This window comes from Halalkalirubrum salinum, from assembly GCF_005543295.1.
Classification (GTDB): domain Archaea; phylum Halobacteriota; class Halobacteria; order Halobacteriales; family Haloferacaceae; genus Halalkalirubrum; species Halalkalirubrum salinum.
Genome location: NZ_SRSG01000012.1, coordinates 1 through 42,716, shown reverse-complemented (window position 1 = coordinate 42,716; position 42,716 = coordinate 1). Strand labels below are relative to the sequence as shown.

Here is a 42,716-nt window from a genome sequence, read left to right as displayed (position 1 = left end):
GTCCCGCGAGAAGCACGAAAATAGATAGTAGCAACGTAGTGAGGCCCAGCCACTCACAGCAAAACACTGCTGATTGCTACCGAAAATAGGAACGGTGACACGTCAACCGTTTCTGAAGCGATGTGATCGCTGGCGTCCTGATAGTGCAAAAAGACATAGATTCCGTACGTGGCAAGCGGGATCAACGCCAGCGTGGGTGTCAAGATCGCAGCCTCATTCGTTCCGCCCGGAACGTATGTCGCGCCAAGTGCGAACATGATAAACAAGACGAGAACGCTGATCACGTAGAACTGTGCGTCTTTGTGAACGAGGTCACGGGTCGTTTCGAGTTTTTCACTGGCGAAGGCCGACAGTGCGGGTATCACGAGGAGATTAAAGATCGCACTCCCGACGATCGCCCCGACACCGAGCGAGAACTCGCCGTGAAAGACCGTACTGATAACGATCGAACTGATCTCTGGGAAACTTGAGCCGACCGCAACCACGATCGCCCCGTGGACGGCGACAGGGAGCCCATAGTGTTTACTGAGCCGCTCTGCGGCTTGGGCGAAGTATTCGCTGCCCTTCCAGATGACGATGACAGCGAGACCCACGAGCAGGAGGGAGGTAGCAAGGCCCAGCACTAGCTAGTCTCTCTGTACACGAGGTGAAAGGCGTGTCTTGTCATATTGTGTGATTGTCAGCCACAATACGGCTACATTCTCGGATTCCCCTGGTGGTTTATCATAGCGGTTGCAATTATTTTTCACTCAATTCAAAAACTGTTGATTCACGCATTCTCTCAGACACGATTTTGATGTGGCTGTTGCAAAGCGTTGCAACCGTTACCATCATATTGAGTATACGTGGGTAGCAATTTGATTTTGTATTAACAGGACACAAACTGTCGTTCAGCGTCCCAGCCCCCGGAAGTATATAACTGTGAATTATATTATTGGCCGCTGCTCACGTGATTCCGAAGCATCAGCCAAAGATTAATACTGTGACTGCGCAGACTACTCGCTATGAGCTATCGAAAGGTCAACTACGAGGATGTCGATCGCGTCTCCGGCGCCATGCATTTTCTGCGCGAACCGCTGGATTCCGAACAGGTTGGGGTAACGATCGCAAAGTGCGAGCCTGGTTGGATCGGCCAGCGACACGACCACACGGACAACGGCCACGAGGAAATCTACGTCCTCGTGGATGGACAAGCGACGGTTGTCGTAGACGAAGTTGACGTTGCAATGAACCAAGGTGATGCGCTATGGATTGATTCGACTGCTGACCGGCAGATCAGAAACGGTGATGCCGAAAGCACCTTCGTGTTAGTCAGTGCCCCCGAACTCGTCAACGAGTCTGATGCGGGCTCGGAAAAATGGTCACTGACTGGTTTCCAGGGATGAGTCCAACCGCCTCGAGGATGAGTCCAACCGCCTCGATCGAGACACAAAAAGCGTCACGGGAACTACCTTCGAGAGCCAATTTATTCTCACCACTGAAAAGGGAGGTATGAATCCGAACGATCCTACCCTCCTACAAATCGGCACCGCCGGTTTGGCAGGTGTCGTCGCCGCAACCGCACTTATCGTCGCTGTGTACGGGGTGTATTATCAACGGACGGTTATCGAACCACGATTTGGTCGGTTTGAACTCCTCGGAGAGGTATCTGGAACGTTCCACCCAGCAACAACTCGTTCACCCACAGATGGGCCAGCCACGAGTGAGCTGTGGAGCGCTCACCATGAACTGACGATCGATCTTCGAGGGTACAACTCGGGCACCGGCCCGCTTTTAATACACGCAATTACTTTCTCCACGTCCGCACTCGAACGGCCAAAAGAGCTGCTCTCGGAGCCGATACGTGTCGCACCCGGCGAATCAATTGCCACACAGTTCTCACAGGAGATCTCACGCGAACGATCGATCGAGGGGGCGATCAGCGGTGAGGTTGTGATTCGGACCTCGGGCGGAGACATACAGACGAGCGTTCGGATCACTCCGACAACGTGAGCCGACAGGGATCGGGGCTATCAACTGTGATAGGTCGACCAGCCACTTTATCATCGATGAAAGTGTCTGTAGCTGTATGGGCGATGTACGGCAGAGCAACCGGGCGTCCGAGCGTGCCCAGTCGAGCGTGCTCGGGTACGTATTGTTGGTCGGCCTCGTCATCGCCGTTATTGGAACCACTGTCGCAATTGGCTCGATCGCATACGCTGACTCGACCGCAGATGCAGAGTACGCAAACGTCGAGAACGCGATGTCACAGTTCAGTTCGAAAGCGAGCCTCGTCGCACTGGGCGAAAGCGATGGCAAACAATTCTCGCTTGGATCGATCGATAAAGGGTCCGTCTCAGTGAAAGAATCCGCGGGGACGATTCGGATCTACCAGGTGGAATCAGACAGCAATCTTTCAGATGAAGATCCCGTCGTTGAAGAGTCGCTGGGATCGATCGTTTACGACACCGGCACAAGAGAATTAGCGTATCAAAACGGCGGCGTGTGGAGTCACGACGGCACGAACAGTTCGATGGTTTCGCCGCCAGAGTACTACTATCGTGGATCGACACTCACGCTTCCGCTCGTCGCCGTTAACGGAAGCGATTCCACGAGCGGCTCGATAACGGGTGAATTTACCCGCATCGAATCCGGAACGGAACTCGACGGACTCCCCGCGAACCCACTTACGAATGGCAGCGTCTACATCGAAATCGAGAGCCGCTACTACGAGGGATGGTCTCAGTTTTTGAGCGAACGCACCGAAGGGACGACGACACGCTGTCAATCAGCCGACTCGGCGGATATCTGTCAACGATCGGAATCGGTAATTACAGAGTTGAGCGTTCCAACGACCCTGGAGATCGAATCTGGACTGACGATTTCGAGAAACAGCGAATACGACGGATCTAGTAGTAGTTCTTCTGATATTGAAATGCCGAGTAAATCGACCTTACCGGATTCGAGACCACTCATTCGCGAACAGATCCAAAGCGCCCAAGCGACGAACGACAATGGGGATGCCTGCAATATCGACACAAACCCCAACGAAATCGGAGATTGTACGCTCTCGAATGGCACCTACTATTTCGACACAGACGTTCGAATAGCCGATACGGTGTCGATGAACACTACTGACGGAAACATCTCGGTCGTGGTTAACGGAAGCGTAGTACTCGGGGGAGACCAGTCAGTGATCGACGACTCGAACAGCACCGTGACGTATTATGTCCGTGATGACTTGGTATTCGACACGAACAACATTGAGATCTCAACGACGAATGAGGCGACGGAGTCACACCGGCAGGTATTCATTATCGGTGATGACATCGATCTTCAAAATAATGGTCAATTCGGAACCGTCCATGCAGTTCTTTTTGCGCCAAACGCCGATGTGACGCTCTCCGGCGGGGGGAATTCTGCTCTCCGTGGATCGTTGATTGTAAACGATCTGAGCATCGACGGTGGTGGGAGTGTTACGATCAAACAAGACGAAACAACGTTCCGCGCGTCACCCATCGACGCGACTGCCTCCCCAAACAGGATCCGGTATCTCCACGTGACAAAAAACGTCGTTCGGGTAGAACTACAGTAGTATAGGCTCGGCTTCGATCGACCGCCCGATGGCACTCCTCAATCACGTATACCGAACGTTGACGCCCGTGATTGTGCTCGTAACCTGATCGTACGAATCAGCATCCGCATAGATCACAGCCCGCGACTCTCCGGTGACGACCGTGAGGCCATCGACGGTCTCGAAGTACGCCGCCCATAGTTCCGCTCGCTCACCGCTGAGTTCCATGGCAAACCGTCCGGAGCCAATATCGAACGTTTCGACTGTTGGGCGGGTTGCCCGCTCGGTTTCGATTCGGACCGTCGTGGGTGCACCGATCGACTCCCCGGATCCACGGATCACGGTCGACGGATACGAGAGCCGTATCGTACCACTTTCGGGATCTACTGAGAAATCCGGTTCGACGGCGACGGTCGATTGCTCCCCGCGCGTTCTGAGCACGCCCCCAAGTTCGACGATGACTTGTTGGGAATCTATTTCGTAGACGATCGGGTCGATCGTATCGCTCTCGTTTTGCGCCGTGAAGTTGACTGGTTCGGTATTATTCCGCACGCTATTGTTCAACTCGGTCGCGTTCTCCTCAGTAACACCGAATCGCACGGTAAGTGGCTCACCGGTGGTTAATTGTCCTTCTGCGAGCCGAACCTCCGTCGCTCGCTCCGTATCTTGATGCGTGGTTAGATCGTCAATATTGTCGGCGAGTACTGAGAAGGCCCGTTCGACGTTGTTCACCTGCTCTGCGGTCTGTCGATCCGACAGCGATCCGAATCCGGCGACTGACACGACTGCAACAGTGCTGATAATCAGCCCAAAAATCAATATGAAGCCGATCAGTTCGCTCACCGCTCTGTCATCGGAGACCCATCGAGCGCGATCGGTCATCGTCGAGTCACCTCCAGTCGAACGCCAGGATCGTCGTACACTGCGGTCACGGTCACTGGCCCTCCCTGGAAAGCCGTTGTACCAATCGAGTCCGAATACAACGGCTCATACGGCACCGAAACCGTCAGATCGTGTCGATCGACACTGAGGACGATCGCCGTCTCTGTCACCTCGATTCGGTAGGGTTCCCCAGCGATCGATCGGGGAAGATCGACATTAACGCGGACCGTTGTCGCTCCCGGATCGGTCACGGTTGCCGTCGTGTTCGTTCCGTACGCGACTGCGCCGAGCCGATCAGCAGCCATTAAGTCTCCGGCGAGGCGGTTGCCGTTAACCTCGAGTTCGGTCGTCGCAACGCCCGTTGTCTGTCGGTCGATGAGCGATCCTGCACCGATCAGTAATCCGGTCAAAAGCACCGTCGAGATGCCAATCTGGATGACATAGCTGACTGTGACAGAGACGGCTCGATCTTCACGCATGTGGCTCACCCGGGGCAACCCGCTCAGCCGTGTCGACGGTCACCGATTCACCTACGTATCGCATCGAGACGATCACACTATACACGCCCTCGCGCTGGGTCCCAGACTCAGTTGTCCCCCCTCGCGTCACGAGTGTGTAGCTTCCGTTTGAAAGATCACCACGCGTGATCGCCACGTCCTGGATCGAATCGCCCGCAGAAACGGTTTCGATCGAACACCGTGCGTTCGACGATCGGAGTTCCGCAGCGGTGATGTCGAAGGTGACTGTATTGTGATCGACGAGTTCGATCGAACACGTGTCCCCACCTTCCTCGGTTACCAAAACGGTGTCACCGCTCGTAAGATCTCTCACTGATCCACTAGTCCCCTCGACGGAAACGTACAGCGTTCGACCGTTGACTACGATCGCTGTTGCGTTCCCGACCGGGTCGGTCGTCTCGTTGAGACGGGTGAACGTGTGTGTGTACGCCCGTGTCTCGGACGCATTGTCGAGCACTGTCCAGTTCGCTGGCCCGCTGGGCGAGCCGTTTTGGGTATTCGCCGACGTGTTCGTCTTTTCGATGACCGTTCCTGCTGTCACCTCGTAGCTCACGTTGGCGATCGCGCCTTTCCGTGCATATCGGTCGTAGGTGCGGTTTGCGAGGGTGTCGAACGTCGCCATCGCCGTCGATTCGTTCGTTCCCGGTGGCTCGTTGACAGCACCGATTGTCCGCTCTGTCGCGGTAATTGTCCCGTCACGGAACTCGATCGGCGCAGCGGCATCTGCGGAGGGACGTTGTGTTGCGGTGTGCTCGACAAAGATTGCAGAATTCAACAGTAACACGAGTGTAAGAAGCACCACCGCCAGCGCGAAGCCGGTGATCAAGATGAGCTGGCCACGATCCTCATGCGTTACATCCGCCATACCGTCACCTCGACTTCGATAACTGCGTGAATCTGGCCGCGCTCTGTGGCCGATCTGTCCTGGTACAGGCCTGACTCAGCGACAGTCACGTTGTCGTCTGTGATAAGCGTGTCATTCTCGTATAAGACGACTGTTCGCCCGGCAGTGACTGCGTTGTCGGTTGGCGACCCCATGTCGACCATGTGATCGAGGCTCCCGTTTACATCGTCCATCCCACCGCTTTCGAGGTGTGTGTACACTCGAACGTTGTACGCGATTCCACGATCGTCGTACGTCTCGTTGAGGAGTGGACCGAATCCACCACACTCACTTGGCGGCCCGCCCTCCACGAAAGATGTCTGATTCTCGTCTGTGCCGACAAACTGTCGTGGCGTCTCGTTGTGTGACGCCGGGTATCGACACAGTGTTGCCTCCTTGAGTGACCCATCGCTGTCAGCGGCTGCGAGGATGTCCGCTGCGATCGCGCGTTGTTGATTCTCGATCTGTTGGTTCGACGTACTCGCCGATAACGGCGTCACCGCGGTCGCCTGCAACGCAAAAATAATCCCTGACACCAACAACAACACGGCAACGAACGCCTCCAGCGTGTGCGCCTGCCCCCGGTTCATGCCCACACCCTCACGACGATCCGATAGCGACCGCCGTCGATCGTCACAACCGTCGAATACGTATCAGCGTTGTATCCCCGTGAATCGGGCCCCCGCTCGAGTCGATCGGAGCCGTATCCCGGCCGTACGTCGTCCGCACGGACGGCACCCCCGTTGCGTTCCGCAAGCGCTTGGACGGACGCGTTCACGTGCCACCGCCTTGGAACCGATTCATCGGTCGCCGCTTCTTCGGAGATCGCACCGACGTCGCGTGCGAGAGAACCACTCGGGACAATTCGGCAGTCTTCACTGGCTGCGGCTGTCGTATTGGCGGTAAAAAACGCGATCGTACAGCCACCATCAAGCGTCCCGGGCGTTCCGGGATCGGCAACCAACAGCCCGTCGGCAAGGTAGGTTGCCGATCGCTCGGCCACGACAGGGCCGGCCCCATCACCGAACGAGAAGGGGTCAAACATCGTCGGAACAAAGAGCACGACGAACCCGACCGCGAGCAAAAAGACGCTCGCGCCGACCGCAAAATCGAGCGTGGTCTGACCGCGATCGTCCTGCCAGCCGGAGGCGACCGCCGATCGGGCCGTCATGCGACCACCACCCACGTTGCGAGAGCGACAGTTGCCAGGGCAACCACAAACTTCACCCCCGAGATGAGCGTTGCGTTGCGAATGTATCCACAGATGAGCCCAGACAGCACGGCTTGAATCGTCACCGCATGGAAAAAGAGCAACGACAACATCGCCGGATCGAACCCGCCCCCGAAGTTTGGTCCGCCGCTGACACCGCCCAACTCGGCGTTTTGTCCCTCCGAGGCGATGCCACCCATTACGTCAATAAATTGCGTCTGTAGGATTGCCATTACTGCCAACAGCGTAAAGTAGGTCATAATGATAATCGCGACCTGCATCCGGGTTCGAGAAATCCGCTCTCGCTCGATGTCGTCTTGATTTTCGCTGGCCTGTGCGGCGGTCGACAGGACGTCGGTGATCTGACTCGACGCCTCCTGGGCTTCGGTGATGAGTTTGACTGTTCGGGCCAGTCGGGGGATGTGATATTTGTTATTGAACTCGACGAGCGCGTCTCGGAGTCCAACTCCGTAGTTGACCTTCATATAAATGATATCGAACTCGTCGGCGAGCTTCCCAGAGGAGGTATCTGCAACCGTGTAGATCGATTCGAGGAGGGTCTGGCCGGTATCGTTCGCACTTGAGAGCTTCCGAAGCATTCCTGAAAGCTTGCCGGTGACCGCGTGTCGCGATCGGACGTTCCACTCATAAAAAATGCCAAGTGGCGTCAAGACGAGATATAAGGGTACATATACCCAGATAACGGTACTCCATATCGGCTGAGCAATCCAGTCTTCGTATGCCAGCGGCGCTCGTCCTGACGTGACTGCAATTATGAGGAGGACAAGCGTCGGCGGCACAGTGAATGCGAGCGTGAACCATGGATTATCACGGAAAAAGAGGTGGGGGCGTTTGAGTATCTGCATCGTCTTGTACGTCCCTTCACGGGATTTAATCCGGTTGAATACCCGTCTGCTCCCGACAAACCGCTCAACGAGTCCGAGATGGCGCAGTCCCTCTTTTGTGGTCTCCTGAAGCCGATCGCTCCCGCCCGTCGCGCCGAGATAGCCGTTTCCGGGCTCGTCTTGTTTGACCGTGGAAATGAGGACGAGAAATCCAGCACCGACAAGCGGCACAAGCGCATAGATCGTCCCATACAAAAGCGCCTCGTCTGCATCACCCATCATTCCCATAATAACAAGAATAATAACTAAAAGCAACGGGAACAGCGAAAGCGTCATATACATCTCTCCGAACAGCTCGAGGGTTTCGAGGGTGAGCTCCTGTTGTTGTTTCGCTGTCCGCATATGGGCGTCTTTTTTATCGTCGAGAAACGGCTCCATGTCTCCTCCCGAATTAATAATCGACAGCATATCGGTCAGAAACTGCGAGAGATCCGAACTCGGTGTCTCGATCGCCTGCTGTCTGATCGCGTTTCGGTAGTCTGTGCCGAAGTACTCCGTCTCGGCGACGATGCTTTGAAACTCCCGAGAGACCTCTCCGTAGGTGTCCTCCGCGACAGCCATCGACTCAATGATCTCTAGTTGATTTAGCCCGCCGACCGAGAGCGCGTACATAAACGCGACCGCGTCCGGCAACAACATGTTGATCTCCCGCTTGCGGCTGTCTGCCTTCGAGTACGGAACCGCAAGCATCGACCCGAATCCGGTCGCGAAACCAAGTGTTCCAAATACTAACCCACTCAGCCCGATCGCACTCGGGATGACAAGCGACCGGAGCAACTCAATCATGACTGGTGAACTGACCGGAATACCGAGGCTTAGTGACTCCGCAGAGAGGATTCCGAACCGAAACAGGCCATAGCCGACAAGTGTGCCGACGACCCACAAGAGCCCACCAAGAATAATACCGATCCCGAGCGATCGCGACACGTACAGCTCAACCGGAGCCGACATCCGTGCCTCGGTGAGCTTCCGATCGATATCGCCGAGGAAATCGCCGTCCTGATCGAAAATCAATTTGAAAACGGGATAGAACAAATCTGAGAGTGGATCGCTGTCTGGATTGCTGTCGCCGAACTCAGGGATGGTTCCCATACTTACTCCTCCGATCGATTGGGATCGCCATCTGTTGGCTCACTGCTATCGACATACGTATCGAACGCACCCGAGCCGTCCGCAGCGGTACCGTCTTCGCGTTCGCTTTCTTTTGATTGCCAATTGAATCCATCAGCACCCGCTGTGTCCGGATCCGACACTGCGGTATCTGATCCGGTGTCGATCACGTTCCTATCGGGACCGTCGTCGACGATAATGTCTCTCGCGCTACTGATACTGTCGAGTGCAGTGGCAACCGAGTCAGGGGCCCTCCCGCGATAGGTGTCAAAGAGCTCCTCTTCTGCCTGTTCGAGGACTCGTTCGGCTGTTTCGGCTTGGATCGGTCCCGGTTCTGGGCGCGGTACGAGTGCCTCAGTCTCTGGATCGACGTCGATAAGCACCGACTCCATCTGACGAAGATCCGCGAGACTCGCCTCAAGTTCGTCGTTGGCGATCAGTGCAAGGATCGTCTCCTGGTCGTTAATAAATGCCTGCAGGGTTGCAGCGACCTCAGAGTAGGTTCGTATGTCGCGATCGACCAGGTACGCGAGGACAGCCTCGCGTTTGAGCTGTTCGGTTTGGAGTTCTTCGTGGCTCCACCCGCGATCGAACCGGATACTGTCGAGGGTGTTCGACGTTCCCAGCCGGAGAAATTCGTCAGTCTCTGCTTGCCACTGAAAGACATCTTGGACATTGATTTCGTCGTTCTCGGTATCGTAGTGGTTGATTTCGGTAAGCGATTTGTTTCGTCTGACTTTCCGTCCTTGCACTCGTGTGGAGGTCTGGATAGACACCAAATCGAGCGCGGTGAACATTGTCTTCGAGACGTTGATGGGTTCGGTCGTAAACCGCTTGAGCACCTCGCCGACCGAATCAGCGTGAAACGTCGTGTACGTGGTGTGTCCGGTCGACATAACCTGAAACAGCGTCCGACCTTCCTGGCCCCGAATCTCGCCCATCACGATGTAATCCGGCCGTTGACGGAGGGCCGATTCGAGCAGGTCGAACTCGTCGATATCCCCTTTGTCGTCGTCGGAAAACGATGGTCGAGTAACTGAGGCAATCCAGTTTCGCTGTGGTAGTTCGACCTCTCGGGTATCTTCGATCGAGACGATCTTGCTGTTTGAGGGGATAAACAGCGACACCGCGTTGAGGCTCGTCGTCTTCCCTGAAGCGGTTCCGCCGGCAAAGATGAGGCTTTTGTTGTTTTCGATGCAGAGCCACAAATACGCCATCTGTTCTAACGAGAAGGTGTGCCAGTTTATCAGATCGACCGGCGTAAACGGGACTTCTTTGAATTGCCTGATGGTGTAGTTCGTCCCGTGATCAGATACCTCCCGACCGAGGGTGAGTTGTGCCCGTGACCCGTCCGGCAGCGTCGCATCGACCTGCGGGCGGCGTTTTGAGATGCCCTTGCCCGATCGCTGAGCGAGTTTAACGACGAAGTCGTCAAGTTCGTCGCTGCCGTGCAGAATGTTCGAAATGAGTTGTTCGTACTCCGAATGGTAGACGAATACAGGGGAGTTGTACCCGTCACACGAGATATCCTCAACATTAATGTCGTGTTTGATCGGGTCGATCCGTTCGTAGCCAATAAAATCGCGTTTGAGAACGTACAGGAGCTTTTCCACCTGATATGGGGTAAGCCGATCTGAGTCTTCCGCGAGCACGGCGGGTTCGGGCCGTGCAGCAATTCCCGGAAGGTTTGGGCCGGCCGTCGTCTCGGGTTCGTATCCAAGCTGATCGAGTACCCGTTTGAGATACGTCCCGGCTGCTGCGGGCAACCGATATCGATCTTTCGCTGTGGCGTCTTTGCCAATCCGTTCGAACAGTGGTCCAATGGCGTCGAGAATGTCATTCCACGTTTCGACAACCCGGTTGCCGACCGATGCTTTGGGCACATCGTAGAGATCGTAGCGTTCGAGCAGTCGGTGTGCCTCACTGTGGATCACCTCAAGGCGTCGATCATCGTCCACGACTGCCGTGCTATGGTCTCCGTACTTGATTGCGGTTCGGAGTTTTTGAGTAATGTACTCTGCGACCTCCGCCTCGATCTCGTTTTGATACGGCTGGATCGCGTAGTACTTTTTTTCGTTTTCTTTTTCCGAGTGGAAAATGACCACAAACGAGTAAGGCTTTTTTACCCAGTAGCGTTCGACCTCGACGTAGTGGCGCTTTTTTTCCATTGGGACTGCCTTTTCGAGATCATAGCGGTTTGCGATTGTCGTCGCGCCCACTTCGTCGGTGAAAAATTGATCCTCGTCGAAATCTGTCTGGACGTTTACTGTCCGTTCGTCGATCACCGGATCAAGTTCCTCGGCCCGTTTTGCGCCCGCTGCGAGAGCGTTCTCTAGTACGCTTGGATCGAATCCAAGCGCGTCCGTCTTGTCGAACGCAATAATCTCGTCATTGGTGTCGCGAGGCCGACTCCCGTCGGGCTCATAGTAGTACTCACGCTTGTAGTGTTCCCACAGGTATGTGTCCTTCACCACGGGCGTCGTTGCTGGGTCGCAAAATGCCTCGAAATGAAGATCCAACGTACGTGCGGCTTCTGTAGCTTGCTGCAGTCTCTGGACGGGTCCGGAATCGACTGACGACTCCGACACAAGTGTCTCCTCGGGAGTGTTGTCATCCGAGGTACCGTCCGGTTCCATGGCAGACAGTGATTCCTCATCCGTTAAAGTATTCCGGGGGCGGTATCACGAATGATATCCGCTTCGGCCACGCCCCGGTGAAAGATCCAGTAAATCCGGATGCGTCCATGGCCGACGCCTCACTTCTGCCACCGCCCGGCGGGTCGCCATCCAGTCCGCATGGCGGACCAACACACAGCACGGGACCGTGTCGAGCTTCAGTACTCGTGCGAGACAGAGACGATGTTTCCCACTCACGAGCAAGGGGGCTCCGTCTCGGCCGATATCGACGACGATCTCTTGTTCGCGAGCACCGACGTAGTCGAACGACCTTTCGATCGGCTCTGTCCGTTCGGTGTAGTGGAGACACCCGTTTTGAGCCATGTTTTCGTATACTGATTCGAGCGCCTCACACCGTCGATAAACGTCTGTTTCCGTCTCACAATCCTGCCAAACTGGATACTGACCTGCGTCGAGTAACTCGATCGCCCGGTTGATGAACCACGTGTCTGCCCATGGAACCCCCTCCCTGAATCGGTCGTATATCGCCTGAAAGAGCGGGGTATCGTCGATGTGATCTGCGTGAAACAGTTCTTCTGGAGGGCCTCCCTCGTGCGGCACATCCTCGTGTCGGCGACAGTCCCAGTCACCACTTCGCACTGCACCGAACAACTGGCGCCGGCCGTACCACGGTGGATACCGACGACCAGTGAAGCGTTCGATCCGAATAGGGTCGATCGGGATGATCTTGAATGGATCTGGGTCACTCGAATGGAAAAAATCAGTGGGATACTGGTGCCGATAGATATGTGGTGCGACTGTCCAATAGAGACGTGCTGTGATCTGGGGTGGGAGCGGAGACCGCTGAACTGCCTGCGAAACGGCGAGCGTATCGAGTATACGCCCGATACCACCGATGGCACGATTTCGCAACTCAGAAGCCCGCATACCCATGCTGTGGGACAACGTGTACCTGGTTATTTTATTCTTAATTGGGTTCGGTTCGCGGAGAATCTCCCAGTTTTGCTCAGGGCGCAGTTATGCCAAGCATACTTAATATTCGATCGGGGGTTTGCTCGTTCACGCAGCTCACGGTCTGAGAGATACCATGACATCCGTAGACCCGTGCAAGCGAATTCCGCGCTCTAACCCACTGTTCATAATGTATACGTTGTCTGACCTCGGTTCGACGATCGCAACCGCCCATTCACGGATCCGACAAGCCGTGTACCGGCTGACAGACGCGACGACCAATATTACCGACGAAGACTGGGACAACTTGATTCTCCTTGATGCGTGTCGGTACGATCAGTTCCAGCGCCTCGCAAGCATGGACTCGCCGGTCGAACCGCGGATTTCTGTTGGTTCCAGCACTGAGGAATTTCTCCGTCGAACGTTTGGGACGACCGAGCATCACGATATCGTGTACGTCACCGCAAACCCAATGCACAAAAACGTCGGCTTGGATGGAACATTTCACGCCACGATCGACGTGTGGAATACTGGGTGGGACGAAACACTCCGGACCGTCACCCCTGAGACGGTTCGCGAGGCAGCGGTTGCGGCCTCCGAGACCTTCCCACAAAAACGGCTTCTTGTTCACTTCATGCAACCACACTATCCGTTTATTGGCCCGACAGGCAGAGAGATTGAACACGCCGGATTTGAGTGGTCCTATCGGCTCGCGATGACTGGTGAAGGCTCACGCGACAGCCCCACCATCTGGGATCATGCCGAGGCTGGATCGGTTGATATCGATCGCGTCTGGACTGCGTACGACGAAAACCTGGCACTCGCGCTTGAACAGGTCGATCACCTTCTCGAAATCGTCCGTGGCCGGACTGTGGTTACCGCTGACCACGGCAACTTCGTCGGCGAACGGATTGCGCCATTCGATCGGCGTCGGTTTGGGCACCCTGACGGTGTCTGTGCGAAGACACTCCGGACGGTTCCGTGGGTCGTCGTCACTGACGAGACAAGAAAGCATATTCGAGCCGAGCCACCTACCGACTCTGTGGTCGGGGATATCTCAACTGCTCGATCTCGCCTTCGTGATCTTGGCTATGTCTGAATCCCCGACATCTGCGGTCGATCGTGACTTCCCCCTGATTTCCGTTATCATCCCGACATACTACCGGAATGAACTCCTCGAGGCGGCCATCGAGAGTGTGCTGAACCAAACGTACGACCGCACGGAAATAATCGTCGTTGACGACTCTGGAGAGGGGAACGCGATGCCTGTTTTGGACAAATATGCTGATGACATCCAGGGGATCGTTCACAACCAAAACGGCGGGGATGTCACAGCTCGCCAGACGGGATTTGAGGCATCGGGCGGAACGTACGTGAACTTCCTTGACGATGATGATGTGTTGTTGCCCGAAAAGCTCTCGAAGACTGCGTCGATTCTTGCGGAGAACGATGAGGTTGGCGTCGCGTTTTGTGGGGTTCGACAAGACGACGGGTGGGAATGTGAGCCAGGGCCGGAAATGAGCGGGCACGTCATCGAACAGACACTCAGGTTTGAGACGTTTCCCTGTTATACCGGGTCGATGCTCATCCGACGGCGCTTGCTCTCGGAGATCCTACCGCTCCAGCAGCTTACCGCCGGGAACGACAGCAATTTGATGATCGAACTCGCCCAACGGACGCAGTTCGACGCTGTCGAGGAACCGCTGGTGTACAACCGGCGCGAATCCAGTGGCATCTGGGTCGGACTCAATCGATTTGACGGCATGCGAGAGGTGCTCGAAGCCCAGCGTGAGATCTACGCGGCGTACCCACAGATACGGCGTGCTGTCAAGGCACGCATCGAATTTTTATCGGGTGCTCACCGTCTGAAGCGATCGATCTGGAGCGCCGCGGCCTTGGGTTGTTTCGCTCGTGCGGCGTACTACGGCGGCGACGATCGACGAAAACACACCCTGGCGTTTCTCTCCGCGATTTTCGGTCGGCCTGGGTTTACCGGGGCGATACGTGCCCAGCAGTTGCTCGATCGGGCGTGACGGGATTCGAACCGAACCGAGACTCACTTCGCTCGTCTCGTAAGGTTCGACTCCTTATGACGTTTTTACGGCTCGCTATCGCTCGCCGGAAAACGGGCGTGACGGGATTCGAACCCGCGATCGAGGGGTTAGGAACCCCTCGCCCTGATCCGCTAGGCCACACGCCCACAAAAATCAGCTAATTGAATATCCACTCAAAACCGGACCGCGTCGACGACCGATAGGACTCTTGCCAGGTTCGGTATGTTCGTTCGTTACGTGGATTTTTCCGCTGTGCCCGCGGCCTCGGTCTCTGTCTCTGTCTCTGTCTCTGTCTCTGTTTCAGCGTCTTCAACGAGGGGTTCCTCGTCGGGCTCTGGGGTGCCAGAGGCATCGTCATCGTCAGAGTCAGACATCTGTTTGAGCTCTTCTTCGACTTCTTCGCGACCTTTTTTGAACTCACCCATTGCCTGCCCCGTCGAGCGGGCAAGCTTTGGAATTTTGTTTGCGCCGAAGAGCAACACCAGTACGAGCAGGATGATGAGCAGCTCGGGACCTACCGGCAGGCCGCCGAACAGCGGGATCATGGATGCCATGTGTACCCGATGATACCCTGTTGGCGATTATAGGCTTTTTGCCTTCGACGGGTGAGACCAACACTACGAAGCGTTTTCACACTTGAGGACGAACTCATTCCGGATGACTGAGCCACCGAACGGCGACAGGGCGTACGATCCGACCGCCGATCACGCATATCCCGACGAGCGACTCAACGAGATTCTCCCCGTGTTGACGAGCGACCCTGAGGTCACGACGCTGCTGCGGGCCCAAAACGTCAACGCCGTCGATCGCAAGCAGTACAACGACCACGGCCCAAAACACATCGAGATCGTTCGCAACCACGCGTTGCAGCTGTACGATCTGCTCAAACAAGCTGGAATTGAATTTAATGGCGCAGCCGATCAGGGGCTTGCGGAGGCCGACGAGTCGGTCATCATCGCACTTGCGGCGACGCTGCACGACATCGGCCACATCGTCCACCGCGACGATCACTCATACTACTCAATCCCACTCGCCTCAGATATCCTCGATCGGCTTCTCCCGGAGTTTTATGACACACCCGAGGCTGTCCGGATCAAGGCAGAGGTCTTACACGCGATCCTCTGTCACCACACCTCAGAAGAGCCGTTGACTCGCGAGGCGGGCATCATCAGGGTCGCCGACGGCCTGGACATGGAGCGCGGCCGCTCGCGAGTGCCGTACGAACACGGCGGTCGTGGGATCAACACGATCTCGAGTCAGGCGATCGATCGGGTGACACTCAAAGCGGGCGATACCCACCCGGTGCTCGTCGAGATCCAGATGGTCAACGCCGCAGGCGTCTATCAAGTCGACAACCTCCTGAAGGCGAAGCTAGATCGCTCGATGCTCGAAGATCAGGTCCGGATCGTCGCTATCAACACCCGCGCGGAGGATCCGCTCGTCGAGCGGATCGAACTGTAGGACACCTCATTCCCGCTGTTAGGCCCGTCGTGGCGACCACGACTTACGATTTTCTATAGTGTATTCACTCTCATCGTGAATACGCAAAATCTACGGTCTTTGTGGCTCTGTTGAAATCCTCAGAGAGTTCCAGGTTCGCCCGGTAGTCTGACCGGATGGAAGCCCTCCCGAAGTCACGGTTACTCCGGTTCGTTGAGCACGCGATGCACTTGGCTTGACGAACTGTCGTTCGTTACTACATGAAGTGCTCGAAACAGTGGTACACACTTCATCAATATATCGTCCTCCGCGGTCTCAAGATTCGGAAGAATACGACGTACCGGGCGCTTCTTGACGAACTTATCGAGATGCCTCGGATTCGGAAAGCAATTGAACTTGAGGAACTCCCGTCTCCCTCAACGCTGTGTAAGGCGTTCAACTGGCTCGATATGGCTGTATGGCGTGTTCTGCTTAATCTCTCAGTCACGCTTCTCCCGACCAACGGTGTCGTCGGAATCGATGCCGCCGTACGACCGCAGTCACGCCTCAAAGCACTACACGAAGCGAACGATGTTGACGATTTAGCAATTGAAAGTCACGCTTCTGGTAGACACAAAGTCGAACGCGATTCTCGACTTACACGTGACGACGACACGAAAACACGACCCGAAAGTTGCACCGTCGCTCATCAAGCGGAATACCGATTACGTAGCGATTCTTCTCGGTGACAAGGGATACGACGACCACAAGATTCGCGCGTTAGCCGTGAAGATGGTGTTCGTCCGGTCATCAAGTATCGAGAGTTTCTGCGCTCCCCAAGGCGGGAAACTCACGGTTGGATTCGGACCGCTACGGGCAACGTAGTCAGAACGAGACGGTACACTCTCGGATTAAACAGGAAATATGGCGCATTCGTCCGCTCACGACGCTGGTGGAAGCAGTTTCGTGAACTCGTTGTCAGCTGTCTCACTCACAACATCGACAAGGAACTCTGAACGTTAGATGTAGAGGGTGTAGGTATCACTTGCGGTTTGTTTCGAACCATTCAACCCCAAAGTCTACCAGCGGCCGCTGAGCGAGGAGCTTCGCGTCACCAACCCCGACATTTCCCGCCTCGAACGCATCCGGGTGTTCACGCTCGAATGCCATGCCACAGTCAGAGAAGTCCTCGTCGTCGAAGTCAATGTCCTCCCACTGGATCCACTCGCGTTTTCCGTCTACGAGCACTGCACTGGCGTTTGTAACCGTATCGAGGTCAATGTCGGCCCGGTACTCGGCGAGGTGGAGAGACGTAGTAGTCGTGTGGGACGTTCCGAGGTACAGCACGTCGCCGCCAAGGTCGTAAACGCGGGCCAGCGGCGACTGCTCTCCTAGCGAGAAATCGTACGCGTGGTCATCGGTGACGAACGCGGCGTCTGCCCCCTACGCGGCAAACGAGTGTTGTGGATGATCGCTACGTCGCACCCCGAGGTACGAGCGGAAGCACTCGGCGATCGCACCCATCCCCTGCGTCGGTGTGACCGCGGGTCGATACGATGGCATCTGTTCGCGGACGAGATCATACCACGATTCGGGAATGGGAGGGGCGGACATCTTCGTGGGGTCCCTGTTCCCGGGAGAGTGGGTCGGCATCACAACTGTTCCACTCTCGCCGACAACACACTTAAGAGCGTCAACGACGGCGGGAGAATCGCCGCAGACCCAGCCGAGCGCAGAGAGCGAGCCGTGAACTAGCACCCTCTGCCCTGCCTCGACGCCGAGGTTGTGCAGGTCGCTCGTCATCGACTCGACTGTGACAGGTTCCGGCGACCAATCTTCGGGCAATGGCTCGCTCATACAGCAATGCGTTTGAGGCCAAGCATAAGTTTCGTGTACGAGTGCGAGAGACGCAGTCCTAATTAATGACTGTTTCAGCGGGAAGGTATCGAACAAATAAGCATTCAACAGAGCCGTCTTTATCGATCGGATCGGACTAAAAAGCGGTAACACGATCCACGAAGCCACAGCCGTTCGATGGAGCGAATGACGGATACCTCGTGAGCCGGAGCAATTCGATATTAGGGGTCAGTATTAGTGACGACAGCTGACCTCGACAGATCGCAATAACTCGACGTTGGATCCGGGGGCGGTGCCGGAGATGTCGATCGTGACCTCGGTGTTGTTGGCTGTGGTCCCCGCAGACGTGTCGTTGCAGTTGACAGTCGGCTCGATCTCACGAGTCTCTCCGGGTGCGAGTGTGAACTCGTCGGCTTCAATCTCTACATCGAACGACTCGTTCTCGGTTTGCTCGGTATCGATATTGACCGTCATCTCGACGGGGAACTGATTCCTCACGGTGAGCACTTCGACCGTTGCGTTGTCTACTTCGACGACATTGCGCTCGATCCCGAGGAATGCATTCTCATCGGAGACGACGTCTATGTCGACCGATCGATCGGCGGCCGCCGTTGAGTAGCCGCCAGTCCCGGAGACGACCAGCAGGATCGCGATCGTGCTGAGTGCGAACGCAGCGACCCGGAGCCGGGTGGTCACACTCTGCCCACCTCCGGCGGCTGTTCGTCAACCCCAAATCGAGTCTGGGTGCGGTTCCAGTAGGTGTGAAATATCGCGGAAATCCCATAGACGACGAGAAAAAACACGGCCCACAAAAGGAATGATACGTCGGAAATCAATGGAGCATCGATCAGAGAGCCAGTCAAAAGAAGTAAATTGAGTCCTGAGAGCCCGAGATAGTACTGTCCCCAGGGAATGTCTAGTCTGGGAACGATATCGAGATAGATCTCGACGTCGGAAACCTCCTCGGCGAGCCGAACAGCACCCCGATCGGAATCGTACTTGACAAACCGAAGATCGTCCATCTTCGGAAGATGGAACTGATGCAGCGCCGTCTTGACGCGTTTGCGCTCCGCTGCGGTGAGCTGTTCGGGCGGTTTAGCAAGTTCCCACGAGGCGATCTGTTCGGCGAGTTTTCCCACGTCGACCGTATCGCCCTCGTGTTGACGCAAGTAGTGAAAAGCGTACCGTCGACGCTGATTGCTCAGAACTTCAAAAATTTCGTCACGGGTGAGTCCGTTCGTATCGGTCGCGATAGTTGCGTGATCCGTACCAGGTGAATTGTCTATTTGATCTGTACCCCCACCTCTTGGCGTAGATGAGCTACTCATTTTCCCCCATCACACAATCATAATCAAGAGAATTTCCAATAGTTATAAGTTCACAAACATCATTCGCTGATATGTTTGCTTACCTTTCTCGCAGGTGTTTTCTCACACATCGGAAATTGGCAATCGAAGATTGTAGTGTTCATTTCATAGAAATTGCCTGTTGATTTTTTGTACGATATTGCTTGTCACTGTGACCCAGATGTGAGTAACTTCGGCTTATCGCAGGCGGCACGCTTGCGAGCAGTTGTGGTTCGACAAGGAAGAATTCAGGAAAACGACAGTTTGCAGGTCGTCTCCGCCTGAGTCCAAACGGTACACAGGAGTGAAAACACCCGATTTCGACGCATTGCTTTCTTGCAAACAGGGGTTTGTGATCTCGGGGGTGTCTCTATTCCAAAGTGGGTATAGGTGGGTATTGGTTCCTGTAGGTGCCCCGGCGAAGACGGGTGCACTGACAAGGTGAAACAGTATGCAACGACGCAAATTCCTAATCGGAACAGGATCGATCGCCGCTGGTGGAGCGGCTGTGGTAGGTAGTGGTGCGTTCACAAGTGCTGAGTCGGGAGAACGCGATGTCGAAGTCAGTACTACAGCTGACAGTTCTTCTTTCTTAGCGATCTACACGTCGGATTCCGATACGGCAGCGGACGACCCAGAGGGTACCAATCCCAACGGGCGGTACGCGAGCGAGACTGACGACCCGGGAACAATCGAACTGCACTTCAACGAGGATGCGCGAGGAACCTTCCCAACCGGAGACGGTGTCAATCCAGGCTCGGTGTACACGTTCGACGACGTGTTCAGAATCAGAAACGACGCCGCCGTCAACGGTGGGCCAACTGGGCCGACCGAGGTGGACGTCTGGTTGAACACGTCAGGACTTCCTGGCGTAGAATTCTACGCTGAGGGGGATACGGATGATCGACTTGAGGAGTCATTGTGGTCTCAAGGTGGAAAAAAGAGTAATTTTAATTCCGGACAATCAGGACTTCAAGTTGGTGTGAAAATTGTTGAAGAAGATTATGACGAAGACAGTGTTTCTGGCACGGTCGTCGTCAATGCCGAAAAATCACCAAGTAGTGTTCGAGATGATTAAATAAAACATATTTCTGGAGTCTTACAAAAAATTCTCACACCGCGATCGCGGCAATTTCCAGTGTGGTTGTTTTGTTCGCTCGGGAAAGGACCAATTAGAGATTTCTGAGTCGCAACGGACAGTGATGTCTATTCCGCTGTGAGAACGACCTACCCACGAGAACCGTTGAACCGATCAAAGGGGAATAAAAAATAAGATTCACGTGTATTAAATGATATTCCAGCGATAGCGAATTTTGCATGGGATCTAATAGTAAATTCAAATTGGTCATGTCGATCGCCAAGGCAATTGAGGAGAGCGGGTTGCTGGCCGGTTGAGCAAAAAAAGTCCATAGAAAATTTCAACTATATGATATTTTTGCATCCAATGACGTGTTCCCAGTTTGAGCCGTAGTCGACACCAGGTCTTTCGATGCCACTTCGAATTATATACAGTCGAACGCGATGAGTGGCTCAATGTTTAAGACATACCCAGTCAGTCGGTCACTATTTAGACTTTCAAAACAGGCTAATTGCGATACTTACGCGCACGTTCAATGGTGTTAACATATCTATCACGTCTAAAAATACCGTGCTATAGAGCATTTCATACGCAGACAACTGCGTCTCTTTCTGTTCCCGAAAATCCCTGGAAGAGCGTTTGATAATTTTAACGATAGTAGGGCCGTCAACGAGCAGGCGAATGGAGAAATAAAACGGCTATTTTTATCGATCTAACCCGAAATCAGCCGTTACCGCTGTATACATTCTACATAATAATATTCCATCCCACCGACACTCTGAGATATCTCATCTACTGCTAAATTATGAGTAAAGTATCCCTCACCTATGCCGTCGGCGTCCTTTTCATGCTGTTGCTCGGAGCCATGATCGTCGGCCAGTTCTACGGCATCCCAGTCGGCCCCTCATATGTCGTAACCGACAGCATGAAACCGACGCTCGAACCTGGCGATGGATTCATCGCGGTTCCCATAGCGATCGCTGGACCGGTCGAAGAGGGTAACGTCGTGACCTTCGACGCAGATCAGCTCCACGGCGGGGGGCTCACTACCCACCGTGTCGTCGTCGAAACCGACGAGGGGTATGTCACCAGAGGCGAGGTCAACCCGTTTACCGATCAGGAAGGGGACGAGCCACCGGTTGCTGAGGGCCAACTCAAAGCCAAAGCGCTGGGAGTAAAGATCCGGATATCTGGCTTTTCATCAAGATTCAAGGCGGATACCCCGAGGCTTGATCTCGGGGAGGAAGCCGACACTATCCTTTACAAACCACGTTCGATAGCAAACTTGACTCCCCACTCTCTATATGTAGTTTTAAATAGTCTCACCTTTGCTGATGAAGTATGGAGGTTGTTCGGAACATCCAAGTCAAACTCGATGTTTCCGACGAGGACGTAGAAGTCCTCGACGAGACGTTCGAGCAGTTCCGACACGCGGCGCAACACGTCGCTGACCACGGATGGGACGACAACCCCTACAACATCACGGACACCAAGAATACGCTCCACAAAGAGACGTATTCTGACGTTCGTGAGAAACTTTCCCTGCAATCCAGTCTCGTCCAATCCGCGAGAAACCTCGCGGCGACCGCACTCGGGAACTGCAAAGATCGCAAGTTCGACGGTGAACGAGCCAGCAAGCCCGAGTTTCGAGGGAGTGTTGTCGTGTACAACGGTCGAACTATCACGTACAACGACGACCACGTATCCCTCGCCACGACCGACAAGCGCGTGACCGCAGAATACGTCACGCCGGTCAACGAGGAAGGCACGCCTTTCGAGGATTACTGGACTGACGAATGGGAGAAAGCCGAAGCAACGCTTCACAAGCGTGACGGAACGTACTACCTCCACGTCGCTGTGAAGAAAGACGTTGACACTTCTTGCGATGAAGAATCCGAGAACGGAGTGGTTCTTGGTGTGGACTTGAACGTGGATGGATACGTCGCTGTCACTTCGACGGGAGCGTTCCTCGGTTAGAGCGGGAGTTCACTGACAAGCCTCGGGGCTTGACCCCGAGGCAGTTGACGAATGAGAATTCGTGACGACTCGTATATTCTCGTCACGCTGCAGAACACACCGTGCTGTCGAAAGGATCAACATACGATCGATGGACCCGAGGGATCAAACTGGCCTATTCGATTCCATCACAGCCGGTGTCGCGAATGCGTACGTAAGGCCTCAATCAGCCGCCGAAAGGAACGACGATAGCGCAGCGTTGAACGCCTGAGGCTGTTCAAGCATCGCAAGATGTGCGGCGTCTTCGACGATCGCGAGTCGACAGTCCGGAAGTTCGTCGGCCAGGTACTCGTGGTAGCGCCGCGGGGTGAGCTTGTCGTGCTCGCCGACGATCGCAAGCGTCGGCACGGTAATCTCGTCGATCGAGTCGCGAACATCGAAGCTATGACACGTCTGAAAATCCCGGGCAGTTACCGACTGTCCGACATCGTCAATCGCCGCGAGCGAGAGCTCAACGAGGCGCGGATCGGGGTCATGAAAGAGCCGATCGGGTTTATGCAGGAACTCGATCGCTCGATCGAAATCTGTCTCGAGCCAGGCCAAGAGGTCTTCTAGCACTGCGAGGCGTGCACCCGTTCCAACCAGTCCGAGCCGATCGGGGGTGAGATCACGATTAAGGACGGCCTGAAGCGCCACGGCACCACCCATCGAATGTCCGACGACCGTGTCGGTATCGGTTGCCTCTGCGACTGCGATCACGTCGTCGACATACGCGCTGAGTGTCTCATACCCCGGATCCGAATTGACATCGTCGCTTTTCGCGTGGCCACTCAGATCGAGTGTTACGATTCGGTGTTCGTCCGCAAGCCGGTGTTGAGACTTCCAGATGCCGCTTGTTCCCCCGCTGCCGTGAATGAAAAGCACCGTCGCACCATCGGCCCCGCGATCAAAGACACGGTAGGCTGTCTCGCGTCCGTGGTGTGTGACCCGTTTCATACTATACTCTCCTCACAGGAAGGTCATAAACCATCGGTCGTCGTGAGTGTCGATCGCGGATTGTTTGTCGTGTGGACCGCAATTCTATCGATTTGTTCGAGAATCACTCACGTATTGCGGTTTTGCACAAAAGGTTCAAATACTTAGAAGACTAACTGTGGGTTAGTAATGAACTCAATGCAGCGAACCGGTCGCGACGAGCAGTTCCTTCGTCAGTACGAGTACGGTGACGAATGGATCCTCGCGGCCGACATACCTGTCGAAGAATCGTCGATCGACGTTGACATCGTGGGCACGACTGCAATCGTCGTCATCGACAACGGCAATCAGGTTACTGAGACGGAGTTAGAGCTCCCCGGCCCTGACGCAACTGTTGATATCGCAAATGGGGTGCTCACCATCACGGTGGCAAAATGAAACTCACAATCAAACCGCTCAAACAAAAGGACGCGAACCGCCGTCTGGCCGCGGTTGATCGCCTCGCAGCCGATGAGCTCGGCCTCAGCGGTGGCGACTTCATCCGGATCGAGGGCGCCGAGGGTACGGCAATCGCGCGCGTGTGGCCCGGCTACCCCGAAGACGACGGCTCCGGCGTGATCAGAATCGACGGACGGCTCCGCCAGGAGGCGAACGTCGGAATTGACGACAAGGTAACCGTCGAGAAGGCCGAGGTCAAGCGAGCCGAGAGCGTGACGATCGCACTCCCACAGCGGCTCGGCATCCGCGGCAACATCGATTCGCTGATCCGGCGTGAGCTGGGCGGCCAGCCCGTCACGAAGGGCCAAAACGTGCAGCTTCCGCTCGGCTTCGGCTTCATGGGCGGACAGAGCCAGGCGGTCCCGCTGAAGATCGCCTCAACGAGTCCCAGCGGCACTGTTGTGGTGACCGACGAGACGGAGGTACGGATCTCTGAAAAGCCCGCCGAACAGATTCGATCGAGCGGGCCGGGATCAGAACGTGAACCGGGATCGCCTGACGTTGCCTACGAAGACATTGGCGGACTCGATGACGAGCTCGAACAGGTCCGTGAGATGATCGAACTACCCATGCGGCACCCTGAGCTGTTCAAGCGTCTCGGGATCGAGCCGCCGAAGGGCGTGTTGCTCCACGGGCCGCCCGGCACCGGCAAGACGCTGATCGCGAAAGCGGTCGCAAACGAGATCGACGCCTCTTTCCACACCGTGTCTGGCCCGGAGATCATGTCGAAGTACTACGGCGAGTCCGAAGAGCAGCTTCGGGATGTCTTCGAGGAAGCCTCAGAGGAGGCCCCGGCAATCATCTTCATGGACGAACTGGACTCGATCGCCGCCAAGCGTGAGGAGGCCGGCGGCGACGTCGAACGCCGGGTCGTCGCACAGCTGCTCAGTTTGATGGATGGGCTCGAAGAGCGTGGGCAGGTGGTCGTAATCGGCGCAACGAACCGCGTCGACGCGATCGACCCCGCGCTGCGCCGCGGCGGCCGCTTCGATCGTGAGATCGAAATCGGTGTGCCGGACCGCGATGGCCGAAAAGAGATTCTCCAGGTCCACACCCGAAATATGCCGCTCGCGGAGGGAATCGACCTCGACCTGTACGCTGAGAACACCCACGGCTTCGTCGGCGCAGATCTCGAATCGCTGGCCAAAGAGTCTGCGATGCACGCCTTACGACGGATCCGCCCGCAGCTCGACCTCGAAAGCGACGAGATCGACGCGGATGTGCTCAAATCGATTCAGGTCACTGAGAACGATTTCAAAGCTGCGCTGAAGGGAATCGAACCTTCTGCGCTCCGGGAGGTCTTCGTCGAGGTCCCAGACGTCAACTGGGAGAAGGTCGGTGGTCTCGAAGACACCAAAGAGCGGCTCCGCGAAACGATCCAGTGGCCGCTTGAGTACCCTGCAGTGTTCGAGCAGATGGACATGGAGTCCGCAAAGGGCGTGTTACTCTACGGGCCGCCGGGGACGGGGAAGACACTGCTCGCGAAGGCGGTTGCAAACGAGAGCGAGTCGAACTTCATCTCGATTAAGGGCCCTGAACTGCTCAACAAGTTCGTCGGCGAGTCCGAGAAGGGCGTCCGCGAGGTGTTCTCGAAGGCCAGAGAGAACGCCCCGACGATCGTCTTCTTCGACGAGATCGACTCGATCGCCACCGAGCGCGGTAGCGGCTCCACTGACTCGGGCGTTGGCGAGCGCGTCGTGAGCCAGCTGCTCACCGAGCTCGACGGCCTCGAGACGCTCGAGGACGTTGTCGTGATCGCCACGACGAACCGGCCCGATTTGATCGACTCGGCGCTGTTGCGTCCGGGTCGGCTCGATCGGCACGTCCACGTGCCGGTGCCCGACGAGGAGGCGCGGCGGGCGATCCTCGACGTCCACACCGAGCACAAGCCGCTGGCAGACGATGTCGATCTCGACGCGCTCGCGCGCCGCACGAGCGGCTACGTTGGCGCGGACCTCGAAGCGCTGTGTCGAGAGGCTTCGATGGCCGCTTCACGGGAGTTCATTAACAGTGTGACACGCGAGGAGATTGACGAATCAGTCGGCAACGTCCGCGTCACGATGGCACACTTCGAGCAGGCGCTCGACGAGGTGGTTCCGAGCGTCACCGACGAGACCAAACGGCGCTACGAGGAGATCGAAAAGCGGTTCAAGCAAAGTGAGGTCGAAGACGATCCGATCGAAGCCGGCGGCGCATTCCAGTAAACATCAATAAAACGGAAGTGCCCGCCCATCGAACCGGATCGAACACTCTGGTGATTGGTTCGACGAACCGGTTTTGTTTTACTGCCGCCCACGAGATACCCACGTAATGACAACCCAAGCCGACGATGAGCCGCAAGTGCCGATCGTCTGTGAGGAGTGCGGAACTGACACTCGGGTTCCGTTATCCGAACTCGCGGACACGCTCGATCGGCACAACGAGCGCGCCCACGACGGCGAACAGATCGCAGTCGTCGATCCGGCGATCACAGAGCACATCGCGGATCTGGCGGCGGAGGATCTGGGATTGTTCGACGAAGAACCGGATAACTCATAGTCTCATAGTCTCATCACGACGCGGCGATCCACGCTGTTTTTGCGTTCGCCCGTCGAACGACCGCGTAATGGACGATGATCTCGAAGCGCGCGTGCGAGCGGAGGCTGAAAAACACGCGCTGTTTAACGCACTGAAACACGACAGCGATCCCGACGTGGGTGCGATTATGGGGCCGCTCATGGGCGAGAACCCCGAGTTCCGCCCGCACGGCAACGAAATCCCACAGATCGCCGGACAGGTCGTCGGCGCGGTTGCCGGGATGGATGCCACGGCCCGCCGCGAACGGCTGGAGGAACTCGATGCCGATCTCGCGGCCGAACTCGACACCGAACCCAAGACTGACGAGCATACGCTTCCGGACCTCCCAAACGCCGCGGAATACGACGGGGTGACGATGCGGGCCGCGCCGAACCCGAACGGCCCCTGGCACCTTGGTCACGCGCGGATGCCGTCTGTCATCGGGACGTACAAACAGCGCTACGACGGTCGCTTCATCGTCCGGTTCGACGACACTGATCCGGAGACAAAACGCCCCGATCTCGACGCCTACGACGGGATTTTAGACGACATTGAGTATCTCGGATTCGAGCCCGACGAGGTTCTGAAAGCCTCCGATCGCCTCGAAACGTACTACGATCACGCCTTCGAGCTCATTGAGGCAGGCGGCGCCTACACCTGCGACCTCCCTGGCGAGGAGTTTTCAGAGCTAAAAAACGCCGGTGAACCCTCACCAAATCGTGACAAAGCACCCGAAACTGTGCGATCGGAGTTCGAAGCGATGATCGACGGCGAGTACAGCGCCGGCGAGATGGTGCTCCGGGTCAAAACCGACATCACCCACAAGAATCCTGCACTGCGTGATTGGGTCGCCTTCCGGATGATCGACACCCCCCATCCGCGTGAAGCCGCCGCCGAGTACCGCTGTTGGCCGATGCTCGACTTCCAATCGGGAATCGACGATCATCTTACTGGCGTGACTCATATCATCCGCGGCATTGACCTCCAGGACTCCGCGAAACGCCAGCGGTTCCTCTACGAGTACTTCGATTGGGAGTACCCAGAGGTACTCCACTGGGGCCACGTCCAACTCGACGAGTACGACGTGAAGGCCTCGACCTCGACAATCAAGGAACTAATTGACGCGGGCGATCTCGACGGCTGGGACGATCCGCGCGCGCCCACCATTCAGTCGGTTCGTCGGCGCGGAATTCGCGGGGATGCGATCGTCGACGCGATGATCGGCCTGGGAATGTCGACGACAGATGTCGATCTGTCGATGTCGACCGTGTACGCGAACAACCGCGAGCTGATCGATGACGACGCGAACCGCTACTTCCTCGTCCGCGATTGCATCGAAAAACCGATACTCGAGGGTCCCGGTGGCGACGCGCCGACTGCCGGAACGCCACCGGTACACCCAGAACACGACGATCGCGGCCGCCGAGAGATCCCGGTCGAGGACGCGGTCCTCATCGAACCTGACGACCTCCCTGCGGTGGGCGATCGGGTCTGGCTGAAAGGATACGGCTGTGTTCGCCACACCGATGCTGGCTTCGAGTACGTTGGCGACGATATCTCGGCGGTTCGTGAGGAAGGCGTCGACGTAATCCACTGGGTCCCCGCGAATGAGTCGATCCCTGTCCGGATGCGGACGATCGACGGGGACGTCCGCGGGGCCGCAGAGCCCGGCTTCGCGGAGACCGCGATCGACGACGTGGTGCAGTTCGAGCGGATCGGCTTTGCCCGTGTCGACAAGCACGCCGATCGTGAATCAGTCGCGTACTTCGCACACCGCTGAACGTGGTGGTCCGGTGATAAAAGTGATAATCCGCTGAGGAGAGCGGCGATCAGATAACGACGGCGAGAAGGAAGCCTAGAAGGATCGCTGCGGTCATGAGCAGTTGCATGACTGTCGACGCAAGGATGCCGAGGCCGGTATAGACGCCTCGTTTCGCCGCGGTTTCGATCGCCGTGCCCCGAGACAGTTCGATCCCGAAGACAGTCCCCACCACACCGAGAATAACGCCGATCGGCCCGGCGACAAAAAACAGCAAGAAGCCGGCGATCGCCGCCGCAGCCATCACCTGATTCGACGCGCCACCAGCCTTCGCGGCGAGTGGCCCGCCGAGATGCTCAAGTGCCGCAGCGAGGAGCGCAGCGATCGCAAGCGCCGCCAACACGACCGGATGAACCAGCCCGTTGCCCCAGATCCAGTAGACGAGGAGTCCACTCAGCGAGAGTAACCCAGAGGGCAACAGGGGTACCACGCTGCCGACGACGCCCAACGCGAGTAGCGCGATCGCAGCCGCAAGGACGAGGTCGATCCCTCCGACGGTTCCGACGACAAGCGACCCACTCATTCGTATCGCCTCCGTTCTGCTCGCGTTAGTTCGCCTCCGAAGCGCTCGGCGATCGGCCTGTAGGCCCGACCGAGCGATCGCATGCAGTGACCGGGGCTGTTGTACTCAAGCAGCTCACTCGCCGCTTCCCACGATCGGCCCTGTAAGACCACTGTGACGAGCAGTCGCTCCTCACGGGGATCCAGATCGCCGCTGGGGTCCGCGAGTTCGGCCAGCGCGAGCGTCTCAAAGCCCGTCGGCCCTGCCCCGTACATTCCTGGACCGAAAGCCATGCCAGCGACGAATCGTTCCTCACGATCTGTAAGTTCAGGGTCGATCGAACCGTCGACCGACCGGAGCGTCCAGCGAACTACGTCCGGGTCAACTGTCGAAAGCGGCCCTGAAAGACTACTTTGGAGCTGACTCGTGAACCACTCGCTGTGGCGATCGGCCAACGCCTCTCCGGCGCTCGAACACGGTCGGAGCATAATTGCCGAGTGCTCGCCGCTAGTGTCGTGTTCGGTCGCAGAGAGGTAGACTGTCCGGTAGCCGTTCTTGATCCAAAAGCGCAGCAGCCGCGGTGTTGCGCCATAAGCCACCGCAAGGTAGTCGACGCGGGATTCGAACTCCCTGGCGATCGCCGAAAGCAGCCGAGAGCCAAAGCCCTCACCCCGGAGTTGGGCGTGTGTCGCGATGCGGACGATCCGCTGGCTCGTCGGAACGCCTGCTTCCTCGTCTCGAAGCTGGCTTGTCAGGAGCTCTGGAACGAGGTGGCCGCGGGTTCGCTCGCCACGGTAGATCTGCTCTCTTGTTTCCTCGTCGAGTCCACCCTCGGCGGCGAGCAGTGCAACCGCGGCGACGTGGCCGTCGATCGTGAACGCCCGAACCGACAGGTTCGGCCCGTCGAGCATCCGCCCGAGGTCATCAGGAGTCGTCCGGTAGTGTGCGTCGACGAGCAGCCCAAATGTCTGCCGGAGCAGCCGTTCGTCGCTCGCCAACTGCGCCTGCGTGAGCTGTTCGTACGTTGCATCCGTTGGATCGGTCCCAGCGACGATCGACCCGGGCGTCGGACTCGCATCGAGACACAGCGTCCGAAAGCTCCAGGATTCGATCGGATCCCCGGCCGCGTAGCGAATCGGCTCCGTGAGTTCGACGGTCCTGACCGCATAGGCGCTCTCGTCGAGGCGATCGCGGAACCGAACCGTAAACCCGCGGCCAGCCCCTTCGTAGCCACGAATCGTCGTGAGAAAGCCGATCGAGTCGGCAGTACACAGCGCCGACAACACTCGGACGGGGAGTCCTGCAGCCTCTTCGACGAGGAGCACGTCTGCTTCGGCCGCCCGTTCGATCGCATCGGTCGGTCGATCGAACTGAATTACCCCGCGATCGCCACCACAGTCGATCACCGACTGGCGATCGGCGTCTGCTGTCTCGTAGTCGACGCCGAGAGCTGAGAGGGTTTCTTGAGCGCGATCCAGGAGGGTATCTGCGTTCGATCGATCAGGGGCAGTCACCTGTACGGTTCGACCGTCTGCGGCGAATACCCCCGCGGCGAGTCCAGCGGCTGTCGACTTCCCGCGGCCGCGATCGGCCTCGAGCACGCAGGCGTTTCCTGGACCGCTGAGGCGTTCGAGCGATCGAACCGCCCGGCGTTGGTCGCGTGTTGCGCAGGTCTCGTACACGACGTCGGGGAACGAACTGCCTCGCGGTACGCCCGGCGGAGACGGCGACGGGACCCCGCTCCCACCAGTCAAGCCGTCGCGGTGGATCGTCGAGGCCTCCCCAGACTCGTCGCTACCACCCTCGTCTGTTGAACCCGGCGTATTTAATTCGTCCAACTGGACGATCGCAACTCCCGGATGGGTGCGAACCGTCTCGATCACCCGCGATTGGGTTCTGTCGCCCACAGCTGCGAGTTCGTACGGCGGCGCGGTGAGTCCTGCGGCGAGCGCAGAGGTCTCGTTCGACCAGTCCGAAAACCGAGGTGTCAACAGCACGTACAGCCCGCCACCGTCAACTGCGCCCACGGTTCGGCCGATCGTGTTCGGTGACCACCGATCGTGACAGTCGAGGACGACGATCTCGCGGGTCTGGCCGAGTAACTGGGTCGATCGATCGGGGTGGACGCGATCGTATCTGAATCCCTCTTCGGTCGTAACGAGTGTGACGTCCGATTTGGCCGCGCCAGCCGCCTCAATTGCGGTGTAGGCAGCGTCGATACAATCCGATCGGTCTCCACAGAGGACAAGCAGTCGTCGCTCATTCGTCCGAGTCGCCTCCGCGTGGAGCGATTCAACGAGCGATCGAAGCGCAGGCCGATCGGTAGTGGTAGCCATCTCAGGGATCTGTCTGGCTGCTCAGTTTGTCTGGCTCATCATACGCTTCGAGCAGTTCGCGGCGATGGTCGAGCTGTGCGTTCGCCCGGCGGAACACGCCCATGAGGGTATGGACCTCGCGATCGGTGGGATGGGCTCTGGCGATGAGCCGCCGGAAGAGTCGGGTTGTCTTTTCGCGCTTGCGATCGTTGTACCCCTGTGCGTCCAGAAACGCCGATAGGTAGCCGTAGAACCGCTCGATATCGGCTTCCTCTGCACGTGATTGGGCCGCGTCGGGAAGCTGTGTCTCCTCGACGGTCAGCTCCCGAAGCTCGTACAACAGGACAGTCGCGGCTTGTCCGAGATTCAGGACGGGATATTCCTGGCTTGCGGGGATCGAACAGATCTGGTCGATCTGCGCCAGCTCATCGTTCGTTAGCCCGATTCCCTCTCGACCAAAAACCAGCGCAGTTTCGGCGTCGAGGGTCCGCAGGTCTTCTTTGAGTTCGACCGGCGTCTTGAACGGATACCGGATGTGCCTGCGGCTGTCCTCGCCGGTGATCGCTGTGCAGCCGATCGTGTGGTAGTTCTCGACGACCGACTCAAATGTGACTTCCTTGGCGTTCGGGAGGACGTCCTCGCGGGCGTGGCCGGCGAATCCGTAGGCTTCGCCGTCCGGGTCAAGCGCTGGCGGGTCGACGAGCAACAGCTCCGAAAGCCCAAAGTTCTTCATCGCGCGGGCGATCGTCCCGATGTTTCCCGGTGTCTGTGCGTCGACGACGACCACTGCGGGCTTCGGTCGGGCACCCTCGCTCATTGCTTCGTTGGATAGTCGGCTGTGAGATCGAGTTCTGCGAGGTCCTCGTCGGTCACTGCATCCTCCTTGCGCATGTCTCTTTTCGCGCGCTCTTCGTCGCTCATGTACTCGCGAATGTCGATGCGCTCGGGTTCGAATCCCTCGTTGAGCCGTGCTTCCATCTCCTCTGGGCTCGGCGGTTCGGGAACGCCCGCTGGGTCGGTATCGACGTGTTCGACGGACCCGTACCCCTCCGGAGCACTGTTGCCTGCGGCGTACCACTCGTGGAAGGCGTCGGCGAGCTCCTCGCTTCCTTTGTACTCGCGGCCGCCGGCTTCTTGGAACCAGTAGAGAAACTCACGTTCGTGTGGCTCACAGAGAACCACCTCTCCCATCGGTTCGCCATAGACGATCGCGGCCTCGTTGCAGCGTTTGATCTCCTCCTCGCCGTGAATCAGATAACAAACGTCACACGGCTTGTTCAGAAGCGTTGTCAGCCGGATCAGCCGCTGACGTGGGTCCTGGGGAATGTCCGCCAAGGGTTTGAACTCGCCCTCCTCGTCGAATATCTCGGCTTCCTCGAAACGCCACCCGCGAAGCCCGACGCTCACCTTGCTCATACTCGGAGTTTGTCCGTCTGCAAATAAAAGCCGTGTGGGTTGGCTATGTCGAGATTGACCGCATGTGACACTGCCAAACGGGTGCCCGATCGGACGGTCTATGTGTCTGTATCACCTAAATTACGATACATGCGAAACGTGGATGCGGCAGGGTTGGGAATCGGTGACGATCACCCGCCTCGAATCATGGGTGTGTTGAATGTGTCACAGGAATCGCCGTACAAACCGAGCGTTTTCAACAGTGCCGGGGAGGCTGCTGAATACGTCGATCGCGAGCTGATCGACGAGGGCGCGGATATCGTCGACGTGGGACTTGAGTCCGCCAACAAGAAGTTCGAGGTGCTCTCTGCAGAGGGCGAGCTTGATCGCCTCGACACGGCGATCGAGACGATCGAAAGCGTCTCTGGGGATGCGATTTTTTCGATCGAAACCCGGTACCACGAGGTCGCCGAAGAGGCACTCTCGCGAGGATTTGACATGGTAAACGACATCTGCGGCTTTGCAGATCCGAAGATGCCCGAGGTCTGCCGCGAGTACGACGTCGCCGTCGCGAAGATGGCCTCCCCGCCCGATCTCGAACGGCCCGGGGCGGTCGAAGATGTCGACGACATCTACGAGGCCCTGTCGTTGAACGGGCTCACCGACAAGACGATCGTTGATCCGGCCTTCGGCGGCTGGAGCGAGGCGAAGACGATCGAGGACGACCGCGAGACATTTCGGCGGCTGCGAGAGTTCCGCGGCTACGGCCAGCCGATCCTCGTCTCGATCAACCGCAAGAACTTCCTCCGAAGCGTCGCCGGCCGCGACACCGAGGAGGCGCTTGCGGTCTCGCTGGCGGCGACGTCGATGGCCGTCGAGCGGGGCGCACACATCATCAGAACCCACGACGTTCGTGAGACCCGCGACGCCGCGTTGATCGGCGCGGAGTTCGCCCGCAATCGGACGCGAACGGCCAGCGACGAGGGGACGATTGAAGAGCTCGACGTGACGACGACCCGCGAGGCAAACAGACACCTCGATCGTCTCGGCGGCGATCCGAACGCTGCCGCAGACACGGTAACCCGCGTCTTCGAGCTCTCCGGATTTTCGCCCGAGACGCGCGACGAGCTTTCGGCGGCCACGACGGGAACTGCGGTTCGGTTTGTCGCCGGCGATCGAACCGACGCAGCGCTTTTGTTCGGGACGCCTGGGGCGATTCAATCGCTAGCCGGAGCAATCGAGGACACGAATCCGGCGGCAGGACTACTCACTCGGCTCGCCGCACAGTTCGAGTAACGATGCAGTTCGACGAGTGGGAACCAGTCTACGAACTCATCCTCGAAGACTTTGGGTTCGATCGATCGGCCGACGAGAGAGCGCGTGACGTCGCCGCGACGTTTGCGACTGAGTTCGACCACGATCGACTCTCCTGGCTCGACGGCGCGCGCGTTGCGATCGTCGGCGCTGCCCCGTCGCTTTCGTCTTCGGTCGATCGTGTGGCTGACGCCGATGCCGTTATCGCCGCCTCCACGGCTACTGACGTGGTTCGTGCGGCCGGCTACGAGGTCGACCTGATGGTCACTGACCTCGACAAGAACAACGATACCGCCGCGGCACTGACTCACGCGGGAACGATCGTCGCCGCACACGCTCACGGCGACAACATCCCGACGGTACGCTCGTGGTTTCCAGAGGCGACGCCAGCAAACGTCCTTGCAACGACACAGGCAGAACCCACGACGGGTGTGTACAACTTCGGAGGCTTCACCGACGGCGATCGCGCGGCGTTTCTCGCCGACGCATTCGGGGCTGATCGGCTCACGTTCGTCGGCTGGGATTTCGACGATCCCGACGTCGATCCGATGAAAGCCCAGAAGCTCCGGTGGGCCGAACGGCTGCTCGGCTGGCTCGAAAAGCGGCGCGGCGATCGGTTTGGGGTACTCGACGGACGGCGAGCGTCGATCGAGCCGATCGACTGATTGCCAGTGCCCGTTTTCGGTCCGTTATAATTCGCGGCCTGCGGTCCGATCGAGATAGGCTGTGTACCCGCCGAAAATCAGTGCTAGCCCGAATATGGCGACGAGAAACCCAACCAGCCGGCCGAGTCCAACCGCAAACAGCGCGATCGGGACGCCAATGAGGAGACAAAACACACCAAGTAAAATTGCGCCGTACAACAAGAGGTTCGACGGCTGGACCGACTTGCAGTGTTGACAGATCTTCGCAGACGCAGGGATCGACTCCCCGCAGGCAGTACAGCGTTTTCGGCGATCGGACACGGGCGCAGGTAGCCACCCCGAGCGAATAAACACCCCGACAGGTAACGGCACAGGGTGAATTGTCGGGGCCGATGGTTTGCCGTGCGCTGTTGTTGGTCGGGTGTTTTGAGCATGCTGTTGGGGGCCGAACGCTTTTGATTGTTCGGAGAGAGCTTTCGAGTGTCATGGAGGAAATGGACACCCCCGACGAACTGGTGAGCTACCTCACGCCGCGGGAGAAAAACGAGATGATGGCGACCTACCAGAACACGACGGCGATCGCCTGTCCGGCCTGCGGCGATCCGTTCGATTATCTCATCGTCTGCAAGCAGGACCCAACGAGCCTCTCGCTCTCGGAAGTAATGGACCTGTGTGTAAGCACCAGCGAAGACGGCAATCCGCTTTTGTATACGCACCGGTGACCGCGATCACGTGAGCCGCGGAACAGACGCAATCACGACTCCAGTGATGACCGCTGGAAACACGATCGCAAATAGGAGCGACGACTGTGCGTCCCACCAGTACGCACCCGCATAGGTCCCGCCAACGAGCGCAACATTATATACGGCAAACCGGACTGGCGCGCTCGCGAAGTTCCCATATCCCGGAAACTCTCCGACATCAATGTAGCCGCCCCGGAAGAGTCCGAGCCACGTCGATCCCGAGGCGATCGCCACCAGGCCGGAAAACGAAATCCCGTCAACCGACAACAGCGGCGGGGTGAAAAACAGGATCAACAGCCCGAACGAGCCCAAAAATGAGAGCTCGACGCCGCTGTTGAACAGGTATTCGAGCCAGCGTTCCATCCGGCCGGTCAACGAGAGTGGGCCGTCTTCGGATGACGAATCGGGATCCTCCGTCGGTGGTGCTGGGTCGTTGCCAGCTCGTCGCTCCCACAGTTCTGCTTCGGTGGGCATATCGTCGTCAGTGATCCAACTATCCTCTGTCGTGTCGTCGCCGGAGCGATCGTCACGTGGTGTTGAGTTTGTCATCGTCGCTGTCTCACTGGAGTCTGTATCGAAGGATTGCGGCAATTCCGCCGAGGTTCCTGAGCTGTTGGCCCGGCGCAAATTCGCCAGAGAAGACGGTCACGTCACCGCCCTGCTGTTCGACTGTCTCAATAATCTCGTTGACGTCAATATTCCAGTCGCCGTCGCCCTGTCGTTCCTGTCTCAGTCGATCGTCCACGAGCAACAGCGTTTCGACGGCCCCAAACTCTGCGGCCTCTTTGACCGCGTCAATGCCGTAGGCCGCCTTCGCGCCCTGGGCAATCTCGCGAGTCAGTTCGTCGATAAGTTCGGCCTCGCGGGCGATCCGCGTTTCAGCCTGGATCTCGTCGACTGCCCCGCGTTTGAGTACCTCATGGACCCCGCGATCGCCTGCGCTCGACGTGTCAACGACGGTGAGTCGATCGGTCAACTCACGGGCGTTCTCTTCGATATAGTCGCGGGCGTCCTGTTTGGTGAACCCCGGCCCGGCGAGTACGATTGCGTCGGGATCCAGATGCGACAGCGCCGAGGCGAGTTCGCCGAACAGCTCCGATCGCGGGCGGGCGTACTCGCCTTTGCCCGTTGGCCGGGTGATTGAGGCGTATTCCTCGGTTCCGTACTCTTTGACGAGATGGACGTACGCTTCGCCCTCCTCGACGGTCGCGATCGCAACGTCGGGATTGTCCGCGGTTTCTTCGGCCTCCTCAAGGCGTTCGATCTGATCGGGTTTGAAGTGCTTCTCGATCGTGATCTCTTCGCGCTCCTCGACGTTGAGGGTGTGATGGTGGCCGAGTTGGTCCTCTCTGGAGCAATCGACGATGAGCCCGCCGACACGCAGGCGGTTCGCAAATCGCGCGAACTCGGTATCTTCGACCTCGATCGTGACGGACATTGGCTCGCGCTGGCCGCCGGTGTCACGCATGTGGTCGTCGTCACGTTGGATCCGCCGGGTCGTGTCTCCCGAAATGCGGTCGCCGGGCTCTAACACGTGCGAAAGGTGCCAGAGATCGTCGACGGTTTCGGGCACGAGCGTGATTCGCTCAGTGCCTTCCTCGCCACGACCGCGGCTCGTGATGCGCATACGGATCGCTTTGGCTGCCGGGATTAAACCGTTGTCTCTGTGGCTTCGGTTCGCACAGTTGATTGCGCGCAGCCACGAGAACAGTTACCCGTCTGCTTCGGTTCGATCGACTTTGAGGTGGTCGCGGCCGCTGTCGTCTTCGAGGCGGTTGTGTCCGCGATCATCTTCGAGATGCTCGTATCCGCGGTCGTCTTCTATCTGCCCCCATTGAAATCCGACCTCCCTGGACGGCTGCTCGGGATCAATCAGCGTTGCCGGCTCGAACACAGCCAGAGGGTCATTTTCGGTCAGTGGCGCCGATCGGCCAACTTGTACGTCGGCTGGTGCCTCCGTGGGCCGCCAGTCTCCGTCAGGAAGGACAGTTGGGGTGGTCGTGATCGGCGCTGGCGATCGGTCCGGCTGTGGCCTGGTTGGCTCCTCGGACGTGCCACCTCCTGCGGCTGTCGCCGGCGTGGCGGCTGTCGATGCGCCCGACCCGATCAGTGCCGCGACGACGGTGCCGGTGAGAAACAACACGACGGTGCCGACAAGCAACGGAAACGTCAGGATGCCGACGATCGTCCCGGTGAGAAACACGCCAACAGCAACGATCCAGGCTGTCGTGAACCGTCCGGTGAGCGCCACCGAGAGCACACGTTTTGGTGACACCGCCGCGCTGATCCGACCTGTCGAGGCGAAGACGGTCTCGGCTGCCGGCCGAATATACGCGTACACGAGCAGATAGCCGATCATGAACAGCCCACCGAGCGCAGCGGCGATCGTCGCAAGTAGCCGCCCTGTCGGATTCGATGCAGACCCGAAGATCGCGTATGTTACAATGGGGATACCAGCAAACAGCGTAAATGCGGCGAGGGGAAGCAGGTACAACCCCGACAACACAATTGACCCGAGCCCACCCCGTGCGAGCCCACCCCATCCGACAAACGACGGTGTTTCGGGACGATTCTGCATATTGTCGTTGATGACGCGGAGCCGGTACCCTCGGCTGACGAGAATCGGAAACGCGACAATCGGGAGCGCAATCACCGCGATGAACGGCACAACGGCCGCCGCGGCCATCCATGCGATCGCAAGCACGATACCGATCGCCACGAGCACACTGCCGATCACCGTCGTCCCGAACGAATCTCGGCCGCGAATGGGTGCCGAGAGTGCGTCCCGAAGCATCACTTGAGAGTACGGATGGCGGGATACATATACTTCCGGACATGGTGCGTCACTACGAGTAGTACCGAACAAGACTCGTGTCTGTCCGATCGGAAAGATACGAACGAATCTTCTGTTCAGTCCACCCGAGCGGGGACAGAACACTTTCAGCAGCTCGAGACAGCTGTGTCGTATAGAACTCCGGATCATACGTCTCGGGCTGTTCGAACGCTAGTTGCACGCGATCGACGGTGGATACATCATCGTCTACAACGACAAATGAGATCTGCTCGCCAGGCTGTTTCGGACACCCCAGTTGTTTCGCACGAGCGGTTGCGGCAGCGACACGTGTATTCCGCGTATACGCGTCGACAGATTTTGAAACGCGAATCTCAACACGCAAGTCATCTGTTGGAATCGTTCCTGATCGAAGTTCATCGAGCCGTGCTGCGAGCAATTCACAGACACGTTCTGGGTCTTTGTGCTCAGCAAGTGTTTTGACGAGTTCACGCTGGGTTTGTTTGATAAATGTCGGCGTGCTTCGCTGGCGACACTCGATGCCACGATATTTGTACTCGCCGTCAGTTGATCGCCCGAAGTATTTTGTCAGCGCTCCGGTGTCGCTATTCCGCTGTGGAACAAATGCGACCCAGTCATACGCTGCTTCATGTTCTAATCGAATGTCAGATTCAGCAGTGACCATCTCACAAAGCGTGTCGATAGACGTTTGGCTGGTATCTGGCTGTGGCGTCACCCAGAGGCTGTCAACGATCCCATGGACGACCTGCCACCCGTTCGACTCCAAGATGGTTTTCGCTGCAAGAAGGATTTCACGTGCGTAGGCGTTGATTGCTTCGTGACATTCGATCCGGCCGAATTTCGCGTTCGAGAAGCCTTGATACCCGAAACAGGAGACGAGTATCCACTTGATCGCGCTTGATTGGCCGTTGAGTGCAGCACGCCGTTGTGGGTCGTCCGTCTCACGGAGTTCCCGCTTCATTGCATCACGGTCTTCGATAAGCGGTTCCAACACGTCAGGGAGGTATCCGGGTTCCGGACAGATACTGTAGCCGAGCCCAGGCACGTCCGCAGGATCGGGATGACACTCACACCGGACTGTTTCGGGACTAATGTTTCGGGTAACGATAATATTCGGATAGAGACTCGAAAAATCGAGTTCGTGGATGTTGTCGTGTACCCCAACATCGGGAGCAAGTGTGAATCCCCCACGGTCCGCGTCATGAAGCTGCCGCATGGATTTGAATCGCTCGTGACGCCAGGAATGCCACGGCACCAAGACGTTCCGATCGCGGGCGTGGCTGATCTGAATGGCCGTCAGAATCCGCCCGATGCTGGCCCACGCTAACTCTTGCAGTGGTAAACCGGACTGTTCACTCAAGTACAGACAGCCCGCAAGATTTGTTTCGGTCCACATGAACGTGTTTGACCGATCGACGATCACCCGGCCAGGTACGTTGTAGCGGGCTGGTGAATGCCCGACCTGCCCATAGCTTTCGTATGTCGATTGCCCGGCTAGCGTGTCGTATCCGGCCAGCCGGCCGAGATCGAACGATTCCATGCCACACTGATCGGCCAGTTCGTATAGCTGTGGAACGAGCCGGCTTGAGGAGAGGCTCAGCACGTGTGGATCGATCGTTTCGAGTCGTTCAGTGATCGTTTTGAGAATTTCCGTCTCGCCCTCGACGGTGTCGCCATCGACGGCTATGGATTGGAGGTGCTCGCGGGCGAGTTGCGCTGTCGGTGCGTCGATCGAAACGGTTCGGAGTGACCGATCAGGGACTGGGTCCTGCTCGGTTTCGAGACAGAAGCGGAACTCACGTGTGAGATCGACGTTGTACAATCTGTAGGTTCCGGGCGTTCCCCATCCGGCGATTGTGCTGGCAACATCGGATACTGCATCAATGTGTTCGATATCGACCCGAAGCACAGCCTCCTCGTCATGTCGAAAGCCAGTGCGCCACTGCTCAACGGTCGTCCGACTGACCGCAGGGAGTTCAGTGAGGTGTTGTTTGGCGGTTGCCAATTCCTCGTGTTCATCGGCACCGACGTAGATCGTCGGTGTATACGAGTCGATTCGTGTTGCGGTTGCCCCGTCGCTAGTTGCGGTCCACGCCACAACGTCGCCGTTGTGATAATCGAATTTGTACGGCATGAGACCCGACTACTCGCGGTTGGTTTCGACTTTTGCTTCTAGCGTAGCGATGCGGTCTTCAAGTTCGTCGAGTCGTTTCTCCTGTTCGAGATCGACAGAGACCAGTATCGAAAACAACGGCTCTTCGTGATTCAGATACCCACCAGCATCAGCGTGCGTCTGCGCGTATTCGAACAGCCGCTCAAAGCGTGGCTGGTCGTAGCGACGAAGCGCGCGCTTGAAATTATCCCATCGGCGTTCGACGGCCCGAACCGTGTCTCGGTAGGTCGGGTTAGTTCGACCCATGGACCAGCACCTCCTGGTGGTCGGTCGCTGCAACGGTTGCCCGCTGCGTGAGGACGTGTGCCCAGAATGCGAGCGTTGTTTGGACGCTCCCATCAGTACATGGGTACACCAGCGTTTCGAAGCGATCGCTAACAAATCGGGGTCCGAACTGTGTCGTCTCACACCGAAGCGTCTTCTCAACCTGACGAGCAAGTGGTGCCGTGAGTTCATCCCGACGCTGGCAGGTCACGAGCAGTGGCGTCTCGGACGCACGACATTGTGTAGTAAGTGTTGAGACAGCCGATCGGAACAGTCGCTCAGCATCGACGCCGTGGCTATCCTCGGCGCGATACATCGCATCGATCGCTGGGACGACAACAAGTGATGTGTCCGCCGTGAGTCGATCGGTGACGCGGTCAATGAGCGCCGCGTGTTGATAGGCGGTGAATCCACGTGCGACCTGAATCCGATCTAACAGCCGCGTGCTCGGTGCGAGGCGGGCCAGCGTGTCTGTCCGTGCGTGCCCTGCTGCGTCAACCCAGTACGCGGTGTGCTCATGCAGTAACAGGTGATCAAGGACGAGTGACTGTAACGGGCCGATCGCGGCGTCGTCTGTGTCGAGTAGGTAACAATCGGTGCTGAGCGACGGGAGTGTTGGTGTTGCTTGGCTGGCAGTGACTGATTCCATACTTCGAAAGAGACAGACGTGCTGAATAAGTCGTGGCGCGTCGTTTCCGGAATTTCCGATTATATGGCTCTCATGAACTCCTTGGAGTATTACAGACACAGTCGATCGCGTGAGTGGGCCCAGTTCCTCCCAAACTCACAGGTACAGATGTCGAGGAGAAAACTCACGACTTCAGTGGTATGGAGGATATTACTCCGAAACTGGCCGGTATGTGCGCCCGCGATTCTCGCCGTCAGCGACGATGAGGTTGTATTGGCACAGCTTCGAGAGGTAATTTCGAATTGTGCGCTTCGTCTTTGGATCCGCAACCTCCTCGCAGTACCGTTCGTATAACGCTCCCGGGGCAATACTGCCCGTGTCAGTAATGATCTCGTAGAGTTGCTGTTGATGCGGCGTCAGTGTTTCGACGGTTCGCTGTTGGACTTCCGCTCGGGCGTCTGGGATCGCATTAGTGATCGCTGTATGGGTGATCCGATCGGCATTGTTTCGCTCGGCCTGTTGGGCAGCGTTCCGGAGAATACCGATCGCCACGCGGGCGTCACCGGCTGCAGCGTCTGCGATTCGTTCGAGTTGTGTATGAGCGGTCGCGTCGGTAGCGAGCCCGCGATCGACGCGAGCCTGCAGGATTGCAACCAGTTCGTCGGTGCCGTATTTGTCGAATTGGATGCGAGTGCAGTTCATGAGCCGGCTGGCGAGTCGATCCTCGATCTGTGCGAACAACTCTTCTTCGCGGTTAGCGATGAGGACCATCGAGATGTTTGACAGCGTGTACAGGTCGTAGAGGACGTTCATATCCTCAAGTTGATCGACTTCGTCGAGGATGACGACGTACGGTGGGCCGTCGTACTGCCGGAGTCGTTCAAGCAGTTCGTCCTTTGGCGTTGATTGACGGTGTACGTCGAGCGTCTGTCCAATGCCTTCTAAAATCCGGTATATCGTCCGAAAGCGGGTATAGTTCTGCCAGCAATTGACGTACTGGTGTTCGATGTTGATGACTTCCTGGCGAAGCCGTTCAAGCATACATTTTGCTAAGCAGGTTTTTCCGGTGCCCGACGGACCAAACAGGAATGCTGTCTCGGCAGGTTCATGGCGGGTGATTGGCTCTAATGCGTTCGAAAGCTGGGTCGCTTCGGGATCACGGTGGACAATCTCTTTGGGAACGAAGTCGGCTTGAAGGACACGTGCATCCCGAATCATTACTGGTCGTGTTTTCGTTCCACGGTAATAAGCGGAAGTGGGTGGTTTCCGATTTTCCGATAGTGACGCGGTGGCAGTCTAGAGGTGACCAAACACGCAAAAATGCGATCGAGACGGTTGACTTCGTTACGGATACGTCGGCTTCAAGATTTCCTTCGTGTAAGTTGTCAGAAAACCTCTCGTGGATGGTCAATCCGAAAGAAAGAGTCTGGATGAGTCTGACTCTTGTATTATCAATTACTTGTTATGAGTGATTCTAAAGATACAGATTTTGTCGTCATTTACCCACGGGTCAGGTGACCCTGGTACTCTGCCTCGAAACCGTATAGACCGTCTGTGTTTTGGACAGCCCTATTTGCGAACCCAGCTGTGTTGCAACTCTCAATTGGTGACCTGTTTCACCGAGCGTGCTGACTCGATGGAAATTCTGCTATCCCATCGGAGCGTGAATCAACTATGGGACGCAAGAGACCGAGCTGTATTCCGTGCATCAAAGCACGTG

The 42,716-nt window shown here is 57.4% G+C and carries 40 protein-coding genes, 1 tRNA gene and 3 pseudogenes; 17 read left to right on the top strand and 27 right to left on the bottom strand.

Annotated features, from left to right (window positions below; all coding sequences use genetic code 11):
- Positions 1-92: 92 nt before the first annotated feature.
- Positions 93-623: pseudogene (locus E5K03_RS05515) on the bottom strand (sodium:calcium antiporter); the annotation flags it as partial.
- 381 nt (positions 624-1,004) lie between these two features.
- On the opposite strand from E5K03_RS05515, the gene E5K03_RS05510 reads away from it, so the two are divergent.
- From E5K03_RS05510 to E5K03_RS05500, 3 genes are all read left to right on the top strand, one after another.
- Entirely contained in the window at positions 1,005-1,385 is a 381-nt protein-coding gene (locus tag E5K03_RS05510) for a cupin domain-containing protein (protein ID WP_138005356.1), read from the top strand.
- A 106-nt stretch (positions 1,386-1,491) separates the two neighbouring features.
- Positions 1,492-1,992 carry a hypothetical protein gene (locus E5K03_RS05505; RefSeq protein ID WP_138005355.1) on the top strand — a complete coding sequence of 167 codons (501 nt, stop codon included), beginning with the start codon at positions 1,492-1,494 and terminating at the stop codon, positions 1,990-1,992.
- A 76-nt stretch (positions 1,993-2,068) separates the two neighbouring features.
- Positions 2,069-3,574: a DUF7289 family protein gene (locus E5K03_RS05500; protein WP_138005354.1), complete on the top strand. Its 1,506-nt coding sequence runs from the start codon at positions 2,069-2,071 to the stop codon at positions 3,572-3,574.
- Positions 3,575-3,616: 42 nt separating this feature from the next.
- On the opposite strand, the gene E5K03_RS05495 is transcribed toward E5K03_RS05500, so the two are convergent.
- The 8 genes from E5K03_RS05495 to E5K03_RS05460 are packed head-to-tail and all read right to left on the bottom strand — an operon-like array spanning position 3,617 to position 12,336.
- Entirely contained in the window at positions 3,617-4,435 is an 819-nt protein-coding gene (locus E5K03_RS05495; protein ID WP_138005353.1) for a DUF7289 family protein, read from the bottom strand.
- Positions 4,432-4,914, bottom strand: coding sequence for a DUF7266 family protein (locus E5K03_RS05490; RefSeq protein ID WP_138005352.1), 483 nt, complete (start codon positions 4,912-4,914; stop codon positions 4,432-4,434). The genes E5K03_RS05495 and E5K03_RS05490 overlap by 4 nt, the downstream gene beginning before the upstream one ends.
- The gene (locus E5K03_RS05485) at positions 4,907-5,818 is read right to left on the bottom strand and encodes a DUF7261 family protein (protein ID WP_138005351.1); all 912 of its coding nucleotides are present in this window, start codon (positions 5,816-5,818) and stop codon (positions 4,907-4,909) included. The genes E5K03_RS05490 and E5K03_RS05485 overlap by 8 nt, the downstream gene beginning before the upstream one ends.
- Positions 5,806-6,426, bottom strand: a complete 621-nt coding sequence (locus E5K03_RS05480) for a DUF7288 family protein (RefSeq protein ID WP_138005350.1) — start codon at positions 6,424-6,426, stop codon at positions 5,806-5,808. Before E5K03_RS05480 ends, E5K03_RS05485 begins: the two co-directional genes overlap by 13 nt.
- The gene (locus E5K03_RS05475; protein WP_138005349.1) at positions 6,423-7,007 is read right to left on the bottom strand and encodes a DUF7287 family protein; all 585 of its coding nucleotides are present in this window, start codon (positions 7,005-7,007) and stop codon (positions 6,423-6,425) included. The genes E5K03_RS05480 and E5K03_RS05475 overlap by 4 nt, the downstream gene beginning before the upstream one ends.
- Complete coding sequence (locus tag E5K03_RS05470) at positions 7,004-9,043, bottom strand: type II secretion system F family protein (RefSeq protein ID WP_138005348.1); 2,040 nt, start codon at positions 9,041-9,043, stop codon at positions 7,004-7,006. Before E5K03_RS05470 ends, E5K03_RS05475 begins: the two co-directional genes overlap by 4 nt.
- Positions 9,044-9,045: 2 nt before the next feature.
- On the bottom strand, positions 9,046-11,697 hold the full coding sequence (locus tag E5K03_RS05465) for a type II/IV secretion system ATPase subunit (protein ID WP_138005347.1): 2,652 nt from the start codon (positions 11,695-11,697) through the stop codon (positions 9,046-9,048).
- Positions 11,698-11,742: 45 nt separating this feature from the next.
- On the bottom strand, positions 11,743-12,336 hold the full coding sequence (locus E5K03_RS05460) for a hypothetical protein (protein WP_138005346.1): 594 nt from the start codon (positions 12,334-12,336) through the stop codon (positions 11,743-11,745).
- Positions 12,337-12,838: 502 nt separating this feature from the next.
- Here E5K03_RS05460 and E5K03_RS05455 point away from each other — a divergent pair.
- Complete coding sequence (locus E5K03_RS05455; protein ID WP_205742963.1) at positions 12,839-13,747, top strand: hypothetical protein; 909 nt, start codon at positions 12,839-12,841, stop codon at positions 13,745-13,747.
- Positions 13,740-14,681: a glycosyltransferase family 2 protein gene (locus E5K03_RS05450; RefSeq protein WP_138005345.1), complete on the top strand. Its 942-nt coding sequence runs from the start codon at positions 13,740-13,742 to the stop codon at positions 14,679-14,681. Before E5K03_RS05455 ends, E5K03_RS05450 begins: the two co-directional genes overlap by 8 nt.
- Before the next feature lie 93 nt (positions 14,682-14,774).
- Here E5K03_RS05450 and E5K03_RS05445 read toward each other — a convergent pair.
- Positions 14,775-14,848, bottom strand: a tRNA-Arg gene (locus tag E5K03_RS05445).
- 87 nt (positions 14,849-14,935) lie between these two features.
- Complete coding sequence (locus E5K03_RS05440) at positions 14,936-15,256, bottom strand: Sec-independent protein translocase subunit TatA/TatB (RefSeq protein WP_138005344.1); 321 nt, start codon at positions 15,254-15,256, stop codon at positions 14,936-14,938.
- A 103-nt stretch (positions 15,257-15,359) separates the two neighbouring features.
- On the opposite strand from E5K03_RS05440, the gene E5K03_RS05435 reads away from it, so the two are divergent.
- Together E5K03_RS05435 and E5K03_RS05430 are read left to right on the top strand one after the other, a co-directional pair.
- A complete protein-coding gene (locus tag E5K03_RS05435; RefSeq protein ID WP_138005343.1) occupies positions 15,360-16,163 on the top strand; it encodes an HD domain-containing protein in 804 nt (267 codons plus the stop codon).
- A gap of 155 nt (positions 16,164-16,318) precedes the next feature.
- A pseudogene (locus tag E5K03_RS05430) lies at positions 16,319-17,137 on the top strand (IS5 family transposase).
- 25 nt (positions 17,138-17,162) lie between these two features.
- Here E5K03_RS05430 and E5K03_RS05425 read toward each other — a convergent pair.
- The 3 genes and pseudogenes from E5K03_RS05425 to E5K03_RS05415 all read right to left on the bottom strand — a co-directional run bounded on the left by E5K03_RS05425 (position 17,163) and on the right by E5K03_RS05415 (position 19,306).
- Positions 17,163-17,978 (bottom strand): annotated as a pseudogene (locus tag E5K03_RS05425) (aminoglycoside N(3)-acetyltransferase).
- Positions 17,979-18,212: 234 nt separating this feature from the next.
- Entirely contained in the window at positions 18,213-18,674 is a 462-nt protein-coding gene (locus E5K03_RS05420; protein ID WP_138005342.1) for a hypothetical protein, read from the bottom strand.
- Positions 18,671-19,306, bottom strand: a complete 636-nt coding sequence (locus E5K03_RS05415) for a DUF7344 domain-containing protein (RefSeq protein WP_449267296.1) — start codon at positions 19,304-19,306, stop codon at positions 18,671-18,673. The genes E5K03_RS05420 and E5K03_RS05415 overlap by 4 nt, the downstream gene beginning before the upstream one ends.
- A gap of 469 nt (positions 19,307-19,775) precedes the next feature.
- On the opposite strand from E5K03_RS05415, the gene E5K03_RS05410 reads away from it, so the two are divergent.
- From E5K03_RS05410 to E5K03_RS05400, 3 genes are all read left to right on the top strand, one after another.
- Complete coding sequence (locus tag E5K03_RS05410) at positions 19,776-20,402, top strand: DUF1102 domain-containing protein (RefSeq protein WP_138005340.1); 627 nt, start codon at positions 19,776-19,778, stop codon at positions 20,400-20,402.
- Between the two features lie 805 nt (positions 20,403-21,207).
- On the top strand, positions 21,208-21,798 hold the full coding sequence (locus E5K03_RS05405; protein WP_138005339.1) for a S26 family signal peptidase: 591 nt from the start codon (positions 21,208-21,210) through the stop codon (positions 21,796-21,798).
- Positions 21,744-22,379, top strand: coding sequence for a hypothetical protein (locus E5K03_RS05400; protein ID WP_205742962.1), 636 nt, complete (start codon positions 21,744-21,746; stop codon positions 22,377-22,379). The genes E5K03_RS05405 and E5K03_RS05400 overlap by 55 nt, the downstream gene beginning before the upstream one ends.
- Before the next feature lie 201 nt (positions 22,380-22,580).
- On the opposite strand, the gene E5K03_RS05395 is transcribed toward E5K03_RS05400, so the two are convergent.
- Complete coding sequence (locus E5K03_RS05395) at positions 22,581-23,354, bottom strand: alpha/beta fold hydrolase (RefSeq protein WP_138005338.1); 774 nt, start codon at positions 23,352-23,354, stop codon at positions 22,581-22,583.
- A 168-nt stretch (positions 23,355-23,522) separates the two neighbouring features.
- On the opposite strand from E5K03_RS05395, the gene E5K03_RS05390 reads away from it, so the two are divergent.
- The 4 genes from E5K03_RS05390 (at position 23,523) to E5K03_RS05375 (ending at position 28,167) form a co-directional block, all read left to right on the top strand.
- A complete protein-coding gene (locus tag E5K03_RS05390; protein ID WP_138005337.1) occupies positions 23,523-23,771 on the top strand; it encodes an Hsp20/alpha crystallin family protein in 249 nt (82 codons plus the stop codon).
- Entirely contained in the window at positions 23,768-26,035 is a 2,268-nt protein-coding gene (locus tag E5K03_RS05385; RefSeq protein ID WP_138005336.1) for a CDC48 family AAA ATPase, read from the top strand. Before E5K03_RS05390 ends, E5K03_RS05385 begins: the two co-directional genes overlap by 4 nt.
- A gap of 106 nt (positions 26,036-26,141) precedes the next feature.
- Entirely contained in the window at positions 26,142-26,369 is a 228-nt protein-coding gene (locus E5K03_RS05380; protein WP_138005335.1) for a hypothetical protein, read from the top strand.
- Between the two features lie 67 nt (positions 26,370-26,436).
- Positions 26,437-28,167, top strand: coding sequence for a glutamate--tRNA ligase (locus E5K03_RS05375; protein WP_138005334.1), 1,731 nt, complete (start codon positions 26,437-26,439; stop codon positions 28,165-28,167).
- Between the two features lie 49 nt (positions 28,168-28,216).
- Here E5K03_RS05375 and E5K03_RS05370 read toward each other — a convergent pair whose 3' ends face one another.
- The 4 genes from E5K03_RS05370 to E5K03_RS05355 are packed head-to-tail and all read right to left on the bottom strand — an operon-like array spanning position 28,217 to position 32,439.
- Positions 28,217-28,729: a DUF456 domain-containing protein gene (locus E5K03_RS05370; RefSeq protein ID WP_138005333.1), complete on the bottom strand. Its 513-nt coding sequence runs from the start codon at positions 28,727-28,729 to the stop codon at positions 28,217-28,219.
- Entirely contained in the window at positions 28,726-31,044 is a 2,319-nt protein-coding gene (tmcA, locus tag E5K03_RS05365; protein ID WP_138005332.1) for a tRNA(Met) cytidine acetyltransferase TmcA, read from the bottom strand. The genes E5K03_RS05370 and tmcA overlap by 4 nt, the downstream gene beginning before the upstream one ends.
- A gap of 1 nt (position 31,045) precedes the next feature.
- Positions 31,046-31,840 carry an RNA methyltransferase gene (locus E5K03_RS05360; RefSeq protein ID WP_138005331.1) on the bottom strand — a complete coding sequence of 265 codons (795 nt, stop codon included), beginning with the start codon at positions 31,838-31,840 and terminating at the stop codon, positions 31,046-31,048.
- A complete protein-coding gene (locus E5K03_RS05355; RefSeq protein ID WP_138005330.1) occupies positions 31,837-32,439 on the bottom strand; it encodes a hypothetical protein in 603 nt (200 codons plus the stop codon). The genes E5K03_RS05360 and E5K03_RS05355 overlap by 4 nt, the downstream gene beginning before the upstream one ends.
- Positions 32,440-32,568: 129 nt before the next feature.
- Between E5K03_RS05355 and folP the strand changes: the two genes are divergently transcribed.
- Together folP and E5K03_RS05345 are read left to right on the top strand one after the other, a co-directional pair.
- Positions 32,569-33,714: a dihydropteroate synthase gene (folP, locus tag E5K03_RS05350; RefSeq protein WP_138005329.1), complete on the top strand. Its 1,146-nt coding sequence runs from the start codon at positions 32,569-32,571 to the stop codon at positions 33,712-33,714.
- A gap of 2 nt (positions 33,715-33,716) precedes the next feature.
- Positions 33,717-34,397, top strand: coding sequence for a 6-hydroxymethylpterin diphosphokinase MptE-like protein (locus E5K03_RS05345; RefSeq protein WP_138005328.1), 681 nt, complete (start codon positions 33,717-33,719; stop codon positions 34,395-34,397).
- Positions 34,398-34,421: 24 nt separating this feature from the next.
- On the opposite strand, the gene E5K03_RS05340 is transcribed toward E5K03_RS05345, so the two are convergent.
- Positions 34,422-34,697: a zinc ribbon domain-containing protein gene (locus tag E5K03_RS05340; RefSeq protein ID WP_138005327.1), complete on the bottom strand. Its 276-nt coding sequence runs from the start codon at positions 34,695-34,697 to the stop codon at positions 34,422-34,424.
- 173 nt (positions 34,698-34,870) lie between these two features.
- Here E5K03_RS05340 and E5K03_RS05335 point away from each other — a divergent pair, with 173 nt between their 5' ends.
- Complete coding sequence (locus E5K03_RS05335) at positions 34,871-35,098, top strand: DUF7385 family protein (protein WP_137199302.1); 228 nt, start codon at positions 34,871-34,873, stop codon at positions 35,096-35,098.
- Between the two features lie 6 nt (positions 35,099-35,104).
- Here E5K03_RS05335 and E5K03_RS05330 read toward each other — a convergent pair whose 3' ends face one another.
- The 7 genes from E5K03_RS05330 to E5K03_RS05300 form a co-directional block, all read right to left on the bottom strand.
- Positions 35,105-35,668 (bottom strand): hypothetical protein, encoded by a 564-nt coding sequence (locus E5K03_RS05330; RefSeq protein WP_138005326.1) that lies wholly within the window; start codon positions 35,666-35,668, stop codon positions 35,105-35,107.
- Between the two features lie 10 nt (positions 35,669-35,678).
- Positions 35,679-36,746 (bottom strand): mRNA surveillance protein pelota, encoded by a 1,068-nt coding sequence (locus tag E5K03_RS05325; protein ID WP_138005325.1) that lies wholly within the window; start codon positions 36,744-36,746, stop codon positions 35,679-35,681.
- 84 nt (positions 36,747-36,830) lie between these two features.
- Positions 36,831-37,913 carry a DUF4013 domain-containing protein gene (locus E5K03_RS05320; protein ID WP_138005324.1) on the bottom strand — a complete coding sequence of 361 codons (1,083 nt, stop codon included), beginning with the start codon at positions 37,911-37,913 and terminating at the stop codon, positions 36,831-36,833.
- 52 nt (positions 37,914-37,965) lie between these two features.
- On the bottom strand, positions 37,966-40,065 hold the full coding sequence (locus tag E5K03_RS05315) for a type B DNA-directed DNA polymerase (RefSeq protein WP_138005323.1): 2,100 nt from the start codon (positions 40,063-40,065) through the stop codon (positions 37,966-37,968).
- A gap of 9 nt (positions 40,066-40,074) precedes the next feature.
- The gene (locus tag E5K03_RS05310; protein WP_138005322.1) at positions 40,075-40,350 is read right to left on the bottom strand and encodes a hypothetical protein; all 276 of its coding nucleotides are present in this window, start codon (positions 40,348-40,350) and stop codon (positions 40,075-40,077) included.
- Positions 40,337-41,017 carry a hypothetical protein gene (locus E5K03_RS05305; protein WP_138005321.1) on the bottom strand — a complete coding sequence of 227 codons (681 nt, stop codon included), beginning with the start codon at positions 41,015-41,017 and terminating at the stop codon, positions 40,337-40,339. Before E5K03_RS05305 ends, E5K03_RS05310 begins: the two co-directional genes overlap by 14 nt.
- 189 nt (positions 41,018-41,206) lie before the next feature.
- Entirely contained in the window at positions 41,207-42,214 is a 1,008-nt protein-coding gene (locus tag E5K03_RS05300; RefSeq protein WP_138005320.1) for a Cdc6/Cdc18 family protein, read from the bottom strand.
- Between the last annotated feature and the right edge of the window lie 502 nt (positions 42,215-42,716).

Coding starts and splice junctions, on each gene's coding strand:
- E5K03_RS05510 (WP_138005356.1), top strand. CDS start 1,005: ATGAGCTATCGAAAGGTCAACTACGAGGATGTCGATCGCGTCTCCGGC.
- E5K03_RS05505 (WP_138005355.1), top strand. CDS start 1,492: ATGAATCCGAACGATCCTACCCTCCTACAAATCGGCACCGCCGGTTTG.
- E5K03_RS05500 (WP_138005354.1), top strand. CDS start 2,069: ATGGGCGATGTACGGCAGAGCAACCGGGCGTCCGAGCGTGCCCAGTCG.
- E5K03_RS05495 (WP_138005353.1), bottom strand. CDS start 4,435: ATGACCGATCGCGCTCGATGGGTCTCCGATGACAGAGCGGTGAGCGAA.
- E5K03_RS05490 (WP_138005352.1), bottom strand. CDS start 4,914: ATGCGTGAAGATCGAGCCGTCTCTGTCACAGTCAGCTATGTCATCCAG.
- E5K03_RS05485 (WP_138005351.1), bottom strand. CDS start 5,818: ATGGCGGATGTAACGCATGAGGATCGTGGCCAGCTCATCTTGATCACC.
- E5K03_RS05480 (WP_138005350.1), bottom strand. CDS start 6,426: ATGAACCGGGGGCAGGCGCACACGCTGGAGGCGTTCGTTGCCGTGTTG.
- E5K03_RS05475 (WP_138005349.1), bottom strand. CDS start 7,007: ATGACGGCCCGATCGGCGGTCGCCTCCGGCTGGCAGGACGATCGCGGT.
- E5K03_RS05470 (WP_138005348.1), bottom strand. CDS start 9,043: ATGGGAACCATCCCTGAGTTCGGCGACAGCAATCCAGACAGCGATCCA.
- E5K03_RS05465 (WP_138005347.1), bottom strand. CDS start 11,697: ATGGAACCGGACGGTACCTCGGATGACAACACTCCCGAGGAGACACTT.
- E5K03_RS05455 (WP_205742963.1), top strand. CDS start 12,839: ATGTATACGTTGTCTGACCTCGGTTCGACGATCGCAACCGCCCATTCA.
- E5K03_RS05450 (WP_138005345.1), top strand. CDS start 13,740: ATGTCTGAATCCCCGACATCTGCGGTCGATCGTGACTTCCCCCTGATT.
- E5K03_RS05440 (WP_138005344.1), bottom strand. CDS start 15,256: ATGGCATCCATGATCCCGCTGTTCGGCGGCCTGCCGGTAGGTCCCGAG.
- E5K03_RS05435 (WP_138005343.1), top strand. CDS start 15,360: ATGACTGAGCCACCGAACGGCGACAGGGCGTACGATCCGACCGCCGAT.
- E5K03_RS05415 (WP_449267296.1), bottom strand. CDS start 19,306: ATGAGTAGCTCATCTACGCCAAGAGGTGGGGGTACAGATCAAATAGAC.
- E5K03_RS05410 (WP_138005340.1), top strand. CDS start 19,776: ATGCAACGACGCAAATTCCTAATCGGAACAGGATCGATCGCCGCTGGT.
- E5K03_RS05405 (WP_138005339.1), top strand. CDS start 21,208: ATGAGTAAAGTATCCCTCACCTATGCCGTCGGCGTCCTTTTCATGCTG.
- E5K03_RS05400 (WP_205742962.1), top strand. CDS start 21,744: ATGGAGGTTGTTCGGAACATCCAAGTCAAACTCGATGTTTCCGACGAG.
- E5K03_RS05395 (WP_138005338.1), bottom strand. CDS start 23,354: ATGAAACGGGTCACACACCACGGACGCGAGACAGCCTACCGTGTCTTT.
- E5K03_RS05390 (WP_138005337.1), top strand. CDS start 23,523: ATGAACTCAATGCAGCGAACCGGTCGCGACGAGCAGTTCCTTCGTCAG.
- E5K03_RS05385 (WP_138005336.1), top strand. CDS start 23,768: ATGAAACTCACAATCAAACCGCTCAAACAAAAGGACGCGAACCGCCGT.
- E5K03_RS05380 (WP_138005335.1), top strand. CDS start 26,142: ATGACAACCCAAGCCGACGATGAGCCGCAAGTGCCGATCGTCTGTGAG.
- E5K03_RS05375 (WP_138005334.1), top strand. CDS start 26,437: ATGGACGATGATCTCGAAGCGCGCGTGCGAGCGGAGGCTGAAAAACAC.
- E5K03_RS05370 (WP_138005333.1), bottom strand. CDS start 28,729: ATGAGTGGGTCGCTTGTCGTCGGAACCGTCGGAGGGATCGACCTCGTC.
- tmcA (WP_138005332.1), bottom strand. CDS start 31,044: ATGGCTACCACTACCGATCGGCCTGCGCTTCGATCGCTCGTTGAATCG.
- E5K03_RS05360 (WP_138005331.1), bottom strand. CDS start 31,840: ATGAGCGAGGGTGCCCGACCGAAGCCCGCAGTGGTCGTCGTCGACGCA.
- E5K03_RS05355 (WP_138005330.1), bottom strand. CDS start 32,439: ATGAGCAAGGTGAGCGTCGGGCTTCGCGGGTGGCGTTTCGAGGAAGCC.
- folP (WP_138005329.1), top strand. CDS start 32,569: ATGCGAAACGTGGATGCGGCAGGGTTGGGAATCGGTGACGATCACCCG.
- E5K03_RS05345 (WP_138005328.1), top strand. CDS start 33,717: ATGCAGTTCGACGAGTGGGAACCAGTCTACGAACTCATCCTCGAAGAC.
- E5K03_RS05335 (WP_137199302.1), top strand. CDS start 34,871: ATGGACACCCCCGACGAACTGGTGAGCTACCTCACGCCGCGGGAGAAA.
- E5K03_RS05330 (WP_138005326.1), bottom strand. CDS start 35,668: ATGACAAACTCAACACCACGTGACGATCGCTCCGGCGACGACACGACA.
- E5K03_RS05325 (WP_138005325.1), bottom strand. CDS start 36,746: ATGCGCATCACGAGCCGCGGTCGTGGCGAGGAAGGCACTGAGCGAATC.
- E5K03_RS05320 (WP_138005324.1), bottom strand. CDS start 37,913: ATGCTTCGGGACGCACTCTCGGCACCCATTCGCGGCCGAGATTCGTTC.
- E5K03_RS05315 (WP_138005323.1), bottom strand. CDS start 40,065: ATGCCGTACAAATTCGATTATCACAACGGCGACGTTGTGGCGTGGACC.
- E5K03_RS05310 (WP_138005322.1), bottom strand. CDS start 40,350: ATGGGTCGAACTAACCCGACCTACCGAGACACGGTTCGGGCCGTCGAA.
- E5K03_RS05305 (WP_138005321.1), bottom strand. CDS start 41,017: ATGGAATCAGTCACTGCCAGCCAAGCAACACCAACACTCCCGTCGCTC.
- E5K03_RS05300 (WP_138005320.1), bottom strand. CDS start 42,214: ATGATTCGGGATGCACGTGTCCTTCAAGCCGACTTCGTTCCCAAAGAG.